The following is a 55,527-nucleotide window of genomic DNA, read 5'->3' as shown; positions in this document are numbered from 1 at the left end:
GCGGCATTGGCCATTTCGGCAACAATGGCGACGGCCATGGCGATCGCCGACTGCTTGTCCTCGCCGTCGATCGCCAGCCCAAGATCGAAGGGATTAAGGACGAGACGTTCTTCGCCAAGATCGATGTAGCGGCCAGAGCATAGGGTACAGAGCTTGCGGTAGGAACCGCCGATATCGATGATGCGGATGAGCGCGCCGCTCGCGTAATACTGCTGGCACAGGTTGTTGAGGAGGAAACTCTTGCCCGCGCCGCTCTCGGCCGAGACGATGAAGTTGTAGTTGTTGATGCGCGGATCGAAGAGGTCGAGCGTGATGAGCTGGCCCTTGCGCCCGGTATAAAGCAGGGCCGGGCGCCCGCCGCCGCGAAAGTCGGTCTGGATCGGGCTCATCAGCACGGCGGCTTTCACCGGCATGCGGAAATCGCGCTCGAGCATGCGCAGCGTCTTGCCGTCGGGGTAGAGCCCGAAGGGGAGGCTCATCGGCAGCAGGATCGGATTGAGGTAGCTTTCCTCCTGCATCATGAAGGGGAGCGGCTCGGCTTCCCACAGCCGCCTTGCGCGCGCGGCCATCTCGCGGGCCTGGCCGCGTGTTTCACCGAAGACCCAGACCGAGGGGATGACGCGCACGAAACGGCTGCTCCCGGCCTCGTCGAGCACCCAGCTGATTTCCTCGATCTGCTTGCCGACCTCGACCGCGAAGGAGCCTGCGGCCTTCTGGGCCGAGAGGATCTGCGCGCGCTTGTGAATCTCGAACGCGCTGTGATCAAACAGGACATTGAGGGTGTAGAGGAAGGGGCCGCCGATCTGGTCGCTGTCCTCGGCAGACCCGCGGATTCCTCCGGTTAGCCGGCTTGCGCGTTCGGCAGTGATGCGCCGGGCGGGCGCCTTGGGTGTCAGGCACCGTGCGACCTGGCCGCCGAGGAAGACTTCGGGGCCTTCGAAGAGCAGGTCAGGCCCGGCATCGATGATCTGCTTGCGCAAGGGACGCGGGGCGCTGCCATCGCTGGTGCCATTGACGAAGCTGCCGGGCGCGTCCGTGAAGAGCCCGTTGAAGACGCGCCGGTAAAAGGCCATCAGGGCTTCGGGCGGCATCGGCGCGATCCCGAGCCTCGCCAGTTGTTCCTCGATCTGGCGCCGGGGATCGCGGCCCAGCGGCTTGCGCGTCTTGACCGCCAGGAAGGTGCGGAAGTTCCTCACCGGGATGCCATGCAGAGCGCCGAGCCCGTGACGTCCTTCGCGCAGGTAATCGTAAGTGCGCCGGGCCGATGCCTGGATCAGCGGATCATCGCGGGTTTTCAGATCGAGGAAGGCATCAAGCGCGGAATCGACAAGCGGATCGGCAAAGCTGATGATCTGCAGCACCGTGCCAGGCTCGAAGTGGATATTGAGCAGGCCCAGCAGCGCCGAATGCACATGCGCGAACATGTAAGCGCTGGGTGTCAGTTCCCATGCGTAGCCCCAGCCATCGTCGATCGTGAGGAAAGCGCCTTCCTCCTCGGCCCAGGCGACGAGTGGCAGGTGATCGGAGTAAGAGTCCCGCGAAACCTGCCGGCGCAGCGCCGCGAAGCTGAGGTCGCTTGCCTTGCGGCCGTTCTTGTCCGTGCGCGTGTTCATCGGCCCGTCTCCGATGCTGCTGCAGGTGCCGGAACCCCGGCGACATCCGGGGCAATGCTGTCGGCGGGTGTTTCGCGGATCTGCCCCAGTATCGGCAGCTGTGATGCCGGAGACACGGGCTTCACCAGATATCCGCCCACCACCCAGGAGGGCCGCTCGAGGATCGAATAGACATAGCGCGGCATGAACAGCCGGTCGGGCCGCTGCCGGTCTGCGTAGGGGAGGATCAGCGTGCGCACCGTTTCTCCGGATTTGAGCATCGGCGTCACCGGCGCCTCGATCAGGCCCTGCAATTCGCGGTAAACGCTGTCACGGTAGCCCGCGAAGGCGCCCGCCGTGCCGGGCGCACCGCTACCGGGCTTGCCAATGGACTTGCTGCTGGCGCGCAGCAGCTTCCTGTCGTTGGTCACGGCGGGATCCGAGCGTGATGCGCGGCCCGCGACCGCATCCTCATAGGCCGCCTCGGGATGGATGCACTGTCCGTGATCCGGGTTCTTGCAGGAGAACTTTTCCGGGTAGGGCGACATGACCGACCCGAGCGAGGCGCAGCCGGAAAGCGAGCCTGCAAGGGCCATCAGAACAGGTGCAATCAGGCGCGTGGTTCGCGGCCTGGAATAATCGGGGAGCAGGACCATGGGGGCTTCTCCGGATGATGAGAGGAAGCGGGGCATCAGAACTGCGATCCCGCGCCGGGCTTGATCTCGAGGGCGACGCCCTCCTGGATGACGACGACCACATCCTTGGCGGCGCCGACCTCGACGATCGGGCCGGCCTGGCGGGCAAGGTCGAGATAGAAGTCGGTGAGCTTGTCCGAGGACTTGGAAAGTCCGCCCGCGATGCCGGTCTTTGCGGCATCGGCTGCATCGAGCGAGCGGACCGTTCCGAGCGCGGAGGTAGAGGTTTCACCGAAGGTGTTTTCGACCGTCTGGCTGATCCCGCTGATGGTCCCGGCTAGGAAACTGCGGGCCAGGGCTGCCCCGGCGCGTATCACCACGCGGCCCGACAGGCCCTTCTTGCCATCAGCATCGACGAAGAAGCCCTTGACCGGTTGGTCGACCACGGAATGTTCTTCGAAGTCGACGCAGGACAAGCTGACCAGCTGGACCTCGACGCGCTCCTTGGCGAGGCTGCCGGTCGCATTGCCGATGACGAAGCACCCGGAAAGGTTGGCCTTCACGTCATTGGGCAGAACGGCGGGCGCCTGGACCCGGGCTATGATCGGCTCCGGGTTCGAGGTCGCATCGCGGCTCGCCAGGGCATCAACGCCGGTCAGGAGCCGCGCCTTCATGAAACCAGGCGGTAAATAGATCGTCCGATTCTTTTTTTTCGAGTCCGCGGCCGAACCCTCGGCGCCCTTGGGGATCACCGGGCTTGTCGCCGAACCGATCGCGCCGACCACCTTTTCGACAGGCGGCGCGGGCGGGGCTGCAGGCGGTAGCGGTGGTGTGACCGTGATGTTGTCGGGGATGCCTTCGGGCGGCGGCGGAAAGGCCGGAGCCTCGCCATCCAGTGCCGGAGGAAGATCGCCGGTGTCGCTAGCCGCTCCATCAAGTCCTGACGCTTTGGTTTGGCCGGGCGCCTTGCCTTCCTCGATCGCGGCAAGGCGGTCGCCCAGCAGCTTCTGGTCGTCGAGCACCTTCTTGAAATCGCCGCGCAGTTTCTCCTCGAGACTGTCTCCGCGAAGACCCGCGCCCATGTTCAGCGTCGATACCGCCGGTTTGGAGGCTTCCGGTTCGTCACTTGCGCTGCTGGCGGTGTAGAGCGCATAGCCGAGCAGTCCCACGGCGCCCGCCAGCGCGGCCTGCTTGACGCGCAGGCGTGTTTGCGAGCCGAGCGCGTTCCACCGCGTGCGAAGCACATCGGCAAGCGATGGCGCCAGATCCGGCGGCGGCGGAGGTGTTTCCGGCTTTTCGCCGAGCTTCCTGTTCGATCGGGACATCGCGCCGGACGCACGAATACCATTCGTCATTGCGCCTCTCCCCTGCGGACGACGACAAGACGCGCGGTCTCGCCGGCCTTGAGGGCAAGCCGGTCGAGCGTGACCGCGAAGATGTTGGTGCCGAGATTCCGGTCGAGGAAGCTGCGCTCGTCGAGCGTCATGCTCGTCTCCGGGCTCACCAGGTATTCTGATGCCGACAACCCCGCGCCTTCGACAGCGACACGCCGTCGCTCGGTCAGTGCGATGCCTGGAAGGCCTGTCAGCGTCAGTGTGCCCGAGGCGGGCGCCACTTCGGCAAAGCTGGCGGGCAGCCGGTCCTGCAGCATGGCAAGGGTAATCGAGACCGCGCGCTCTTCCTCGACCAGAGGTCCCAGGAGATCGGCATTGGCTTTCGCGCGCTGGGTGCGCCCGGGCGTTAGCGTTACGGTTTGCGCCGGGATATCGGACGGCTCGGAATAGAGCGTGTAGATCGCCCCGTTACACGCAACGAAGAATTCCGAAGGGGTGGTCACATAGCTGCGCGTGACCGCGCCGGTGTCGTCCACTTCCTTGACCAGGAACTTGATCCAGGCGTCCGAACCGGCCTTTTCGACCGCGATGGCCTTCTCCGCGGAAAAGCGCACATCCTCGATCTCGCCGCCCTCGCACACCACGTGATTGATGTCGTGGTTGGAGAGGCGGATGGTGCTTGTCTGGCCCGGCAGGACCATGATCGCTTGAGCCATGACCGGTCCGGACGGTGTGAGCAGGGTGGCCGCAAGCAGAACTGCGCCGCCGGCGCGCGCGGGCCAGTGCCTGGTGGGCCAGCTCCTAGTGGGTTTCAGCATCGAACTTTTCCTCGGAAAGGCGGGTGAGCCAGAAGCGGCCGTTGTCGATCGCGTAACCGATCCGGAAATTGCCGCGGAACTTGCGGATGACCCCGCCGATGATGCGCACCTTCTCGACCGGCACGACGATCTCGGTCTTGTCCCAGGTCACGGGCTGGTCGGTGCGAATGTAGGTCGCGATCGAGAGCGTCGGATTGTTCGCGAGCTCGTCGAGAATGGCATTGAGGCTGTCGCGAAGGCCGTTGTAGGCGCTGGGATGCGCAAGGCTCAGAAGTTCCTGGAACTGGCGGTCGGCGCTGTAGGCCGAATAGGTCCCGGCCAGGCTGACCACGTTGCGGGTCATCGTGCGCAGGTAACCCGGCGAGGGCGTATTGCCGGTGACGTAAAGATCGCCGCCCGATCCGAACGGCACGATCACCGTGCGCTGGTTCTGGTTCGTGGTGTAGAGCAGCATGCCCAGCACCGCCGTCACCCCCAGCGTTCCCGCAATCGCGAATTTGAGGAGCCGGTTTTCCTCGAAGAGGTTGGCCGAGCCCTGCAGGTAGCGGTGGATGCCGAAGCTTGCCGGTTTGCCGGCGAGCGGATCCAGGCGCGCATCCTTGTCCTTGCTGAACAATGCCATCACCGGTCTCACTCGAAAAAGCGGATCTGGGTCGGACCCGGGTAGTGGCGGAAGCGCACGAGGCCCCAGCGCCATGCGAGATGGGAGAGGAACCCGCGCGGGCGGGCCCGCTTCCAGGGGATGAAAAGGAGAAGGGCGCCGATGAGCGTCCATCCGACGATCCCGCCGACGATGGCGGCGACGAAGATCGTCGACATGACCAGAATGAACTCGTCCGAGCCGAACCATAGGATCTGGACCGGGCCGTGCAGATACTGGGGCAGACGTTCGTCCAATGCCCTTCTCCTCCTGCTTCATGACACCTGTCGCCAGGCGCCATTGTCCAAAGGCCGGGGATCGGCCTTCAGCCTGGGGTGCGGTGCGCGCCCTTTCCTGGCCATGGGGGAAAACCAGGAGGCACGCGCACCGCATGTCAGATCACCATTCCAAAGGTCTGGAGGATGGTGTCCGACTTGATGAGGCAGACCGCGGCAACGATGGTCGGGATGCCGACCATGACGTTGGAAAAGAGCCGCGAGACGCCGAAGAGGAAGGCCGCGACACCGCCGACAAAGCCGAGCGGGCCCTTGACGCCCTTGTTCACGACGATGTCGTAGATGTCGTAGCCAAGATCGCCTGTGGCCGGTGCCGTGAAGGCGTGGGCGCCGGTGCTGAAAAGCACCATGAGGGCGAGGGGCACGCCAAGATTGGCGATCATGTTGGGGACGGCGAGGGCATTGCGCCCGAGTTTTGGGATCATCGTTTGTGCTCCATCAGATGGGAGCCGCCCGGGCATGAGCCTTTCGGCATCGATGGAATATCGCTGCCTGCCAGCGCGTGCGGTGGGCGGCTCCATGAGCGCCGCGCGTGCCGGCATTCCGGTCCGCCGCGCCGCGGCATCGAAGGCCGGGCAGCTGGCGTCCGCAAGATGGGTGATTTCAAAATCAGCGCGAGGCATTGGCGCTGGCCTTTTCCGTATCCTGCCGGCCTTCGAGAAACGCCTCGAGTTCGGCCTGCTGGAAGCCCGGGATGAGCTTGCCGTCAGCGATGAGCGTTGGCGTTCCGCCAATGCCCATGGCCTTGACGAGGCCGGCATCGTCCGCGACGCGCGTCTTTCCTTCCGGGCAGGTCAGAAGAGTATCCGGGGCCGCACCGGCGTAGATTGCATGGAAGGCGGCTGCCTGGTCCTTCGAGCAGAGGATATGCTCGGCCTTGGCTGCGGAACCGGGGTGAATCTGGCTCACGAAATAAATAAGCCGCCGTACAGGTTTGCCTTCGGCGGCCTTGGCTGCCCAGAACCTGTCCAGAGCACGGCAATAAGGGCAATCGGGATCGGTGAACTCGATCACGGTGGGGGCATTGTCCGGCCCGATGGCGAGCGCCTTCTGGGGATCGATGAGATCGAAACGCTTCCTGGCGCTGGCCTGCTGGGCGAGAGCGGTGACGTTGACACCGTTCTTGTCGTAGACGGTCCCGAACACGATGTGGCCGCTGGCCGGGGCATAGTAGATCACCCGTCCGCCCGCGAAGGCCTGGTAGATCGCACCCTTGATCGGCGCGGGACCGAAGTCCTCAAACGCCAGGTTTGTGAAGGTCTGGTGGAGCTGGCGCTGTGCGGCTTCGGCAGCCTTGCCCAGTACCTGGGCATCGTTATTGCTCGCCGCCGGTCCGGCTTGCGCCAGTGCGGGGGCTGCCGTGCTCATCAGGCCCGGGATGGCCATCGTGCTGATCGCCGATCGGGCCAGGCAGGCCATCTTGAACGAAAGGGGCATGGAGTGTGCTCCTGAAATGGAAGGGAGAGGGGGGACCCAGGAGCGCCGGATCGAGGCGGATTGTGCTACCAAGCGGAACCAGCGGTGCCGGCGTATCGGTGCTGCCATCAGCTTCGATCCGCTCGATCGCGAAACCGCCCGATGTGGCGACGATGCGATAGTGCGGAAGAACGCGAGGGGGCGGATCGAGGTGGGCGCTCCCGGCACAACCGGCGAGCGGGAGCACGACGAGCGCGGTTGTGTTCGCCAGGCGCTTGGAAGTGTACATCTCTCACATGGCCTCCTTTTCCGGTGAGATGCTGAGCAAGCAGCTGATCTCCGGTTCCTGGATCGGGCTCGGGCAGAAAGCTTCGGGCGTTATCGGATGGTGATTGCCGTCACCCCTCGTCGGGATGGCTTGAGGTGAACCGATGACGCGGATCCGGGCAACGGGCAGGGCACTGACGTGCCTGTTTCGGCATCTGCGTGCCGATTGCGGCACTGCCGTGCCGAAAATACCCGTCAAATTGGCAGAAAACTTGGGGCGCGGGCCGTCCTATCAATGACCCACGGTGCGAATCACTCGGAGCAGGTCGCATGGCTGCGCGTTCATCGAGAACCTACAAATTGAGGCTGTCGGACAGGGGGATCGATCTTTTCCTGGATTGTCACAGCCGCCTCGCACATCTCCTTCGCGAGTTCCCGCCCTATGGCGCGACACTCCATGTCGCGGTCATGCTGCTGGATCGCATGCAGCCTTGGGACCTCGCTGGCGAAGTGGCCGACCCGCGATGCGACCGGCTTGCCGGCAATCATGTGCGTTTCGTGGGATCATCTTCGCAACTGGCCGAAATCACCCAAAGGCTGATGGAGCGTATCGACGCATCGGATGAGCCAACCTCGGTCACGGCTATCGGGCGGTTCTATCTTGCCGGGCTATTGGTCTTTGAAAGCAGCGAAGATCACCGCCTTCTCAAGGCCTATCGCAGGACAAGGGACGCGTAGGACATGTAAGTAAGCGCTTCACGTCCACTGGAGATCAACAATGAGCGTATATGAAAGCATCAAGCAAGGCTTGAACGAAGCTCTGGCGCTTGCTGTGGGACATGCTTCGGACGCGCGTGTTCATAAGGTCGAAGTTCAGGCCGTCGATGTGGCCGCGATCCGGGCAAAGACAGGCCTGTCGCAAGCTGCGTTTGCGCGCTGTATCGGCGTCACCAAACGAACTTAGCTGAATTGGGAACACGGCCGCCGCCGTCCTGCATGGCCGGCCTAGGTGCTGCTGGCCTTGATTGCCAGACGCCCTTCGCTTGTTGGCGAAATTCTGCGTTGAGTGGGCTATCGCTTTCAAAAATTTCATCAATATTTTTGCAATTCTACCAAATTGGGAACGATGGATGATTGATTTAAGGCGTAATTAACACCAGCCTTGGCGCTGTCGGATTGTGTATCGGAAAGCTTTGAGCGGCTGTCAGGGGATCCCGGACGTGGCCAATCAAAAGCATCACCGCACAAATGAAGAAGATATTCTGGACGAGATCAAATTGATCTCCGGAAAGTGTATCGAGGGACGGCGCAGGATGGAACGGATTACGCAGGCTCAACTGGCGGCCGAGGCCGGTATTGGCATACGCTGGCTGCGCGAAATCGAAGCCGGCAGTCCCAAGCCGTCGATCGAGGACCACCTTCGCTGCGCCGCCCGCCTCGGCCTGCCTGCCGGCTACTTCTTCCTGCCCATGATGTTCCTGCAGAACCGGCGGTCTTTCCCGGCTGACCTGCTCCATGGCGACATGAACCGGCTCCAGGAGCACTGCATCGAATACATCATCGAGGATTACTATCTGGGTGCGGTCATTCGCAAAGGCCGCCGCGCGGGCGTCCCGTTGGATGATGCTTCTCTGCGTGGCATTGAGTGACGCGGCGCGATGTCACCTGAAGCTGTCGCTGCCGAGCGGGTCTACCAGGGGCTCAAGCGGGTCATTCTCGAGGGGCAGTTCGCGCCCGGCACCATGCTTGTCGTGACCACCCTCGCCCGGGAATTCGGGACCAGCATTGCTCCGGTCCGCGACAGCATGCAGCGACTCGTGGGCGAGCGGCTGCTCGACTTGCACATCGGCGGGGGCTTTCAGATGCCCCGCCTCACTGCGGACGGGCTCGCTCACCTTTATTCATGGCACCAAGATCTGATCAAACTTGCGCTCAAATTCCGACGATCCGGCACTTCGTCGAGCGATTATCAGCCAGCTTTTCCATCGATCAATGGCAATGACACACATGCACTTGCCGAAGCGACGGCAGAACTGTTTCTGCACATTGCCAGCTTTTCCGGAAATCCCGAGCATGTCGAAGCCGTTCGCTCCGTTGGTGAGCGGCTTCACGCGACTCGCATTCGCGAAACGAGGCTCTCCAACCGGCTTCACGAACTCGAACGGATATGGGAATTGGCCGGATCAGGCCCGCCACGTGACGCACAGGAAGCGATCCGCCGCTACCATCGCCGGCGATTGCGGCAAGTGTCGCGACTTATTCATGCTGAGGATCAGATCTGAAATCCACGACGGGATGGTAGAAAACCCGGCCCTCCAAAGAGATTTCTTCCCCATTTGGAGGGCAATGAATGAGTATTTTGGCTTATAAGAACTCAAATTGGAAACTTATAAAATCGAAGTTTCGCGCACTGGCGCGATATCCTTCATTTCGTCGCAAATCTCTGCGACGAAATGAAGGAGGTAATCATGACCGTGATTGACGAACATCGCGATGACGAGCTGATCGATCTCGGCGCAGTCAGCGCCGCGACCAAGGGTGCCGTCCAGGGCGAGGCCGACCTCGAAGGTCAGCCGCGCCAGATCTTCGGCGCCATCTCCGACGACTGAGCAAACCGGCGCGCTCCGGCTCTTGCCGGGGCGCGTCACTGCCAAGGCGCCGCGGCCATGTTCTTCTCTTTGCGCGACAACCTCCATCACTGCACGGCGAGTGGACGCACGATCATCCTCGACATCGAGGCCGACCGGTATCTCGCGCTGCCGCCTGGCATGGATGAGGCTTTCCGCCGCGCGGCAGGCGGCGAAGCCTGTGGTTCGGATGATGTACGGCTGCTGCAATCGCTCCTGAGCCGGGGCTTGCTCATCGAGCAGGCACAGGCCCCCTTGGGCGACTGCTCGATCCGAATTGTCCGGGCGTCCCGAGATGTCATTGCGAGCGCAGGTGAGCACCCTGGTCCATCCATGCTTGCGCAGGTCGCCGTTGCCCAATGCGTTGTCGCATGGCGGATCCGGTTTCGTGGGCTGCCAGCGATCATACGGGATCTGGAAAGTCGCAAGCTTGCTGCCGGAGCAGGCGGTGCCGAACGGCATGACCATGAATATGCCGGGATAAATGCGGCCTTCGAGGCACTTGGCCTGGTCTTTCGGCGTTCGGATCGGTGCCTCGTACGCTCGCTTGCCTTCATTTGCATCTGCCTGCGCCGTGGCCTTGCCCCCAGACTTGTATTTGGCGTGCAGGCCAGCCCGTTTTCCGCGCATTGCTGGGTGCAGCAAGGCGAGGCTGTTCTCAACGACACTATCGAGAATGTCCGTCCCTTCACGCCGATCATGGCCGTGTGATGGCGCTGCGCTACATTCTCTTCCATTCGCCTGACGCAGATCAGCGCGAAATCGTAGCGCGCGATGCCGCGCAACGCTGCGGTCTCACCATGGTCCCGGTGCCAGGCGCGTTTTCGCTCCTGGCAAGCGATGACAGCGATGTTCTGCCCATTCCCGGTGGCGGCGCGGTGATCGGCACGATTTTTTATCGCCATGGTCCTCCTGAAGCCATCCGCGACCTGGATCAGCGCGCTGCCGACGCCATCCGTAAATCAGGCGGCGCCCACCTCATTGAGCGGTACTGGGGGGGCTATCTGGCGGCGTTCGAGATGCCCGGCGGCGTGTGCGTCCTGCGAGCCCCCATGGGCGCACTGCCATGCGTTCAATTGCGGCAAGGCGGCCTGCACATCTTCGCCTCCGATCCAGGAGTCCTGGTGAAGGCGGGGCTGCTGGCACCAAAGATCGACTGGGAGGCATTGCAGCGCCACCTGTTCATGCGCGACTTGCCATCGCCCCGGACGGCCATCGTCGGGCTGAGCGAGATGCTTCCAGGTACACGCGCCATTCTTGCCGAGGGCGACGAGGGTGTCAGCCAATGCTGGTCGCCATGGGACTATGCCGCCACGCTCGATGCCATGGAGCCCGAGGACAGTGCGGAGCGATTGGGCCGCGCGCTGCAGCAGTGCATATCGGCATGGGGCTCACGCTACGCGAACATTCTTCTCAGCGTTTCTGGCGGCCTCGATTCGTCGATCGTTGCCACAACGCTGGCAGACCGGGGCCGTCCCCTCTCGTGCCTGACCCTTGCGACCAGCGATCCGAGCGGTGACGAGCGAAGCTATGCCCGGATCATTGCCGGGCATTGCCACGCCAGCCTCCATGAGTGCGGCTATGCTCTCGATGCCATCAATCTTGATCGTTCGGTGGTAGCCCATCTTCCCCGTCCTTGCGGAAGAACACACGACCTGGCCTTTCGCGCCGTGGTGACCGCCAAAGCGGCAGAGCTCGGCGCAGATGCCTATTTTACCGGGAATGGCGGCGACAACGTTTTCGACAACAGCGCCTCGGCGCGGCCGATTGCCGACCGCTGTCTGGCCGAAGGCATGGGGCCCGGGCTCGTCCGCACACTGCGCGACGTTTGCGCTGTCACCGGCGCCAGCGCCTGGCAGGCGATGCGCGAGGCGCGCCGGGTTCTGAAGGGCAGGTGCAAGGGCTATGTATGGCGCTCCGATCCCTTGTTCATGAACCGCGAAATCGTCGCCGAGGAAAGCCGCCAACCTGCCGAACACCCCTGGCTCGACGCTCAAGACGAGGCATTTCCGGGAAAGGCAGGGCACGTGGCCATGTTGCTGCGCATGCAGCAGCATCTCGACGGCTACGACCGAGGTCTGCCATTCACGCTGGTCAATCCGCTCGTCTCACAGCCGATCGTCGAGACATGTCTTGCCATTCCTTCCTGGGCGATGTGCGCCGGGGGTATCAATCGTGCTGTCGCCCGCGATGCTTACGTATCACGGCTTCCACCCCAAATTCTCGAGCGGCGTTCAAAGGCGGGACCTGACAGCTTCATCGTGGAATTGCTCACGAGCCGCATGGGCGAGATCCGCGAAAGGTTGCTCGGTGGCCGGCTCGCCTCACAAAGATTGCTCGATCTCGATACCCTGGGGGCCTGCCTCGTCGAGAGCAGGCTGCACACGGCATCGGAGTACATGCGGATCATGGCTCTGCTCGATACCGAAGCCTGGATCGGACATTGGTCGTGACCATTCGCGCCATACGGCTGATCTCGAAACCTGTTGTCACGGTGTTGATGACGACGAGTGTGGACCGCCATCGGCGTCCGCTTTCCGGGCGCGCTTCGCCAGCCGATCCCGTAACGCGTGCCAACGCGTAGTTTCGGCGGGAGGTGCATCGGGCGCCGAACCTTTGAACCAGAAGTCGAACCAGTCGAGATTGCGCCGGTAGACAGCGAGGCGATGGGCCGGTTGCCATTTGACGTGATCTTCGTGGGGGTAGACGTAGAGGTCCACCGGCGCGTTCACTTCGGCAAGTGCGGTATAGGCCTCCAGCGCGGGCAGAAGCTCATTGTCCGAGAGCTGCATGAGCACCGGAAAGGCAACGCGCCGTGGCTGCTGGGCCCATGAGATCTCGTTCCAGAAACCCGGGGCGTTATCCGACTGGTGCGGCCAGCCTGTTTGCACGTACTGGCGCGCGACGGCCGGGCCGAGCATGGCCATTTGCGAGCGTTCCCAGCAGCAGCTGCTCATGGCAGCGACAGCAAAATACTTGCTGTGAAGGCCCGCGAACTGCACCGTTGAAGCCCCGTCGCTGAGGCCCGTGATACCGACGCGAGCGGGATCGACGATGCCGCGATCGATCAGGGACTGAACGGCCATCTCGATCGCCGACAGGACATTCTTCCGGTCCTTGAAACCCACAAGATCAGCCTTGTCGAGGTCGGTGTAGCTTGTCGCATCAGGGGCAGCGACCGGCGAGCGTGGCCGCTGGATGCTGAGGATCGCATAGCCCCGATTGGCAAAGGCCTGGATGGGATACTCGTCGCCCGTCCCGCCCCGCAGGAAGCCGCGCGAGATGTATTGCACGACAATAAGCGGATAGCGCTGGCCGGGCAGGTAACCGGCCGGATAGACAAGGTCCCCGAAACTCTCGGTGCCGAAGGCGGTCTTCCATGTAAGCCGCTCGACCCGCCCAAGCCGCAACTTGCCGAATTCCGGGTTGGGATCGAACAGCACTTCGTCCTGCCCGGAACCAAGCCGAAGGAGGCTGATATGCCTTGGCGCGCTTGAGCCTTCTTCGACGCAGACCAGGTCGTCATTCAAGGGTGTGCAGTCGACCAGCAAACCGGGCGTGACATAAAGCCGTTTGACCGTCCGCGCACCCGGTTTCCATTCGTAGATGGCGGTCAGGCTGTCGGCCCAGCCTTCCAGATGCGTGAAGCGGACCCGCTGGCCATCGGCAGACCAGCCCAGCAAGGTCGTGACCGATCGGCATGCTTGTGCCTCGCAACTGATGGGCGATCCGGTGAGGCTTTCTGCCACCAGTTGCGGGCGAGGTGGAAATCGCTCCGACAATGTCGGTTTCGTCCAGGCCCGTCTTCCCGATGGCGAGACCGCAATGGCAATCGCGCCCGGCGGGCCGCGTGGTTTGTCATCCTGCAGCAAAGCCGCTTCCGCCACGGATGCCGCGCGAACCTTCCCGCTGGCCAAATCGAGCGCGAAGGTTTCGACCGGGATCGGTGGCGAGGGGAACGGCCTCCTCGAGGCGTTGGGCGCGAACCGATCATCGAAATGAAAGCCCGAGAGGCCCTCCTTATCGATCTGGCCCCACGCCGCCTGTAGCGCGGGACTGGACGAATAGATGATCGTCCGGCCGTCCCTGGCGATCCGGAAATCGAGTATATCGGTATCGGAATGGGTGACGGGAGCACTGCGGCTCCCGTCGATGTGTGTCCGCCATATTTGTATGGTGTTTCCCGTGCGTTTCAGGAACGCGATGGCCTTGTTGTCGGGAAACCACCTTGGCGTGATCACTTTTGCGAAGCCCGAGGGGAAATCTGCCTTTCCTGGTAGCTCAGGGAAGCGCCAGCGAATGATATCTGGATGCTGATCGACGAGCACGGCCTGCCCGCCGGGGCGCGCCTCCATCACGGCCATGCCCTGACAATAGGTATTGAGCTGTGGATCAGCCCGGTGGATCTCGAATGCCAGCCATTTTCCATCAGGCGACACCGCAACTATCGGCTGCCGCATATCCGGGATGGAGCCGATATCGCGCAGTTGCACGAGGTCGAGCGGTGTCAGGGCCCGATGCGGTCCATCCTTGTCCAGCTTGCCGGGAACGAGGGAGTGGCAGTCTTCGGGGGCTGCCGAAGCCGGTTTCGCGCAGAGAAAGCCAGCCAGCACCAGTGCCGCTGTCGCCGCGCGGGGAAGGATGAATCGCATGCTGCTTACCAGGCCTTGGAAAGGCCGAGGCTGACGCTCCGGCCTATGACGGGGTAATTGGTGGCATCGTAAGTCGGTGCGGCCGCGGACGAATTGCGGATCGTGGCGGGCATCTCATTGAAGATGTTGAGCAGGGAAAGCGTGACCTCAATGCCGGAGAGAAATCCTGCCGCTTCCGAGGTCCGTACCTGCGCGACGGCATCGATGCTGGTGTAGGAGCCGACGCGAACGTAGGGCTGGTAACGATCATCGAGTGTCCCGCCGATATAGGTGATACTCGGGCTCAGCGTGAAATTGCCGCGCTGCCAGGTCGCACTGCCCCGCGCGCGCCAGTGCGGGGGATCGAAGATCGTGCCCGCCCGCTGGATCGTCGGTTGGCCTTCGCTCAGCTTCTGGTTGCTCTCGAGGTAACTGACAGCGGCATTGAAGCCTAATTGGTCCCCGCGTGCGAATGTCAGCTGATAGTCGGCCGAGGCATCGACACCTTCGAGGGTCTGGCTTGCGGCATTCTGCAGGCTGTTGTCGACGATCGCGCCAACATTGGCGGGATCGAAGGCCTGCCCGGTCTGATTGACGAGCCCGAGCGGAAGTTCGGCAATGACCGCGTTCACCTGTTCTGCCGTCGGATTGTAGACGATCAGCCGGTCATAGATGTCGTTCCCGAAAACCTGCGAGGACGAGGTTGCCGGTTGAACGACCCGGTCCTTGTAACGGGTATGAAAGTAGCTGACCTCCAGGCGAAGGCCTTCGGCGAATGCGGGCGTCGCGCTCACCGTGGCGGTCCAGGTCGTGGCTTTCTCCGGCTTCAAGTCCCGGCTGACGCCCCCGAGCAGGAGGACAGGCTGACCAGCGGGCGCTGCCGGTACGAAGTAGCTTGCGCTGAGAAGATTACCTTCGGGAACCTTGTTGATCTGCGCCAGTGTCGGGGCCTTGAACGATTTGCCCCAGGTGCCCTTGATCGCAAGACCGCTGACCGGTTCATAGACAACGCCGAACTTGGGCGTCGTCGTGCCGCCAAAGCGCTGGTAATCCTCGTAGCGCGCCGTGCCTGTCAGCCGAAACCGATGAACCAGCGGCACGCTGTTCTCCGGACCGACCAGAGGAAGCGAGAGTTCGCCATAGCCGAACCACACATCCTGCCCGCTCGTGTAATCGACAAGCGTGCTGGTAACGCCGCCGCGCGTCGAGCGGATGTTGGCGTCGAGGCTGACAGATCGCCACCCGCCGCCCAAGGCGAGGCGTGCCTCTCCGCCCGGCAATTGCAGAACACCGCCTTCCGCGCTCGCTTCCAGTGTATCGAGTGTGTTGTCATAGAAGATGCGGTTGCGGGAGAACTCCGCGCCGCCCAGGTTTGTTACGGTTGCCGCATCGGAATCGCTGCGGCCATGGACGTAGCCCAATGTGGCCAGCCATCCGCCCGGCAAGGCCGCCTTGAGGCGCGGGGCGATGGACCAGGATTTTACATCCCGCTGCGCCGCCGTGCCGTTCACCGTGAAGTCGCCTGTGGTGAGGAACGCCAGTGCCGTTTTGGAACGGCGTTTGCTGAACTGGCCGTCGAGCTCGACACTGAACATGTCATTGATCTGCTGATGCCCGGCAAGGACCGCGCTTTTCTGGTTGAGCGAAGGATAAAGCGTGGTCGAGCCGTCGAGGGTGGAGGTGATCGAGCGCTGCCCGGCTGTCACGTCCGTGGAGCGGCTGAAGTCGCCTGCCACCATGAATCCGCCGCCGTCCCAGCGGCTTCCCGTCACGAGGTTGTATTGCTGCTGGACATCGCCGCCTTCGGTCGCGGCACCAAGACGGGCGGATATCTTGCCGCCCTCGTAATCCTGGCGAAGGATGACATTGGCGACGCCTCCGACGGCATCCGAACCATAGAGCGCCGAGGAACCGTCGGCGACGATTTCCACCCGGTCGATCGCCACGAGCGGGATCGCCGAAATATCCACGCCCTGAACGACGGAATCATAAGCCGCGCGGTGACCGTTGATGAGCGTGAGCGTCGCATCGGCGCCAAGGCCCCGCAGGTTCAGGGTCGAGGAGGAGTTGAAGTTTTCCGATCCCTCCTGGACACTGCCGATGACGCCGGGGTTCTGTCCGCCCGCATAGTTCTGCGGCACGCTGCGCGCGTAGGCCCCAAGATCGGTTATGCCGCGCCGCTCGATCTCTTCGCGGCTGCTCGCAACGACAGGCGAGGTCGGCACCGCGCCGCGGATGCGCGATCCGGTGACGGTGATTTCCGGTCCCATGGCAGCTGGTTCGCTTGCAGACTGCGGCGAAGGGGAATTCTCCCGGATGAACACAGTGCGTCCGGATACTTGCGCGGTAAGTCCTGTTCCCTTGAGGAGGAGCGCGATGGCCTCTGCTGCGCTGTAGCGCCCCTTGAGGGCCGGTGCGCGTTTGCCGCTCAGGGCCTCGGACGTTGCTGCCAGTTCGAGGCCGGCAGTGCGCGTAACGGCATGAAGCGAGAATTTGAGTTCTTGCGCCGGGAGATCGAAATCACGCCGGGTGTCCTCCTGCGCCTGTGCGACCGAGCAGATCGCCGTGCTGGAAAGTATGGCCGCGAGTAATAGCCGGCTCTTGTTGTCCATGTCCTTGCCCCTGTGGAGCCCGCGCTGTGTGCGGGCATCAGGGCTAGACGGCGATGGGGCGAAAACGGTGCGTGAAAAAATACAAAAAATTCATCGCGGCCGCAGGACGAGTTTGCCAGGTTGGCTCGTATCGACTGTCAGGTCGAGCAGAACGGAGAGCTCGCGCGCGACAGCATCGGCGTCGCGGATGTCGAGATCGACGAACATCTCCTTCTGCAGAAGCCCGGGTTCCGACACTGAAATCGTGGTGCTGGAATAGGCGTTGGTCTGCGCGATGATATCGCCGAGCGGCATGTCTTCGAAGCTCATCGTCCCGGACAGCCATCGGCCGTCCGCCGCGGGAGCGCCTTGCGGAACCGGCATGACGGCCTGCTGGCGCGATGCAAATTCCAGCTTCTGGCCGGGAGAAAGCCCGACCAGGGCATCCCCGTTCTCGGATGAATTGTGCGCCATGGCGACTTCGACCGAACCGCGCATCAGGTGAACGCGAACCGTGCCGCGCACTTCGACGTCGAACACGGTCCCGGTTGCTGTGACACTTCCGCCGGGTGTCAGCACCACGAACGGCCTCGAGGTGTCATGCGCGACTTCGAAGCGGACGCGGCCGCGGGATAATTCGATCACGCGCCGGTCCGCCGAAAAGTGGATGGCAATCGTGCTGTCCCGGTCGAGCGTGACGACCGATCCATCAGGGAGCCGGGTCCGGCGAATGTCATTGGCATGTGAAGACCAGGATTGGGCGACTGTAGGGGCGCTGGAAACGACGGCTTTGCCGGGCGTTTGTTGGCTGCGTAGCACCAGGAACGCGGCCGAACTGGCCGCCAGGACCGAAGCGAGGACCGCGAACGCCCATATGAATCCCGAATTGCTGAAAGGCCTTCCCCTTGCGGCTCTCGCGTCTGCAGGGCGCAAATCGAGTTGGGCGGCGCTCCATGTGGCGAGGCGCATTTCCCGGGCAACGCGGTTGTACACGATGAGGTGGTCTGGGCTGCGAACGATCCAGCGTTCAAGGCCGGCCCGGTGCCGCTCGGAATCGTCGGCCATCTTCATTGCCCATTTATAGGCCTGGCGCTCGATCCGGTGCATCGGTTGGAAACGTCCTTCTGCTTTGCCGAGGCTCACCGGTGCCTCCGGTTCTGGTCGAGATGGGCAATGGCCTGCAGCATGTCGCGCTTTACGGTAAACACAGTAAGGCCCAGGCGTGCAGCGATCTCCTTGTAGGTATATCCCTCGACGCGGCTGAGCAGGAAGACCTTCAGCACTCGCGGTTTGAGCTGGCGCAGGACCTGCTCGTAATGGACAAGCTCCTCGCGCGCTTCGAGTTGCTGGTGTTGATCGAACTCGACCGGGCGGTCCAGTCCTTCGACCAGGGGTACCGAAATCTGCGCAAGGCGGGTCGATCCGTGCTGGGCCCGGTCGATAAGGAGATTGCTGGCGATCCGGCGCAGATAGGCCTGAGGTGTTGCCATCTGCGTGGAAGGGGCCGCGCGCAGGAACCGGGTGATGGCCTCCTGCGCGAGATCGTCCGCTTCGTCGGGGCTAGCGAACCTTGCCTGCCGGCGAAAGAAGCGGATCAGCCTCGGGCGTTCCGCGCAAAGCAGGTCGGTCAGTTGCCGTTCCCGCTCCGCCGGGTTGCTGGCCCCGGTACGGGAACGGCCAGTATCGCCATCACAGGACGCATCGTCCAGAGCGGCGGACGTAAGTGGTAACAGGTGCGGGGAGCGCATGGGCAACACTGCCTGCGCCGGCCAAATACGAAGCAGACCCGACAAGCGGGACATTCGAAGCTAAGGTGTGCCGTGAGCCGAAAAGCTCCAGCCGACCGGCCATTGCGGACGGGCGTGATGATGCCTGGCAGGATGATCCTGAGGACGGACGCCAGCATTTCCGTCTCATCACCGGAATATGGAACAAACCATGGACTCCGGCAAGCCCTGGCCGGAATGAGGGGAGGGAGGGGTAATTAAATTGTTGCAAGAAGGCGTAATTATTGTGTGCCATCGCATGCAATTGGCGCTGGGCAATCTTGCGGTGTTGCGTTTAGGGTGACGGTCCATGCGTACGGGAATTGATCATCTGCCTCCGGCCAAGCAGCGCGAGCTGGAGCGCGTCGTGGCCGTTATCTTCGAGGAATTTCGTGAGGCGACCGAGCATGCGACCGGTCCGCGCTCGCGGGCGCAAATCCTGAAGATCGTGCTGTTCGGCTCATACAGCCGCGGCGACTGGGTCGATGCGCCGCTCTCGGCCAATCAGTACAAGAGCGACTACGACATCCTCATCATCGTCAGCCAGAAGGACCTCGCCGACCGGGCCAAGTACTGGGCCAAGTGCGAGGAGCGGCTGATCCGCGAGTACATGATCGAGAAGACCCTGCGCACGCCGGTGAACTTCATTGTTCACTCGCTTCAGGAAGTGAACGACGGTCTGGCCCATGGCCGCATCTTCTTCCTGGAGATGGCGAAGGAAGGCATCGCGCTGTACGAATCCGATGAGCGCGAGCTTCACCAGCCTAGGCCGAAAACGCCCAAGGACGCGTTGGTCATGGCGCGGGAGTATTTTGAGGAGGGAATGCCCAGCGCGGCTGAGTTTCTGGAAGGGTACCGGTTCTATATGGGGCGGAGGAGTTGGAAGAAGGCAGCTTTCCTGCTTCATCAGGCTACCGAGGGCCTCTATTCCTGCTTCCTGCTCGTCGTACAGAACTATACGCCCTACAATCACAACCTCGCGTTCCTGCGCACCCAGGCGGAGCGTCTCGACGGGAGGATGGTCGGCATTTGGCCCGAAGGCTCACGCCGCGAACGGGCGATGTTTCAGAAGTTGAAAGAGGCCTACACGAAGGCCCGCTATTCCAGGCACTACCGGATCAGCGAGGAAGAGCTCACCTGGCTCGGCGAGCGCGTCGAGGAATTGGGCCGGGTGGTCCACCTGATCTGCAGCGACAAGATCGCCGAACTGGAAAAGGCCGCTGCGCCGGACTGAACGGTGTTGCTGCTTGCACCAATGTTCATGAGCGATTAGATTTTAATCAAACAGATTGAAGGCTAATCGTATGGCAGCTTCTACCCGCGTCATCACCGCCCATGTGTCCGCCGATCTGGCGGACAAGGTCGATGTCCTGGCGGAACGGATGGACCGGTCGCGTGGCTGGATCATGAAGCAGGCCCTGACCGCATGGATCGACCAGGAAGAGGAGCGGCATCAGCTTACGCTTGAAGCGCTGCATGATGTCGATGCCGGCAATGTGATCGACCATCAGAGCATCGTTGCCTGGGCCGAGAGCCTTTCCACGAAAGATCCGCTGGCCCCGCCCCTGGCATGAAGATCCAGTGGACCAGCAAGGCTTCTTCGGACCTTGTTCGCCTTCATGAATATCTGAAACCTGTCGCGCCCGATGCTGCGGCGCGCATCGTCCAGGAATTGGCCCGTGCGCCGGGCCGGTTGCTGGATTACCCCCGCCTTGGCGAGAGACTGGATGCCTTCGATCCTCGCGAGGTCCGCCGGATCATCGTGGGCCATTACGAAATGCGCTACGAAATTTCGCGGGCTACGATTTTCATTCTTAGGCTCTGGCATTGCCGGGAAAATCGGGGCAGTGGTCCCGATAACTGAGTATCCTTGAGCGGACGGCGGTCAATCGCTGCTGGCATGCGTTTTGCCACCCGAACCGCACTGGCAGCACGATGTCATGAGCATGTGCGTCAGCGTATCGAATAGTTCATCCATCAATTCGCGAAACGGCGATGCCAACTGAATGCCGACACGCCTGAGGTCACTTTCATCGACGGTGCGCTCCACGAAGCCCTTATGCACCATGATGTCGATCTTGCGGTGCGCGCTCGAAATGGGAATGTTTGCCGAAACGCTGAGCTGCCAGATGTAGAGCAGTTCGCCTTCCCGGTCCGCGACGTAAAGTTCGAGCAGCATGTCCCAGATCGGATTGGCACATAGGCCAGCCCCGAGCAGCTCCTTTGCGAGCTTGCGCTGAAGGATAAGTGTTCGGCATAGCGCGAGGCGCTTTCCGTTGGCGGGGACGCTATCCATGGGATGCCTGCGCACCGGGGGGCACGGTCGGGAAAAGCGCGGATTGCTTGAGATTTACTGCGGAACCCTCGGGGTGCTCCGGACCGATCGTACCGCTTCGCCATGCCCTGATAAGCTCTTCCTGTTCGGGCAGCAGCGCGTCCACTGCGCCGGGCGTATCGGGCGTGCTGTCGAGCAGGAGGGAAGGGCAGCGCCCCTCATAAGTACCCAGGTTCGGGCGATGCACCCGGTATCCGGCAAGGCGGGCAAGGCTCCGTGGAAATTGCCGGGCTACTTCTGGCGGGTAGGCGAGCCAGGGAAGCTCATAGGGTTTCAGCCATCCAAGGCAGTAGCTGATGATCACGCCGCGGCGGGGATGCGCGGTGCGATTGGCGCCAGCTGCGTGCAGGGTTGAGCCCAGGAACACGAGTGCTGAACCTGGTGCCATTTCCGCCACGATCGATTCTTCGTGGGCAATGAGTAGTTCATCCTGCCGCCGGTGGCTCCCGGGCCACACAAGCGTTGCGCCATTATCCTGTGTGAAGTCCGACAGCGGCCACATCACATTGATCAGGAATTCCATGCCGCGTTCGCGGTCAACGAAGCCGCTGCAGGGCCACATGTCCTGATCGCGATGGGGCACCTGTTGGCTCGCTCCGGGAGCAAGTTCGATCGCCTGGGTCAGATTGAGTGAGAAATGATCGCACCATGGTCCGAGCATCTCTTCGGCAATCCGCAGGATCAGGTCGTGCTCGACCAGGCTCGCCACATGCGGCGATCGCTTGAGCAGGCCGGCAAAGCGCCGGGTTCCTTCGCCGGAAAAGCTGCCTTCTGAAAATCCGGTGGCGGAAAATTGCGCGTCGAGGTCCGTGCCGAGGGCTGTGATCAGGTCGGCCGGAACCAGATCCTTGATGATGGCGTAGCCCTGTTCATGGAGATCGGCCACGCACCGGGCGTATGGTAAGGCAGTGCTCATGGTTTTCTCCATCATCACTGGCTCAGGGCAACAAGCGGCGCGAGTGTCTCCGACCATATTCCGGTCGCTTCCAGCCGCGCGGGCGTTTCGTCGTCGATGTGGATCATCAGGGCGGCGAGCATGCCGCAGGGAAGATCGTGCGGCAGGCCAAGAGGCTCACAGCGCCATCCGAATGAGAGAATTTGGTTGTACCAGGGCATGTCTGCGACGCAGCAGTAAGCGCGAACGCCGTTATCCCGCGCAAAGAGCGTCAGGGCAGTCGCCAACTGATTGCGCACGTACCGCCTCTCGGCCGCACGGATGCTGCGGGACAGGCACAGCCGCGAAATCTCCCAGACATCCGGTGCGCTCGGCGCGCCAAGATCGCACAGGCCTGGAAACACATTTCCCAGCACATGGGGCTGGGTGGTGGGCAAGAGCCGCAGCGAACCCAGATGCTTGCCGTCGGTGCCTGCGATGATGAGATAGATCGTCGAGGGCGTGTCGAACTGGTCGATTTCGTAGCGCCCATCGAGCGCGGGCAAATCCCAGCGCAGCAGATCGATGAATACGCGTTTGCGTTCCTGGTACATCTGGGCAAGCAGCGCGCCTTGCGCCGCCGCCCATCCGCCATGAATGACGTGGGCCATGTTCGCCATCTCCTGTTGTGATGGCAAAAGGATCGGCGAAACCGCCCGTCAGGAAAATTCCTCTATTTAGAGGATGTCCGGCGCAGACTGTGAAAGCAGATATGGCCATCGAACAAGGAGCGGAACACCAGCGCGGTTCGCTTGAAAACGCCGCATTTGCGCATGGCGCCGGTGATGTGCTGATGGACCGTGGCTTCGGAGAGGCCCAGGGCGTGGGCGATCTGGGTATCCCCCATGCCGGATGCGACCAGGCCTACGCAATCAACCTCACGCGGGCTGAAACGTGGCAGGGACGGCGCCGTTCGCTCCAGGCCGAGTCGTATGCGAACGAGCTTGCGCGCGGTCTCGAAACCAAATCCTGCGACAATATGCGTGGCCCCCCGAATTTGCGGTGTCATGGAAACAGGCTGCGAGGTCGCGAAGGAACATGTGCCACGGTATTCCCCCGGCGAATGTACGGGGACGGTAACGCCGTCCTGAAGGCCGAATCTGGCACCTTCCTTGAGGATGGTTCGTTGCCGCCTGCTCTGAATCATCTCGGAACCGATGGCATGCCAGGCGTAGGGCGTGTTGCGACCGATGCTGGCGGCATGGACCGGATCGTCGAGATAATAGCGCTCGGTCAGGATTCGCTCGACCCAGCCGTCGGGGTAGTTCGATATCGCAACGGCCTCTTGGGCCGCGGCGACGAGATCGACGTGACTGACTAACGCGAATTGCTCGAAACCCAGCCTGCGGGTCGTCTCCAGCATGAGGTCGAAGAAGTCCGCCTCGGAGCGCACCTGGCCAAGGCAGAGAAAAAACTCGATAAGCTCTGAACCGATAAACATGCAGCACTTCCCCTGTTGAAGCGCAGGCAGTCGGCTTGGCTGGCTGCCAGTCTATTCTCGCAATTTCGCGGTGTCCTTACGCAGCCAGGCCTTTTTCCTGCAGACAGCACAAGCGGCCTATCGTGACAGGAAACCGACACCTCATCGGTGAAAAATATTCACCTCCCAGTTCGGGGCGCCTCCGGATCACGTCATGCCGCAGTCACAGAATGACATTTCCACGCCATTCCCGGGGATTACATTTCAGAAATGTCGCTAGCGTCTTGCCGCAGTGATCCCGAGAGTGTTCGTTAGCGTCCGCGCTCGTGGTGTAATTTCTGGTGTAGATTGAGGTGATCGCATGGGGTGGGGCATGCCCCACCCCATGCGATTTTCATCTCGGTGGCCACCGGGCTCATCGGTAAGGTGGAGTTACCACACTTCACAAACGCACCGAGGAGTTGATCCCGATGACCGAAGACAGACTACCGCTTGCCGAGCTGTTGGCGAAGACCGGAGATGTAGATTTTCTGCGCACGATCGCCGAAAGCGTATTGCAGATCATCATGGAGGCCGATGTCGATGGCTTGGTCGGCGCCGGCCGGCACGAGCGTTCCGGCGACCGGACGACCTGGCGCAACGGCTACCGCGATCGCAGCCTCGATACCCGGCTCGGCACGATCAACCTCAAGATCCCCAAGCTGCGGACCGGTACCTACTTTCCTGGCTTTCTGGAACCGAGGAAGACCGTGGAGAAGGCGCTGGTCGCGGTGATTCAGGAGGCGTGGATCGCCGGCGTCAGCACCCGGCGCGTTGACGAACTGGTGCAGGCGATGGGCATGACTGGCATTTCCAAGTCCTCGGTATCCAAACTGTGCAAGGATATCGACGAGCGTGTCCATGCCTTCCTCAAGCGGCCACTCGCCGGTGATTGGCCCTACCTCTGGCTCGATGCCACCTACCTCAAGGTGCGCGAGGGCGGGCGAATAGTCAGTGTCGCTGCGATAATAGCCGTCGCCGTCAACACTCAGGGCAAGCGCGAGATCGTCGGCCTGCACATCGGTCCTTCCGAGGCCGAACCGTTTTGGTCGAGCTTCCTCAAGGACCTCACCCGGCGCGGCCTGACCGGCGTGAAGCTGGTCATCTCCGATGCCCACGAGGGCCTCAAGGCGGCGATTACCCGCGTGCTCAGCGCAACTTGGCAGCGCTGTCGCGTCCACTTCATGCGCAACGCCCTGGCCTACGTGCCCAAGAGCCAGAACACCGTCGTTGCCGCGGCCATCCGTCAGGTATTTCTCCAGCCCGACCATGCCGCCGCGACACTCGTCTGGCGCCAGGTTGCCGATCAATTGCGCGCCCGATGGCCCAAGCTGGGCACCTGCATGGACGAGGCCGAGCATGACGTACTGGCCTACATGACCTTCCCCGAGCAGCACCGGGTTAAATTGCATTCCACCAACCCATTGGAACGCCTGAACAAGGAAGTGAAGCGCCGTGCCGATGTCGTCGGTATCTTCCCGAATGAGGATAGCATAATCCGGCTCGTCGGCGCCGTCCTGCTCGAGCAGAACGACGAATACCAGCTCCAGCACCGCTACATGCAGATCGAGGGTATGACCGCCCTTGCCACACCAATGAACGAGGAGATGCAACCGCTACAGATTACACCCAAGGCCGCCTGAAAATGCAGCCCGCTGGCCACACCCATTTTTACACCACATTGACGGACGCGACCTCGTGTTCCGAGAAGAGGCCGTCTACGAGTTGACCAATGCAATACGCGCTGTCGGCTAGGGAAGGGGCGCCGATGATATCGGCGGGTTGCCAAATACTCCGAGATTCCTCATATTTGTGGCGTGGCGGTCAGACCTCGTAACGCGAGGTATCGACTATGAATGACCCCTATCTGCGCTTGAAAGCTGTCGTTGCGATAACCGGCATTCCGCGTTCATCCCTGTATCGTATGATAAACGAGGGCCGTTTCCCGCGACAGGTGTCACTTAGTCGCCGTTCGGTTGGATGGCGCGAATCCGCAGTGCATCGGTGGCTTGAAGACCCCACTGGCTTTCGGGAAGATGGCTAGGACATGAAATGTAAAGACAGATGTCTGGCGATCGCCGCCGTGGCCATGGCGGCAAGATCTAGCCTGTCTTGCCTGACGTAGCTGGAGGGCAAGACACACGCCCACTTGGCGCATTGGACACCGGGCGCAATCTGCTTTTTGCCGCCGCACTGCAGGTGCTCGAATTTCTTATCGAATCTGCCGACATTGTCAGCTTGGCCGACGGCACATACGCCTCAGACCCGCCTGCCTTGCGAGAAATAAGAGAAGATGGGGGTGAGGGCCGGGGGCGCGTATAGTAGCGCCGATATCCGAGTGCCAGAATCTTGCACCTGCGGACATTCTTGCAGGCGGCGAAAGTCTCAAGAAAGCTCGCCAAAGCCCGATCACGATGTGGTAACAAATGTGGTAACGCTGCAAGCGGTTATGTCGTAACGTAATGAAAATGCGCCAATTTTCGCAGGAAAGTGGCTCCCCGAGTAGGATTCGAACCTACGGCCATTCGATTAACAGTCGAATGCTCTACCGCTGAGCTATCGGGGAGCAGCCCTGCAGTGTCTCCACCGCGGGGCAGGGGTGCGCCTATAAGCGGCACTGATTGGGTTGGCAAGCCCGGGGGCGAGGAAATTTTGACAAAATTTCCTCGCCCTTGCTTTCGCGCGGCTCAGACCTGGAACTGTTCGGCGAAGATACGCTCTTCCAGCGTGTAGCCGGGGTCGAACAGGATCGTCAGCTCCTTCTCGGTTGCCGCGCGGATTCGCACCGATTGGACCTCGCGCACTTCCTTCTGGTCGGCGACGGCGGCGACGGGGCGCTTTTCCGGTTCGCGAATCCGGAATTCGACCTCGGCGCTTTCGGGCAGGATCGCACCTTTCCACCGGCGCGGACGGAAGGGGCTGATCGGGGTCAGGGCCAACATGCGCGAGCCCAGCGGCAGGATCGGTCCGTTCGCAGAGAGATTGTAGGCCGTGGATCCCACCGGTGTCGCCACCAGGATGCCGTCGCCCGCCAGTTCCTCCATGCGCACGCGGCCGTTGATGCGCACTTCCAGCTTCGCGGTCTGGCGCGTTTCGCGCAGCATCGAGACTTCGTTGATGGCGTAGTAGCTGAATTCCACGCCGGAGCGATCCACAGCGTCCATGCGCAGTGGGCTGACGGGGACGGGGTGCGCTTCTTTCACGCGCTGGCCGATGACCTGATGCCCATGCGGGTGGTTCATCAGGAAGCCAACGGTGCCCAGGTTGAGTCCGTAGCAGGGCTTGAGCGTGTCCCTGTCGAGCATTTCGTGCAGGACGTGGAGCAGGAAACCGTCTCCGCCCAGGACTACGAGGATGTCCGCCTCCTCCGGCGAAACCCAGTCGTGAGACTTGCGCAGCGTGTCGGCCCCGGCCTGCGCCTTGGCGCTGTTCGAGACGACGAGGGCAAGCTTCTGTTCGCTACTCAAGGAATGTTCCCCCATATTCCATGTGCCCGGGATCGGGGCGGGTGTTGCCCGAGATGCTTGGGCTGAAAAATTTTGAACGGTTTGGCAAGGCCTTTGCGCTAAGGCTGCACGTTATGGGTGGCACACAGCAAGGGCTGGCATTGAGCGGGGCACGAGGTATCGAGGCGCGTCTGACCGGGATTCCCGGTCTGGACGTCGTGCGCGAGCGAATTGAACATTGGCGCAGCGACGGTGCCTGCGGTCCGCAGCATGCCCATGTCCATGCACTGCTTCTTGGCCTGAGGCGGCTCGATGCGATCAATATCGCCTATGGCGCAGCGGCCGGAGACGGTGCGCTTGAGGAAGTCGCCGCGCGGATCAGTCACTTTGCGGAAGACGAACTGGATGGGGCCTGGATGGTTGCGCGGGCAGGCGGGGGTACCTTCCTGCTGATCGCCAACGAGGCCTGCAGCCGCGAGCGCTGGCAGCTTTTCGCAGACCAGTTGGCCGAAGCCATTGCGCGCCCGATCGCGGTGCCATCGGGCGTCCTGCGCCTGTCACCCCGAATCGCGCTGATTCGGGCGCTCGACGACGAGAGCGTGGATTCGATGCTCGATCGGCTCGGCCATGCGCTGCAGGGCGTCAACGAGCAGCAGAGCGGCAGACTCGCATGGGCAGACGGCGAAGTCACGCCGCCGGGGCGCTCGGCCGCGCAGCTTGAGACCGACTTGCTTGGCGCCATCGACCGCGATGAAATCGAGATACTGTTCCAGCCCCAGTTCAGCCTGGCAGACGACTGCCTGACCGGCGCCGAGGCCCTGGCGCGCTGGAACCATCCCGAACTCGGCCGTATCGGCGCCGGGGCGCTGTTTTCCATCGCCGAACGCGCCGACCACGTGGCGCCGCTTTCGCGTCATATCGCGCACAAGGCGCTGGCCGCAGCGCGCGACTGGTCGGGCGACCTGCGCCTCTCGATCAACGTCACGCCCGCCGATCTCGCCTTCGGCAGCTATGTGCGCCAGATGCTCGACCTGGTGCGCGAAAGCGGCTTTCCCTTGCGCCGCCTGACGCTGGAAGTGACCGAGCAGGCGATGATCAGCGACGTGACCCTGGCCGCGCAGACGATGGCCGAATTCTCCTCGCAGGGCATCCGCATCGCGCTCGACGATTTCGGGGCGGGGTTCTGCAATTTCCGCTACCTCAAGGTGCTGCCGATCCATTACCTCAAGCTCGACCGTTCGATGATCGAGGGCGTTGCCAGCGACAAACGCGACGTGGCCGTGCTGCGCGCGATCGTGGCCATGGCCGAGGCGCTCGACCTGCAGGTCATTGCCGAAGGCATCGAGGAAGAAGCTCAGCGCGAAGTCGCGGCGAAGGAAGGCTGCGCCTATTATCAGGGTTTCCTGCGCGCGCAGCCGATGAGCGCGGCGATGTTCGAGAAACTGGCGCGCGCGGAGGGCTGATGCCCGGACCTCCGAGCGATCAGATCCTCTCGTAGATTTCCACCTGTCCCATCCGCCTGGCGAGGCGGTAGCGCGCGCCCAGCCAACCGTCGATGTCCCGGCCGGCATCGCGCACCCATGCCCGGCCTCGGCCCATGCTGTCGGTGACGATGAAGCGCGGCGTGCTCGCCATGATCCGGCCGATTTCATCGTGGCCGACATAGTCGTGGTCCGCCAGCGTATCGATGATGGCCTTGCGGGACAGATTGCTCGGATAGACCCCGGCGCGCGAGAGCGGCGGTGTATCGAGATAGAATAGCGCAAGGTGCATGTGGAGGGCCCAGACCGGCGATCCGGCGCCGCCCCGGGCGCGGATCCACTGCGCGGCATCGCGGATGGAGCGATCGGCAGAATCCGGGTTCGCCGCAAGTTTTACGGTCTGCGCGGTTCCGGTTACCAGCACGGCGATCACCGGGCTGGCGGCAAGCGCCGCTGCGCCGACAACGGCACTCGGCGCCAGTCTCCCGAGGCGCGCTGCGGCGGGAAAGGCAAGGGCGGCGAAGATGGCGAGGAAGGGCATGACCTGCAGCCAGTAATGCGGATAGGCCGCTCCTCCGATCAGCAGTGAGGCCAAGACTGCAACCATTCCGGTCCACTGGACGAGGGCGAAACAGGCCTTGTCCGGATCGCGGCGATGCCTGACGAGCAGCGGCAGGCTGGCCCCCATGCCAGCAAGTGCGAGCAGGGTCATCGGCACATAGATCAGCGGGGCAAGCTGCGCGGTATAGTAATATTGCGCCGCGTGGAGCCGCAGCACGTCCAGAGCCGAAAGCTGGCCGGAATAGGCCAGTGGAACGTCGATCATCGCCAGACGGAACGTCGCCAGCTCTCCGGCAAGAGCATAAACCAGCGTCAGCATGGCGAGCGGGACCAGCCCGGCAAGGCCATAGACCAGCCAGGCGGGACGCGCGCACCGCGCCGGACGCATGACCGACAGGACAAGGAGCAACAATCCGAAGGCCAGCGCCACCACCGCCAGATTGGTGCGCGTCAGAACCGCCAGCGAGACGAGCAGACCGCACAGTGCGGCATCGGCGAGGGTTACGGTCTCGCGGCGCACCAGCAGCCATGTGGCCGGCATCATGAAGGCGATGGCAGGCAGTTCCGAACTCGTATCGAGCCCGAGTGTGCCCGAGCAGAGCGCGACGCTCATCAGCGCTGCGGCCAGAGCCGGCCAGGCGCCGGTGGCGCGCCGCGCGATCAGGAAGGTGAAGAACGCGGCAGTGAACACCGCAAGGGCGCCGATCAGGCGGATCGCGAGCAGGCTCTTGCCGAACGTTGCGATGACCGCGCCGAACAGCAGGAAGACGACCGGCGGCTTGAGGTCGAACTGGTGGACGAAGGGCAGGTGGCCCTTCGCCACGTCCGCGCCCATCAGGATGTAGCTCCATTCGTCCGAATCGATGTGTTCGGTCAGGAACGCGCCGCCGCGCGCGAGCAGCACGAAGAGCGCGATGACAACAGCTGCCGGCAGGGTTGCAGGAGCAGACCCGGCGAGCGCGAGTCGCTGCGGTGTAAATGCACGGCTTGCCATGATCGCGCGACCATGCCGGCAATTGCTTGCGATCGGGTTACGCGCCGCGCCCGCGCCCACCCCGGAGGTGTCAGCCCTTGCGCGCGACGGCGCTCAGGCCCTTGGTCAGCTGGAAGAGGCCATTGAGGCGCGACTTGGGATCGCCCCATGCGCGCGTGAGGACGAGCTTGTTGTCCGGGCGCAGCTTGACCGTACCCTGCAGCCTTTCCGCATAGGCGATGAGGCCGGCCGGGTTGGGGAAGCTGTCGTTGTGGAAGCTGACCAGCGTGCCGCGCGAGCCGACGTCGATCTTGGCGATATGCGCCTCGATAGCCTGACGCTTGATCTCGATGAGCTTGATGAGGTTGATCGTCGGCTGGGGCAGGGCGCCGAAGCGGTCGATCATCTCTGCGGACAGCGATTCGATCTCCTGCTGGCTCTCGGCATCGTTGAGGCGGCGATAGAGCGCCATGCGTACGGCAAGATCGGGGACGTAGTCGTCCGGAATCATGATCGGCGCATCGACGGTGATCTGCGGGCTGAGGCCTGAGGTGTCCTTCTCCAGCCCGACGCCGCCCGCGCGGGCGGCCATGATCGCGTCTTCCAGCATCGACTGGTAGAGTTCGAAGCCGACTTCGCGAATGTGGCCGGACTGCTCGTCGCCAAGCAGGTTGCCCGCGCCGCGAATGTCGAGGTCGTGGCTGGCGAGCTGGAAGCCCGCACCCAGGCTGTCGAGATCGCCCAGCACCTTGAGGCGCTTCTCTGCGATTTCGGAAAGCGCGGTGGCGGCAGGCGTGGTCAGGTAGGCATAGGCACGCAGCTTCGAGCGCCCGACGCGGCCGCGAAGCTGGTAGAGCTGGGCGAGACCGAAGCGGTCGGCGCGGTGAATGATGATCGTGTTGGCGCGCGGGATGTCGAGCCCGGATTCGACGATGGTCGTCGATAGCAGGACCTCGTACTTGCCCTCGTAGAAAGCGCTCATGCGCTCTTCTACTTCGCCTGCGCTCATCTGCCCGTGTGCGGTGATGCACTTCACTTCGGGAACGTGCTTGTGCAGCCAGTCCTCGACTTCGGCCATGTCCGCAATGCGGGGGACGACGATAAAGCTCTGGCCGCCGCGATGGTGTTCGCGCAGCAGTGCCTCGCGCATCACCATGTCGTCCCATTCCATCACGTAGGTGCGCACCGCAAGGCGGTCGACCGGCGGGGTCTGGATGGTCGACAGCTCGCGCAGGCCCGACATCGCCATCTGCAGCGTGCGCGGGATCGGCGTCGCGGTCAGCGTCAGGACGTGGACGTCGGTGCGAAGCTGCTTGAGCTTCTCCTTGTGGGAGACGCCGAAGCGCTGCTCCTCGTCGACGATGACCAGGCCGAGGCGCTTGAACTGCACCGACTTCGACAGGATTGCATGGGTGCCGCAGACGATGTCCACGGTGCCCGAGGCGAGCCCTTCGCGGGTGGTGCGCGCTTCCTTTTCGGGGACGAGGCGCGAGAGGCGGCCGACATTGAGCGGAAAGCCTGCGAAGCGCTCTGCAAAGCCGGAGTAGTGCTGGCGCGCGAGCAGCGTGGTCGGCGCGACGACGGCGACCTGCTGCCCGGCCATGGCAGCGACGAATGCGGCACGCAGGGCGACCTCGGTCTTGCCGAAGCCGACGTCGCCGCAGACGAGACGATCCATCGGCTTGCCCGCGGCAAGATCGTCGAGGACGTCGGAAATAGCGTTGTCCTGATCTTCGGTTTCCTGCCAGGGAAAGCGGTCGACGAACTGGTCGTAGGCCGAACCTTCGGGAACCATCGCCGGAGCCTGCCGCAAGGCCCGCGCGGCGGCTGTCTTCATCAGCTCTCCGGCGATTTCCTGGATGCGCTCCTTGAGGCGCGCACGGCGCTTCTGCCAGGCTTCGCCGCCCAGCTTGTCGAGCATGACGCCTTCGCTCTCGCTGCCATAGCGCGAGAGGACGTCGAGGTTCTCGACCGGGATGTAGAGCTTGTCGCCGCCCGCGTAAGTCAGCATCACGCAGTCGTGCGGGGAATGGCCCACCTGGATCGACTGCAGGCCTTCGTAGCGACCGATGCCGTGATCCATGTGGACGATCAGGTCGCCGGGCGTCAGCGCCGCCAGTTCGGCAAGGAAGGCGTCGGAATCCTTCTTGCGCTTCTTGCGGCGCACGAGGCGGTCGCCGAGGATGTCCTGCTCGGTGATGACCTCTACGGTGTCGTTGGCAAAACCGGTTTCGAGCGGCAGCACCAGCGCGGCCGAGCGGCCCTGGACGGCCAGACCCAGCGCTTCCTGCCAGGTATCGGCAAGGCGCGGTTCGGGCCCCCACTTGTTGGTCTGGCTCGCTTCGCCGAGGATCGAGACGAGCCGCGCGCGGCTGCCGGTCGAGTAGGCGGCGAGGATCGGCTTGCGCCCGGCCTTGCCGACGGCGTGGAGGTGCTTGGCCGCAGCCTCGTAGGCATTGTCGCCGCGGGCGCGCTCGGGCGTGAAATCCCGGGCGTTTGCAAAGCCGAAGTCGATGATCTTGCTGCCTTCGGGCTTGGCGAAGGCATCGGCGCGGTGGACCGGGAAGCCGGACAGGGCCTGCTCCAGTTCCTCGCTGCCAAGGTAAAGCGCGTCGATCGCGAGAGGACGGTAGCTTCCCGCCTTCTGACCCGAGGTGTCGAGGCGCGCCTTGTGATAATCGGCGATGTCGCCCAGACGCTCTTCGGTTGCACCGACGGCGGAAGTGTCGGCGACGATCAGGTCGTCGTCCGACAGATGGTCGAAGAGGCTGACGAGGCGGTCCTCGAACAGCGGCAACCAGTGCTCCATCCCGGCCAGGCGGCGTCCGTCGCTGACTGCCTGGTAGAGCGGGTCGGCGGTGGCATGGGCGCCGAACATCTCGCGGTAGCGACTGCGGAAGCGCTTGACCGTATCGTCGTCGAGCAGGGCTTCGCTGGCAGGCACGAGCAGGTGCTCGGCGATGGTGCCGGTCGAGCGCTGCGTGCCGGTATCGAAGAGGCGCAGCGTCTCCAGCTCGTCGCCGAAAAAGTCGAGGCGCAGGCCTCCTTCAAGGCCCGAAGGCACGATGTCGAATATCGAGCCGCGCACGGCGAACTCACCCGCGTCGATGGCGGTGTCGGTGCGCTGGTAGCCTTGGCGGCGCAGCAGACCGATCAGACTTTCGTGGCCGATTTCCATGCCCGGTTTGATCAGGCGAACCGATTCCCGGATACGGAACGGGGTGAGCACGCGCTGAAGCACGGCATTGGCTGTGGTGACCAGCAATTGCGGCCCGCTGCGCTTCGCCTGAAGCCGGTAGAGCGCCGCAAGCCGCCGCGCGCTGACCGAGAGGGCAGGGCTGGCGCGGTCGTAGGGAAGGCAGTCCCACGCCGGGAATTCCAGGACGTCGAGCTCGGGCGCGAAGAATTTCGCCGCCTCGGCAATCGCGCTCATCGCCGCCTCGTTGTCGGCAATGAAAACGGCACGTCCTTTTGCCGCGCGGGCGAGATCGGCCATCACGAGCGGCTGCGCGCCGCGCGTCACCGCGGCGAGGGTCAGGGGCGTCGTGGCCGAGAGAAGTCGCTGGAAATCGGGCATGGCGGGAAGCGCGGCTGATAAGGCGTTGGCAGGGAATTTCAATCGTGTTGATGGTTGCCGATCAGAACCCGGTGCTGCACTGCGACGCAACGAGGAAGGAGAGAACGATGAATGAGAGGCAATTGGAAGGCCGGCGCGCGCTGGTGACGGGCGCTTCGAGCGGGTTGGGGCGCCACTTCGCCCGCGTGCTGGCTGCGGCCGGCGCGCAAGTCGTGCTCGCCGCGCGGCGTGAGGATGCGCTGAAGCAGCTTGCCGAGGAGATCGTCAGCGAATTCCGTGTCGCGGCCGTCCCGGTGACACTGGACGTGACCGATGGCGAAAGTGTGCGCAGCGCGGTGGAGCAGGCCGGAGACATCGATATTCTCGTCAACAACGCGGGCGTGTCGAAAGCCATGGGAATACTGGATTACGAAGAAGGCGACTTCGATTTCATCATGGACGCCAACTTGCGCGGTGCATTCCTGGTTGCGACAGCAGCTGCCCGGGGGATGCGTGATCGCGGGAAGGGTGGCGCCATCGTCAACGTCGCCTCGATCCTGGGCCTGCGGCAGGGCGGGCAACTTGCGGCCTATGCGATGTCGAAGGCCGGCGTCGTGCAGATGACGCGGCAGATGGGGCTGGAGCTCGCCCGCTACGGCATTCGCGTGAATGCGCTGGCGCCGGGCTATTTCTCGACCGAGATGAACAGCGACTTTCTTGCCAGCCCGGCCGGAGAGGCTATGGCCAAGCGAATACCGCAGCGCCGCTTCGGGGAGTTCGCGGACCTGGACGGGCCTTTCTTGCTGCTGTGCTCGGATGCTTCCCGCTACATGACCGGAGTCGTCATTCCGGTCGACGGAGGGCATGTCATTTCGTCGCTCTAGGCGAGACGGCGCGCAGATCGGGTCAGCGCGGGATCTCGACGTAATCGAGCTTCATCATGCGCTCCAGCATCGGCCCGCGATATTCCTCCGGGATCGTCTGGGTGCCGAGCGCCCAGGCCATGATGTCGACATCCTCTTCGTCGATGATCTTCTCGAACAGATCGAGGTCGGCTTCCGACCAGGTGTGGTGGAAGCGGTCGAAGAAGCAGCCGATCATGTAATCGGCTTCGCGCGTGCCGCGATGCCATGCGCGAAACTTGATGCGCGCGAGACGGGGCGAAAGTTCGGAAGCGTTTTCGTCGGCCATGACAGCGCCGTTACGCGACGGCGCTGTCATGGGCAAGTAGGGCAGGAGCGCGCGCTCAATCGTGCAGGGCGCGCACGATCTCCGCGGCCGGGCGACCGGTCATCGTCTTGGCCACTTCGCCGACCAGCACCTGCTTGAGTTCCTTGTGATAGTGACGACGCATTTCACCTAGCGAGCGGGGATCGGCAACCACGATCAGCTGTTCGATCTCGCGTTCCAGCACCTTGCGGTTGAGCCAGTCGGTCACCGCTGCGACGTGGGCGCGCTCATCTAGCGAGTCGTTGCTGGGGTCGCCGGTACGGGCCTTGTGGCGCGATCCGGCATCGTGTTCACGCGCGCCTGCGCTGAAATTCGTGGGCTCGAGTTCGGGAACCGTCAACGCCGTGAGCCGTGGCTCGGCTTCGATCCCGGAGTTGCGATAAAGCTCGAACTTCTCGCCGTCGACGACTGCGAACACGGTTCCGTTGGGCAAGAGCATGCGATTCTCCTTTTCCGGTCATGCCTGTAAGGCCAACAACGCTGTCCCCATCCCTGTTCCCTGGCGTCTGGTGAAACGCTTCAGTATCGCGCTAAGAGGCTGCTCATGAGGCCTGAAGCGCTCAATTCCCTGTTCGTCGAAGTCGATGCGCTCGACGGTGTCGGTCCGAAACTGCGTCGTCCGCTTGAAAAGCTTGGACTCACGCGGCTCAGGGACCTTGCATACCACTTGCCGGACCGGTTCGTCGAGCGCCGCGCGGTCGAGAATCTCGACGATGCCGGGGTGGGCGAAAACATCATCGTGGCCCTGACCGTCCGCGAGCACAGGGCGCCCGCCGGCAGGGGGCCGTTCCGGGTGATCGCCGAGGACGTGGCGGGCAATGTCTGCACGCTCACCTATTTCGGCCGCGCATCCTACACCGCCCGCAAGCTGCTGCCGGTGGGTGAAACACGCTGGATTGCGGGGCGCCTCGACCAGTACGGTCAGATGCTGCAGATCGTGCATCCCGAACATGTCGCGGAAAGCGGTTCGGCGCTGCACGGCCAGCTTTGCGAGGCGGTCTATCCCCTGTCCGAAGGGCTGACGCAGGGGCGCGTGTCCGGGCTTGTGCAGCAGGCACTCAAGGTCCTGCCGGAAATGCCCGAATGGATCGAGCCGGGCCTGCTCGCGAAGATGAAGTGGCCAGTGTGGCGCGAGGCGCTGCTGGAGGCGCACAAGGGCGTAAATGGCCCGGCGCGAGACCGGCTGGCTTATGACGAACTGCTTGCCAATGCCCTGGCTTTGATGCTGGTGCGGGAGAGCAATCGTGCCCAGTCCGGCACGCCGCTGGCAGGAGACGGTTCGCTGCGCGCGAAGCTGCGGCTGCCTTTCGAGCTGACCGGGGCGCAGAAACGCTCGATCGCCGAGATCGAGGGCGATGTTGCGCAGAAGTCGCCGATGCTGCGCCTGCTGCAGGGCGACGTCGGTTCGGGCAAGACAGTGGTCGCCCTGTCGTCGATGCTGATTGCAGTCGAAGCCGGGGCGCAGGCGGCGCTGCTGGCGCCCACCGAAATTCTCGCCCGTCAGCATCACGAGACTCTTTCCCGCATGGCTCAAGGCACCGGGGTCGAAATTGCCCTGCTGACGGGGCGCGACAAGGGCAAGGCGCGCGAATCGATCCTCATGGGGCTGATCGACGGTTCCATCGACATTATCGTGGGCACCCACGCAATCTTCCAGGATACCGTCTCCTACAAGAACCTCGCGCTTGTGGTGATCGACGAGCAGCACCGCTTCGGCGTCGGGCAGCGCCTGATGCTGGCGCGCAAGGGACGGCGTACGCCGCATACCCTGGCGATGACCGCCACGCCGATCCCGCGCACGCTCACGCTTGCGCAATACGGCGAGATGGAGGTCTCGCGCCTCGACGAACTGCCGCCCGGTCGCCAGGCTATCGATACCCGCGTCGTCTCGGTCGAGCGGATGGAGGATGTCGTCGGTGCCATTGCCCGGCATCTGGAGACGGGGCAGCAGGCCTACTGGGTCTGCCCGATGGTGCGCGAAAGCGAGAGCGACGATCTCGCCGCAGCCGAGGCGCGCTATGCCGCGCTCAAGGAAAGGTTCGGCGAAGACGTCGTCCTCGTCCACGGCCAGCTCAAGCCCGAGGCCAAGGACGCCGCGATGGAACGCTTTTCCGGCGGCGAGGCTAAAGTTCTGGTGGCGACGACGGTCATCGAAGTCGGCGTCGATGTGCCCAATGCCACGCTGATGGTGATCGAGCAGGCCGAGCGGTTCGGCCTGGCGCAGTTGCACCAGCTTCGCGGCCGTGTCGGGCGCGGCAGCGAGAAGTCGACCTGCCTGCTGCTACGCGGACAACAGCTCAGCGAAACCGCTCGCCAGCGTCTGGCCCTTATGCGCGAGACGCAGGACGGTTTCCGTCTGGCCGAGGAAGACCTCGAATTGCGCGGCGGCGGTGAATTGCTCGGTACGCGCCAGTCCGGCGATACGCCGTTCCGCCTCGCGACGCTGGAGCAGATCCAGAAGCTGCTGCCGCTGGCGCACGACGATGCGCGGCTGCTGATCGAGCGCGACGGCGGCCTCTCTGGCCCGCGCGGGGAAGCGGCGCGCCTCCTGCTCTACCTGTTCGAACGCGATTGGGGCGTGCAGCTGCTGCGGGGCGGATAAGTCGCGGGCGGGTGAAAATCAGGCGGCGAGGCGAACCTGGTCGCGGCCGCCGTGCTTGGCTTCGTAGAGCGCGCGGTCGGCCCGCTCCATCAGCTTGTTGGCATTCTCGATGGGATCGAGCTGCGCAACGCCGGAACTGATCGTGACCGGCACCGTGATGTCGCCGCCCAGTTCCATGGCCTCTATGTGAATTGCTGCGCGCAGCCTTTCGCAGACGGCCCCGGCGTCCGGTGCATCGGCATTGGGAAGAAGCACGCCGAATTCCTCCCCGCCGATCCGTCCGACAAGGTCGCAGGCGCGCACGGTGCCTACAGCCAGCTTCGCCACGCGCCGGATCACGTCGTCACCGGCAGCATGGCCGTAGCTGTCGTTGATGCTCTTGAAATGGTCGATGTCGAAGATGGCGAGCGAGAAATCAGACCGGTTGCGGCGCGCCTGGGCGATCGACCTGTCAAGAGCGGCGAGGAATTCACGCCGGTTGGCAATGCCGGTAAGTTCGTCGGTCTGGGCGATATAGCGCAGTTCCTGCTGGAAGGCGCGCTCGCGCGCGATGGAGCGGCGCAGCGCCACGACAGTCAGCGACGTCGTGAACAGCAGGCACATTCCGGCAGTGGTCATGACCAGAAGGTACATCAGCAGGATGTTGTTGACCGAGCGGGTCTTGGCATTGACCGAGCCGAGCCGCACGCGTTCGCGCGAGACGATGCGCTGGACGTCGGCATTGATCCGGTTGATCGAACGACGGGCGTGTCCGGTGCGCACGACATCGAGCATTTCCTTCTTCAATCCGGCCTTGTCGAAGACAATCACGGTGCGAAGGTCCATGAAATAGCTCTGCACCTCGTTTCCCAGCCGCTGGAGCTCCCGGTTGTTCTCCTGGTTGCCGTCGACGTGGCTGCGCAGCGCGGTCATGAGGCCGGGAAGCTCGCGTTCGCTCTCAAGCATGGGTTCGAGATAGCGCGGGTCGCCCGTCAGCAGGTAGCCTCGTTCCCCGCGCAAGGCTTCGAGCGCGACCAGCCGGATTCGGTGGGCATCGCGCAGGAGGGCAATGGTTTCGGAATTCAGCCGCGCCAGTTCCTGCTGTTGGACATTGGCCCGCCAGGCGATGAAGCTCGAGCCGACAAGGAGAGATCCGAGCAGCACCGTCGAGGCGATGAAAAGCCCGACGCGCGAGTACAGGTCGTTGACCTTATTCAGAAATCTCTGGAGTTTTGTCACGGTTTCCATTCTGCGGCGCGTGATGTGGACCTATTGGGAGATAGTTACTTTCAGGTAAATTCACGCTGCGGCGAATGCAGTGGCGGCGGGCAAGGGAGCGCGGCCGGATCGCTGTGTCCCCAAAGAGAGATTGACCTGAAGCGCCACTCGCAAGACATTGTCACGACGTTGAAATTCGGGAGGACGCTGGTGCTGGTCAGGTCATGGACGCCATGCTCGCTCTGACGCGCCGTGGCATGGCCGGAGTGGTCGCCCTGTATTCGGGCGTAGCCCTGGCCGGCTGGATCTTCCGCTTGCCGGCGTTGACCAGTTTCGGAGTAGGGGCGGCGCAGACCTCGCTTGCGACTGCAGCCTGCGCAATCCTCCTGGTGATCGCCGTCATTGCGCAAGAGCAGGATAACCGGGCAGGACGGCGGTTCGCCCGGACGATCGGCTGCGGGCTCGTCGCGGCTATTTCGCTGGTGGCCATGGGGCAATATGCGCTCGATCTGAAAGATGCCGGGTATCTCATGGGGCCGACCATGGGGCGCTATTCTCCGGCGACGGCCGTGAGCTTCCTGTTCCTGTCCGGCGCCGTCTACGCCATCGGTTCGCATCGCCATTATCTCGGCGCCAGTCTTGCGGTCGGCGCCCTGACGATCTCGGGCAGCGCCATTATCGGCTATGCTTATGACGTCGCCGCACTAACCCAGGTCCTCGGCTTCTCGGCGATGGCGTTTCCCACCGCGCTGGTGGTGACGCTGCTCGCCCTCGCGATCCTGATGCTCGACCCGAAGAGGGGCTGGCTGCGGCATATCGCCATGGGACCGCAGGCCCGCAGCGCGTTCCAGCTGATGATGCCGGTCGCGGTGATTGCGCCTTTCGCCATCGGCGGCCTCGCAAACTGGCTGGTCGGTGCCGGGCTTGTCGGAACCTCGTTCGGGTTTGCCGCCGTTGCCGTCATCATGATCATAACCCTTGGCGCCATGGTGGTCGTCACCAGCGCGCAGCTCGGCCGCATCAACCGGACCGAGGCGCGACTCGTTGCCATTGTCGAATCCTCGGACGACGCCATCATCGGCAAGAATCTGGACGGTATCATCACCAGCTGGAACAGGGGCGGCGAGCGTCTCTTCGGCTTTACTGCACGCGAGGCGATCGGTCGCCCGATGCAGATGCTGATCCCTGACGAAAGGGCCGATGAGGAAGCCCAGATCCTCGCCAAAATCCATCGCAAGGAGCATGTCGACCATTTCGAGACCGTGCGCCGGCGCAAGGATGGCAGCATGCTCGACGTATCGATCACCGTCTCGCCGATCCTGCTGGCATCGGGCACGGTGATAGGGGCATCCTCGATCATTCGCGACATCAGCGCGCGCAAGCTCAAGGACCTCGAGCTTGAGCGCAGCAATGCCGAGCTGGAGCAGTTTGCCTACGTTGCGTCACACGACCTGCAGGAACCGCTGCGCATGGTTGCGAACTACGTTGAACTCCTGAGCCAGCGTTACACCGGCCAGCTCGACGAGCGGGCGGACAAGTTCATCCACTATGCCTCTGACGGCGCGCGCCGGATGCAGCAGCTGGTTTCCGACCTACTGGCCTATTCGCGCGTGGGATCGCAAGGCAGGCCGCCGGTTCGGGTGGAAACCAATGCCGTGGTCGACCGCGTCGTGCATACCCTCCAGCGTCGGCTCGAGGAATGCGGCGGCGCGATCGAACGCGACGAATTGCCCCGCGTGCTGGGCGACGAAGTGCAGCTTACCCAGCTGTTCCAGAACCTGGTGGGGAACGCGCTCAAGTTTCGCGGCGACGAACCGCCAAGGGTGCGCGTTCATGCCGAGGTTGAGGGCAGGCAAGTGCGTTTCGCCGTTAGCGACAACGGCATCGGTATGGAGATGCGTTTCGCCGAACGCATTTTCCAGATGTTCCAGCGCCTGCATGAGCGGTCGGCTTTCGAAGGAAGCGGAATCGGGCTCGCCATCTCCAAACGAATTGTCGAGCGGCACGGCGGATCGATCTGGGTCGAATCGGAACCGGGCGCGGGCACCACGTTTTTCTTCACGCTTCCCGCCGATCAATAGGGCAAACGATTGCGAAATGCGGGCCTATCCTTTGGGTAAGCGGCCTTTACCGGCGGAGCCGCATGGTTAAATCCTTGTTACCATGGGGTAGGGGGGCTCTCATTTACTTGATTGTACCTATCCGATTGCTTTAGCTTGATTTCCGGCTGGCAAGACATATCGTGCCGCTTGAGCCTGTCGATGCGGAACGGTTCAGGCACAGATCTCGGGATGGAGTGGTCAGGGCATGGGCAGTCAGGTGCGATTACTTATCGTTGAAGATAACGAAGCCGATGCCTTCCTGATCACCGAAACGTTGCAACCGGGGCCGCTTGCCTGCGATCCCGTGATTGTGAAGGACGGGGTTGAGGCTTGCGACTATCTCTATGCGCGCGAACCCTATCAGGATGCCGCGCAGCCCGACCTCATCCTGCTCGACATGAACCTGCCGCGCCTCAATGGCCACGGTGTGTTAAGGGAAATGCAGCGGGACGACCGGTTGAAACGCATCCCGGTCGTGGTCCTGTCTTCATCCGACGCCCGGCCCGACGTGGAGAAAAGCTACGGCCTTGGGGCGAATTGCTATGTGACCAAGCCGGTGGGGCTGCAGGAATTCCAGTCCCGGGTGAAGGAGATCGAAAACTTCTGGTTGTCGGTCGCCCAGTTGCCGTGACGGGCTTGGCGCCAGGCGATCGGGATAGTGGCCTCGGCGGCCACCATGTCGAGGACCTCGGCCCAATCCTGCTGGTCGAAGATAATCCCGGCGATGCCGACTACATCGAGGAAATCCTCTCCGACCAGCGATCGCAGCTCATTCACGCCACTTCGATAGCCAGGGCGACGGAAGTCCTGCGTGACGGGGCGGTCAATGCCGTCCTGCTCGATCTTGGCCTGCCTGACGGAAACGGGGTCGAATGCGTTCACGCCATCCGCGGTGTCGCCAGCGATGCGCCTATCGTGGTGCTGACCGGACTGGATGAGGAACGCCTTGCACTGCAGTGCCTGGAAGCCGGCGCGCAGGACTATATCCCCAAGTCCGACCTCAAGGGCACCGCCCTGGCCCGGGCCATCCGCTATGCCGCGGCCCGAACGCGCGAAGCTTCGGAACGCCTGCGGGCAGAGCAGCTGCACGCGCTCCTCGCGGGCATCGTCGAAGCGTCTGACGATGCGGTGTTCAGCGGCGGCCCGGATGGGACGATCACGAGCTGGAACCCCGCTGCAGAACGGATCTTCGGCTACTCATCGAGCGAGGCCATCGGTACGCGGGCACACGACCTGCTGCGCGCCGTCGATGTCGAAAATGCTGTCGAGCAACGCGGTATTCTGGCCGTTGCATTGCAAGGCGGTAGCGTGGGCGAGCACGAGATTGGCCTGCTGGCGCGGGACGGGCGGCAGATGACGCTGTCGATGGTCGCTTTCGGATTGCCCGATGCGGAAGGGGCCATCCAACAATTCGGAGCGATCTGCCGGGACGTCACCGAGAAGCGCAGGCAGGAGGCGCAGATGCGCGCCCAGTTCGAAATGCTCAAGATCCGCGACCGGCAGATGCGGCAGCTGACGGCGCGCCTGAACACCGTGCGCGAAGAAGAACAGAAACGCATCGCCCGCGAGGTACACGACGAACTCGGGCAATTGCTCACGGCTCTGAAAATGGACGTCTGGTGGATGAACCGCAAACTCGACGCGGGCACGCCGCTGGCGGACATTCTCGTCCCCAAGCTTAACGATGCCAGCGAACTGATCGATGCAACGATCGAGACGGTCCGGCGCATTGCCGCCCAATTGCGACCCAGCGCGCTCGATGTCCTGGGTCTTGCCGCCGCGGTGGAGGACGAGGCGCGCCGTTTCGAATTGCGCACCGGCCTAACGGCTGAGTGCCGGATCGACGAGAGCGATTTGCCACGATCTGAAATCGCTACGGCATTCTTTCGGGTACTGCAGGAAATGCTGACCAATATCATCCGGCACGCCCAGGCGAGCCACGTTCGCATCGAATTCACGACGACCGAAGACGAATGGCGATTGACGGTCACCGACGACGGCAAGGGCTTTGCCGAAATTCCGAAGGAAGAAACTTCGCTCGGCCTGCTGGGCATGCGCGAGAGGGTTGAGCTGTTCGGCGGCTCCATCCGTATCGCCCCGAATGTTCCGACCGGGGCGCAGGTCACTGCAAGGGTGCCCAGATGACGGACATGGCGATCGGCAGGATTCTCGTTGCGGACGATCACGCCATTACCCGGCGCGGCCTGCTGTCCATGGTGCGCGAGATCTTCGGCGAGGTGGAAGTGGCCGAAGCCGGGGATTCGCAGGCCGTCGTCGAAAATGTCTCCCATGGCGACTGGGGGCTCATCCTGCTCGACATGATGATGCCCGGTGGCATGGATATCCTTGAAGTCCTCGGGCGCATCCGGGACGTCAACGCAGGGGTGCCCATCCTTGTGATCACTGCCGAGGGCGAGGCATCCTTTGCGGTGCGTTCGATCAAGGCCGGCGCCAACGGCCTGATAAACAAGCACCTGCCGCCCGACGAACTTGTTCGGGCGATCGAGATGGTTGCACAGGGCGGCACCTATCTGCACGCCGACGTCGCTGCCGCCATCGCCCGTAGCATTCGCGAAGACAGTGAGCCGCTTCCGCACGAGAAACTCTCAGACCGTGAACTGGAAATCCTCAAGCGCCTGGCATTGGGCCGGGCCGTGAAGGAAGTCGCGGCGGATCTTGCGATCAGCGACAAGACGGTCGCCACCTATATTGCACGGATCCGGCAGAAGACCGGTCTGGTCAATGCAGTTGAAATGGCGCGCTACGCCATGCAGCACGACCTCGTGAATTAGCACGGGCATGGGCCGAGTAGGCGGATCGCTTCCTGTCCGCCCTGAATCTGCCGATGCCAGTGTAGGCAAATTTCTGACACCGGCTGCCGAACGTTCCGACAAGACCCCTTCGCGCAAATCGCTATTCTGAGCCCATGGTCACCGAGGCAATTTACGGGGGGCAGTGTGGAGGCCTTGTCAAAAGCCAGGGGGGCGTTGGCAAGGCAGTGGCGCGGGCCGGCATTGGGGTGGCCCGCATGGGGAAGCGACGCTGCGTGCTTATTGCGGACGATGCACGCAGCGTCGCTGTCCGGCTGGCGGATCTCGTGGGGGAAACGGGGCAGTTCGAGGTCGTCGGTCCGGTTTTCGATGGGTTGGAGGCAAAGAGGAGCTTTGAGGCCAAGCGACCGGACGCGGTCATCCTGGACTTTGCCATGCCGCTTCTTTCGGGGTTGGAAGTGGTTCAGGCGATCCGCAAGGTCAGCAGCACGTGTTTCATCATCGTGCTGACAAATCAGCCGGATGCTTCGGTCAGGCAGCGCTGCCTGGCTGCGGGGGCCGATCAGTACCTTCACAAGTCGCGTGATTTCGAAGCCGTGCCTGGCATCCTTGCCGGCCACTTCGAGCGTATTCCCTGAGGCGCAAGCATCGGGGGCACATCTGAGCGGGGTCTGGCGCTGGGGGGTGTCCGGCCCCGCTCAAACCGAAATGGTTTTCGCAAGCAAAGGCCTTTCGGGTCGCACCAACCGCACAATGCGGGCAAAAGAATAAGTTTGGCGCCTGTGTGGCCTCTCGGCATTGCCGGGAGGCCACGTTTTTATGGCGTGGCTCCTTCCGGAGCTGCAAAGCGGACGATCGGATCGCCCGGCGACCAGGGTTTCGGTCGCAGCATGATCGCCTTGAACAGAGCGCTCTCGAGATGCCCCTCCAGCCATGACTTGAGGTGTGGCAGCCGCTGGCTGTCGAACCAGGCCCTGTCTACGGCGGCAAACTGGCGCACGAACGGCATGATCGCCATGTCGGTCAGTCCACGTTGCGCTCCGCAGATCTGGCCTTGCCTTGCAAGGCGTGCGTCGAGATCGCGCAGCACCGCAAGGCCGGTTTCGCGGTGAGCATGGGCATCGGAGCCATGGCGCTCGGGATACTTGTAGCGGTCGAGATCATGTTTGAACGGCCCGTCGTTGCGGGCGATCAGGCCCGGGTCTTCGCGATCCAGCCAGCCTTCGGGATCGTTGCGCTGCAATGAACGACGCATGATGTCGATGCTCTCGTCGATGACTTCGCCTTCGGCAGTGACGAGTACGGGCACTGTTCCCTTCGGTGAGGCGGCCAGCATCGCCTCGGGCTTGGCCGACAGCTTCACCTCTCGCAGTTCGCAGGCGGTGCCACTCACCATCAGTGCCAGCCTTGCGCGCATCGCGTAGGGGCACCGGCGGAAACTGTAGAGGATCGGATCAGGCGCCGCGGTCATTGCGCTGTTCGGCCTGTACCTGTTCGAACCGGGCGCCGACATGGGCCTCGCCCCGGGCAGCGGCCAGCGCTTCCTGGCGCTGTCGTTCGCGATAGGATTCGCGCTGCTCTTCTGTGCGCTCGCCATGGCAGGCCGGACAGCTCACTCCCTCTTCGTACAGCGGTGAGGTGGCACCTTCCGCACTGACCGGACGGCGGCAGGCGTGGCACAGGGAATAGGAGCCTTCGACCAGCCCATGGCCGATGGTCACCCGCTGGTCGAATACGAAGCACTCGCCGCGCCAGAGGCTTTGCTCTTCGGGCACTGTCTCGAGGTATTTCAGGATGCCGCCCTTGAGGTGGTAGACGTCCTCGATGCCCTCCTGCTTGAGGAACGCCGTCGACTTTTCGCAGCGAATACCGCCGGTGCAGAACATCGCGACCCTGGGCGGCTTGCCGCCGCCCAGCAAGCGTTCGCGTTCCTGCCTGAACCACTCGGGAAAATCGCGGAAGCTGGGCGTTCTGGGATCGATTGCGCCTTCGAATGTGCCGACGGCCACTTCGTAGTCGTTGCGGGTATCGATCACGATGGTCTGGGGATCGGAAATCAGCGCGTTCCAGTCCTGCGCCTCGACATAAGTGCCAACGCTCGCGCGCGGGTCGATGTCCGGCTGGCCCATCGTCACGATTTCGCGCTTGAGGCGCACTTTCATGCGATGGAAGGGCATGACCGACGCGCTAGAGAGCTTCACATCGAGATCCGCGCAGTCAGGAAGGGCGCGAATATGCGCCAGCACTGTGTCGATGCCTTCCGGCGTTCCCGCAATGGTACCGTTGATGCCCTCGGCTGCCAGCAGCAGGGTGCCGCGAATACCCTGCTTCCGGCAGAGCCGGTCGAGCGGCTCGCGCAGGCTGGCGAAGTCCTCGAAGCGAGCGAAGCGATAAAGCGCAGCTACGCGCAGCGGCGCGTCGATGTCACGGCAGTGTGTGTCCATGGCAGGCCCATAGCGCCATGCGGCGGCCGCGTCAGCAGCCCAGCGCGAGATCGCCACCATTTGAAGGACCGCCCGGCAACAATTTTGCTTGCGACCGGCCGAGCCTGCGGACGATCCGGAAGCTCCGTTTAAGTGCTTCGACCGGAATAGTGGACGTCACGGGCAGGGGGGCAGCGCTTCATTTGCGCGCCCCAGTTTCAGTCATCCAAGTGGCCTTTGAGTCACCCTTGAAGCTGCCGATCGTTTGGCAAATGCTCCGCGCCGCCGCGGCACAACAGATCGATATTTCCTGTGACATGATACAAGGAAAGCGCGCTACGGTCGGATTCCAGTTTGAGGTAAGTTCGCTACGCTAACACAAAAAGACGCTTGCCCTCTTTGAGTTGTATGCCGATACCTGCTTTGTCACTTCTCTCAATTCAGTGGTGAGAATTTGTGCACGGCCCGGTCCGCCAACCCTTGAGAAAGACGACGGAGGAGCACTCCGTTTCTTCTTTAGCCTACGCGCCCCCTCGCAAATACGATTACCGCAAAAGCGCACGGGCAGCCATTGCCGACCTGGGCAATGATGCGAGATTCAGTGTGCCGCTTGGGGTGATCGGTCCGTTTTCACAATGGCTGGGGTGGCCGGACTGGCTGCGTGAGGGCACTTCGATACCGGGTTGCGGCAAACTGCCACAGCGAATTTCGATGGCTGACGACATCACGATTACCGCCAACTTCCTTGAACGTGGGCATGGCCCTGAGTTGATAAGGAAAACTCTGCAGACAAATCGACTGATAACCGGACCGACGGCTTCGATCATCATCAGGAATGCACCCACCCTTGAACAAGCGTTGATTCATCTGACCTCATTGATCGAGGCCACAAACATGAACGTCTCGCTTCAATTCGCTTCGGCGGTTCGGCGGGCTGAGGTTAATGTCGTGCAGAAATTGCCCCTCGGTCCGATGCTGGATTTCGTGGCAGCCATCAGGCTCATCCTCGTGATGCGGACCATTGAGTGGTTCTTGCTGGCTGACCTGCAGCCGGTCGGCTTGACCCTTTCTCTTCCGCATGACCAATCGATCGAAGGCCTTTTCAGGGAGAAAGGGGTGAAGGTCGAGATGGGGGCAGACCACAATCGAATAAGCTTCCCTTCGGAATGGCGTGAGACGTCCAATTCGGATTACGACGCTTCCTTGTGGTATACTGCCTTGCTGCGCTTGAAAAAGGCGGACGAAATCAAGGGCAATCGAGAATTGGCAGCCCGCCTTCGCGGACAGGTTGCAACCAGCCTCGCGTCTCAGGGAAAGGTCTTGCGCCTGAAAGAAATTGCGGTGCGTGAAGGAGTAACGGTCCGCACTCTCGCTAGAAGGCTGTCGGCTACCGGAATAAAATTCCAGGAACTTGTAGATCAGGAACGCCGGCAGTTCGTCGATGGCTTGATGGCCGATGCCTCACTTACACTGGCGGATGTCGCTTGCATGTCCGGTTTTTCGAACTCGTCGAGTTTCGGCCGCGCATTCCAACAGTGGCATGGTGAGTCCCCCGGGGCGTATCGGGACGCGCTCAATCGGCATTGACAGCTGGTATGCAGCAAAGGTCCCACCTCAATGTCCTGATCTGTATATGGTTTGTCACCAGATGTGCATTGCGCCGGGAGCCGATTCACACCTTAATGATCAACCTGAATTCCATGGCTTTATGCTGAATTGTCTTCTCGACGCATAGACACCGGGAGGTGTTGGATCAGGCTTCGGTCTGCGAGACACCAACACCGCAAATTCCCACCCAATGTTGGGAGAGCTATCAATACTTGAATGTAGGAACGCACTTTTCCAGAAATGGGGTGCGTGCAAAGCGGAGTATCCGCACTGCGCCATGTTTGGGTGCAGTCGATCGAATATTATCCTGTGAAGAGCAATCGGATAGGGGGCGTGCATGCACAAGTGTATCCGTAAAGTCGCTTATTGGACGATATTGCCTGCGGCCGTGATACTTTCTGCTACGGGCACCGTTGCACAGGATCGCGACCGTGATGACGGATACTACGGCGGGATGGACCTGCACCTGGTCTGTTACGGTGAGGGAGAGAAGCCGAACGTCCAGACCGTTCCGATCTTCCACTGGAGTCGGCGTCATCACGAATTTGATACCGATTACGCGACCGTCATGTCGCGCCGGCAATTCGACAGCATCGTCCAGATCGACATTCACGGCGACGAGGGCCACATCTGGCTGCCCAAGAAGTTGATCCCGCCGATCCATTCGGGCGGACAGGACGGCTGGTGGGAACTGCATGACTTGCAGGTCGGCTACTCGGAAATTCACGCAAAGTATCGTCTCAACGGCCTGAACAAACCGAAGGTCAAGATCAACCGCCAGACCGGCCATATCAGTGTCGACGGGATCGAGGATTTCCGTGGCACTTGTGAAGAGCATAATTCCGGCGAACAACGCCGGTTCTAATTTCTCCTGAAAGTATAGGAGGTCCAGATGCGTAGCGTTGTTCTGTCGGCAGGCCTTGCAATACTTCTCTACGGCTGTGGATCGGGAGCGAAGGCCCCTGCCGCTTCGGAGAAGGAGGCAAGTTCGCCGGCCTCCGAACCGGCTTCTGCGCCGACGAGTGAAGCTTCCGCTGCTCCCCAGCCTGTAGCGCCTGTCGAAGCGCCGAGCGCAAGCGAACCCTCACCCGCTTCTGCCGCCTCGTTGAAGCCACGCATCCCGCTGTTCAATGCAATATGCGGTAACGCTATCGAGGTTCACGCCAACGAAGGCGGGCCGGTGTTCATCAATGGTGAGGAAACGAGCCTCAAGAAGTTCAACGACAACTATTTCGAGGCCTCACGAGGTGGAACGACGATCTCCATTTCGTTCAATCCGGACGGCTCGTTGAGCCTCAGTTTCTCGGGACCCAACCGGGCCAACGGGATCTGCACGCTCAAGTGAAGAACGCGTGGCTGTCGCGCTCGGGTGCATTGCACGGCCACGCAATTTTGGAGGAGTTATGTCGATGATCAAGCATATTCTGGCTGGAGCGGGCCTTGTCGCGGCTCTCTGTGCCGCCCCCGCTCTGGCTCAGGAAGCGCCGCGGATATTTGCCGGCAGTAACGGCGAGATCGAGGCAACTTTCTCCAATAATTGCGTGGTTTATTATGGCGCCGACGGCAGGCGCAAGAGCGCCAACAGCAACTGCTCGCGGAGCCAGAGGAGTCAGGCTGACACTGGCGTAGCGGCCTATCGGCGGGAACAGGGAATGGATGGCTATCCCGGCAGCGAAGCGCCTCCGGGAGGCTTCGGAAGCCAAGGCAGTCACGCCGGTCACCACTACGGGCCGCCCGAGGTCGTGATGGATCGCCATGGGCGAAGCCATGTCAATGTCGGTGCTGCCTGCATCGTCTACTACGATCGCGATGGCGATCGTAATGGGACGAATGACCATTGCTCTCATTCGGACCGGAGCAAGGCCGATGACGCGATGGAATCCTATCGCAAAGAACAGGGACTGACGCAAAAGCATCACTCGGGCTACACATATGGCGTTCCGGTCCTGCGCCTGCGAAACGGCAATTACCAGGCGACCGTTTCGGGAACCTGCACGGTATATTTCAACGACAAAGGCGGTCTCATGAGCGCACTGCCGGGCTGCACGACAGGCGAAAAGGCAAACGCCGCAGTCGCCGTGCTTCAATATCGCAGGAATAACTGATCGGGCTCGGGACAATTGGAGGAAGCGTAATGGGCAAGGGCAAGCTGCTGGCTGGCGCAACCGGAGGTCTCCTGCTGCTGGCGAGCGGTTCTGCTCTTGCTGATGATGACGAGACGGACCCCACTCCGGATACGCTGGCATTCTCGATCGAGAACATGGATCGGTCGGTCAATCCCGCCGATGACTTCCTGCGCTATGCGTCGGGCGGCTGGTTCGACCGGGTCAAACGGCCAGCCGATCAGCCGACCTTTGGTTTCATGCAGTTCATAGCCAACCGGATCAGCCGGCAAATGGCCAGCGTATTGACCGATGCCGCCGCGACGTCCTCCTTGGCGGCAAAGGGAAGCCCGGCGCAGCAGGTCGGAGCCTTGTACAGTTCCTATGTCGATGTCGATCGGATCGATGCCACTGGCCTTGCCCCGATTGCCGGGGAACTCGCGCGGCTGGACGCCGTCGAGAGCAAGAAGGAGCTGGCGGCCTACCTCGGCACGTTCTCGGCGCGCACCGGGCACTGGCCATTGGTCAGTCTCGATATTTTCCCGGAGCTGACCGATGTTTCGCGCAACGCAGTTTATATGGAGATGGGCGAGCGGGCGCTTTCTGTTGATGCCATCTACGAAAGTCCCGAAGACTCTCCGCTTCGCACGATTTACCGGGAATACGTATCGGCGATGCTGGAAGTCGCCGATGTGCCTGCGGAGCGTGCGAAGGCGATTGCCGCGACATCGCTCGCAATCGATACCATGCTGCACGCAGGCGAACTCGATCCGGTCAAGAAGGTCGACAAGCGCAACGTCAACAACCCGCGGACAATGACTCAATTGCGCGCCGAGTCTGCCGGTTTCGCAATCGATGCGTATCTTCAGGCTCTGGGCCTGCAGGAACCGGACCGGGTCATACTGGTCGATCCCGATGCGGCTCGCACACTCGGCAAGGTGATGGCTGCCTTCACCGTCGACGAGTTGAAGGATTATCTCAAGCTGCGCCTGCTCCAGGCATTCGGATCGGTTCTGAGCACGAAGTTCGAGGAACCGAAGAAGCAGGTGAACATCGCCTTGCTCGGTGCCTATTCCGAAAAACCGCGCGAAGAGACAGTCGTCGAATTCATGGAAAAGTCGCTGGGTCAGCCTCTGGGGCACCTTTACGTCGACAACTTCTTTTCAAAACCGAAGGAAAATGCGGGTCTGGACATGATCCGGCGCATCCAGGCTGCCTTTCGAAAGCGGATCGAAGCAAACGACTGGATGGCCGAAGCAACGCGGTCGGCGGCGCTCGAGAAGGTCGACGCGCTCTACTACCGCGTCGGTTATCCCGACCGTTGGATCGACTATGGCAAGGTCGAAGTCGGCGACGATCCAGTGCAGAACCTGATCAACCTTCATGAGTTCGAAATGGCCCGGATGGCGGCGAAGCAGAACGCCCCGGTCGAGTTCTGGGCCTTTTCCGAACCGCTGCATACGACACCGACGGTAGTAAACGCGGCCTACGATCCCAGCATCAACGGGTTCCAGGTTACGGCCGCCATCGCGCAGCCGCCTACTTTTTCGGTAAATCGTGATGCGCCGCTCTATTTCTGCCGCCTCGGCGCGATAATCGGCCATGAAATGACCCACGGCTTCGACACCGGTGGACGGAATTTCGATGCGAAGGGAAACCTTCGCAACTGGTGGACGGCCAAGGACGGCGCCCGCTTCGAAGCGGAGGCACAGAAGCTGATCGACCAGGCAAGTGCCTTCGAGGCGCTTCCCGGAACCTTCATGAACGGTGGCCTCACCGTGACCGAGAACCTTGCCGACATCGGCGGCATCGCACTCGCCCACGATGCCCTGATGAACTACCTTGCAGAGCATCCCGACGAGAACGTCGAGATCGATGGCCTCAGTCCGAGCCAGCGCTGTTTCATCGCCTATTCCCAGCTCTGGGCAGAGCAGCGATCGGACGGTTCGATGCGGGTGCAGCTGGAAGACAATCACGCGCCGGGCATCTATCGCGCCGTTGCTCCGCTGCAGCATCTGGATGCGTTTTACGAGGCATTCGACATCCACGAAGGTGACCCGATGTGGCTTGCCCCTCAGAAGCGGGTCGACATCTGGTAGGTCGGTTCGAAAGGCGGAAGAATGGCTGACACGGAACTGAACGCAGCTGACGGATCTGAAAGAGACTATCCGTTCTACAACGGATGGCCGATCGAGATTTCCGCCCTGAAGTGGCTGGTGCCGCTGGCAGCGGTCGGTTTGGCCGTTGCGGTTCTGCTGAGGCATTTGCCGATGTTCTCGCAGGGCTACCTGCAGCTTGCCCCGGGCATGCTGCTGACCCTTCTTCCGCTCCTTGGAATGGCCCTGGTAGCGGGCAGGCACTGGACCGCTTTGTTTCGACGGGTTCGCCTGAAAGACATCGGCTGGATGTTCGCCTTCGCGTTGCTCAACTACGTGATAGCGGTTCCTTTGGGCTTCATCGTGCTGAACTTCGTCGATACCGAGACAAACGCTGCTATCGAGGGATTGAAGACCTTCGGACAGGCAGACAGGGTTCTGTTCTTCGTGAACTCCATACCTCAGCTCATCGGGGAAGAGCTGATCTCGATCGTGCCCTTCCTTGCGCTGCTCTATTATCTGACGCGGAAGTTTGGCCTATCGAGACGGGCCGCAGTGATTATCGCCTGGTTGGCTACTGCCGTGTGGTTTGCTGCCATCCATCTGCCGACCTACAACTGGAATATCCTCCAGTGCCTGATCCTCATCGGCGGAGCCCGGCTTGTCCTGACGCTGGCGTACCTCAAGACCAAGAACCTGTGGGTCTCGGCCGGGGCGCACATAATCAATGACTGGATGACGTTCACGTTGACATTGGTCGGCGCGAGCATGGGGGCCGGTTGAATGTCGAAATGGTCTTGCATGATCGCGCCAAAGATTCTCGTGCCGGCACCCGCGGCAATGGCGCTGGCCCTTTCGCTCTTGTCGATCGCGTTCGTGTCGAAGGCAAACGCGCAAGGGGCCGTTGCCAGCTCTCCGCCGGAATTCGCGCGTGACATCGACAGGCTCAAGCCGGGTGAATGGGTTTGGGCACCCGAAGTTGCACCCAGCGGTCCTGTCCTGATTTACGTCGATCTCTCGCGCCAGATCGCCATGGTCTATCGCAACGGCATACGCATCGCGGCAACCACGGTCTCCACCGGAAGACCCGGCCACCCGACGCCGACCGGCGTTTTCACCATCCTGCAAAAAGACGCAAGGCACCGGTCCAGCACTTATAACAACGCGCCCATGCCCTACCAGCAGCGGCTGACATGGGACGGTGTGGCGCTGCATGCGGGCGGCCTGCCGGGTTATCCCGAAAGCCATGGCTGCGTGCATCTGCCGATCGGCTTTGCACGCGAGCTGTTTGCAATCACCGATCTGGGGGGAACGGTCGTCGTCGAAGGCGATGCCGCGGATCACGTAGTCACGAGCGAGAACAGCCTGCTCGCCCCGTTCAACGAGCGCGGGGAGGCGATTGAGAAGCTGACCTTGCGGAGCGGCGAACGCTTTCGCTGGAATCCTGAACTTGTTGCCAGCGGTCCGCTTTCGATCATCGTCTCCAAGCTGGATCAGCGGATTGTCGTATTGCGCAGCGGCGTGGAGATCGGGCGCAGTGTTGCCACCATCGATGATCCCGACCCCGGTTCGCATGTCGCCACCAGGATCATCCAGAATGGACAGGCGAAATGGACCTTTGTCGGCATGACAGGGCACGAGGATGAAGATGGCAAGGCCCTTGACGAAGCGCAACTGAACAGGGTCCGCATGCCGCGTGAATTCCGTGAGCTGCTGATGGCGGCAGTCGAACCGGGCACGACAATGCTGATTACCAATTCACGCGTAGGCAGCGGAGCAAGACCGCATCTCACGCTGGTGGATGCGATCGAACATCATGAATGATCGGTGGGGGTGCTGCCGACAAAATATCCGTGAAGGCTGATCGAAGGAGGAGAAACACCATGATCTGCAAGAGTTCCGGAAGAAAGCTCATCTCGGCGAGCGCCGCGATGGCACTGATGCTTGCGCCAACAGGTGCAGCCATGGCGAGGGACCGCGACCACGATCATGAACGCCACCGGCATCATGACGACGGCCACAGCGCGGCAGGTGTTGTCGCCGGCGTCGCCATTGCGGGCGTGCTGGCTGCCGCCATCGCCAGCAAGAAGAAAAAGGAACGCGAGCGCGAGCGATATTACCGGGATAACAGCTATTATTATCACCACGATCGCGAAGCTTTCGCACCCGAGGGTTCGAGAGACACATGGTGCTATCAGCAAACACGTTCGTGCTACACCCACGGTCACTATTCCAGCCGTTGGACGAGCTACGAATTCGGGCATGATCGGAGGTTTTGATGAAAAAGGTACTCAAGAACTGTGCCATGCTCGCAATGCCGTTGACTGCACTGCTCGCTGCCGGCTGTAGCCAAGGTGAGGCCGAAGCAACGTCTGAAGGCAGCACTGAAACAGCAGAGGACGCCAATACCGTTCCTGCGGCCGTTCACATGCAGATGAGCGTCGACGATGCGCTGAATGAGGCGATGAAGGATTCGCTCAATACCGGCCAGATCACCATGCTCAAGAACATGGCCCACCAGGTCACCGTGGGTGAGAGCTGCGAGGGTTTCGAGGTTGATCAGGATCGTTTTGCCAAGGAAATGAACCTGATCCACTATGATGAAGACGGAAAGCAGATGGATCTGACCGAAGCGGAGCTGAACACGCTCGAGAAAAAGGCCCTGCTCGGGTTTGGCATGGCAATGGGATCGCAGATGGCGATCGCCGCGTTCGACGTGAAAAGCTATTGCAATGCTGCCGAAGAAGAACGCGCCAGCCTGGCCAAGGACGACAATTCCTCTACTATCTGGAAGACGCCAGCCTGATCAATCGCTTTGATACCTCACTGGATCGGGCGGTTTCATGCCGTCCGGTCCAGTGGCTTTTCATGCAGACAACCTGACCGCGCCACCTATGGCATATTCATCCGAACACGGCCATTCTCTCGGAGAGAACTCGATAGGAAGCCAGCACGGAAAGTATCGCTCCGGCTGGCAGGGAAAAACAGAGGAGCCAAGGTCCAAACAGCGGCCCGGGCCTGGTCTGCCGAAGATGCGCGCCAGTCCCGATGGCGGCAAAAACCACGCCCATGGTCAGATTGCGGATCGCTCCGCCGGGATAGAGCAAGCCGCTGACGGATACGATCGCTGCCAGCCCCGTCCAGAGCGCAAACGATATGAGGCTCAACGTTTGAATAACAGACTGCCTGTCCATGATTTCATCCAGTACGCTTGGCGCGCGCGATGCAGCCAGGTTTCGCCGTTTGCTATTTGCCAATGGGCTTGTCCGCCTATTCGGCGAGCGCTTCCAGTTACACCGCATTTTGCCTCAATGGTATGTACGACAAGCGCTGTGACGATGTTACGTGTACCTTCCATGAGTGCAATGAGCCGCCCAACATTCACAATGCGCTTCGGAAACAGTTGATTGCGTTTCTTCATGTTTTCGAAGCACGCGCATGCTGCTGGGGATTGGCGATGAAAAAGCTGATGTGGTTTTTGCTGGCTCGATGGCTTGTCTTTGCAGGGCTGGCGACGGCGTCCTTTGCGGCGACTGCGAGCTATGCCGCGTCTCGCCAGCTTGAGGCGCCAACCGCCACTGCCCGGACGCCAGATGCCAGGCCAGGCAAGCAATCCGCATTCGGTGCCCTGATTTCCGGGTTTGACAACCGCGCCGAAAAGGCTCGGAAGCTACTGCGCCGGGACGCCGGCGATCTCTCCATCGAACATCAGAACGAACTGGACGACATGCGGGCACTCATGGCCGCAGACAGGGACAGGATCGATGGTCTGATGGCGCGCAGCACTTTCGACATCAGGTTACTGAATGCCCAGATTGCGGCGCTCGGACCTGAACCAGGTGAGGGCGCGGTCGAAGCTTCGGCGATATCTGCACGCCGTGAAAGGCTTGACGAGAGGCTGTCCCGGGCGATGGCACCTATTCTGGAATTGCAGGAAAGACGGGCAAGGGCGGCTTTGCTGGTTGCCGATATCGATGCGCGCACCAGTGCCATCGCGAACTGCCGGCGGTTCGATCGCGGCCTTTCCCCGCTCGATCC

57 protein-coding genes and 1 tRNA gene (2 of these 58 running past the window's edge) are annotated in these 55,527 nt (G+C 62.2%); 30 read left to right on the top strand and 28 right to left on the bottom strand.

Annotation, left to right across the window (positions count from 1 at the left end):
- From J3474_RS19405 to J3474_RS19365, 9 genes are all read right to left on the bottom strand, one after another.
- Positions 1–1,613 carry the 5' portion of a TraC family protein gene (locus J3474_RS19405; protein WP_207095279.1) on the bottom strand. 940 nt of this gene lie to the left of the window's left edge, so only the first 1,613 of its 2,553 coding nucleotides appear in the window; it begins with the start codon at positions 1,611–1,613; its stop codon lies beyond the left edge, outside the window.
- Complete coding sequence (locus J3474_RS19400) at positions 1,610–2,248, bottom strand: TraV family lipoprotein (RefSeq protein ID WP_207095278.1); 639 nt, start codon at positions 2,246–2,248, stop codon at positions 1,610–1,612. Before J3474_RS19400 ends, J3474_RS19405 begins: the two co-directional genes overlap by 4 nt.
- A gap of 35 nt (positions 2,249–2,283) precedes the next feature.
- Complete coding sequence (locus tag J3474_RS19395; RefSeq protein WP_242528493.1) at positions 2,284–3,582, bottom strand: TraB/VirB10 family protein; 1,299 nt, start codon at positions 3,580–3,582, stop codon at positions 2,284–2,286.
- Positions 3,579–4,379, bottom strand: coding sequence for a type-F conjugative transfer system secretin TraK (locus J3474_RS19390; protein ID WP_207095277.1), 801 nt, complete (start codon positions 4,377–4,379; stop codon positions 3,579–3,581). The genes J3474_RS19395 and J3474_RS19390 overlap by 4 nt, the downstream gene beginning before the upstream one ends.
- Entirely contained in the window at positions 4,363–5,001 is a 639-nt protein-coding gene (locus J3474_RS19385; protein WP_207095276.1) for a TraE/TraK family type IV conjugative transfer system protein, read from the bottom strand. Before J3474_RS19385 ends, J3474_RS19390 begins: the two co-directional genes overlap by 17 nt.
- An 8-nt stretch (positions 5,002–5,009) precedes the next feature.
- Positions 5,010–5,276 (bottom strand): type IV conjugative transfer system protein TraL, encoded by a 267-nt coding sequence (locus tag J3474_RS19380; protein WP_207095275.1) that lies wholly within the window; start codon positions 5,274–5,276, stop codon positions 5,010–5,012.
- Positions 5,277–5,413: 137 nt separating this feature from the next.
- Entirely contained in the window at positions 5,414–5,740 is a 327-nt protein-coding gene (locus tag J3474_RS19375; protein ID WP_207095274.1) for a hypothetical protein, read from the bottom strand.
- Between the two features lie 184 nt (positions 5,741–5,924).
- Positions 5,925–6,683 carry a DsbC family protein gene (locus J3474_RS19370; RefSeq protein WP_207095273.1) on the bottom strand — a complete coding sequence of 253 codons (759 nt, stop codon included), beginning with the start codon at positions 6,681–6,683 and terminating at the stop codon, positions 5,925–5,927.
- Positions 6,631–7,020 carry a hypothetical protein gene (locus J3474_RS19365; protein WP_207095272.1) on the bottom strand — a complete coding sequence of 130 codons (390 nt, stop codon included), beginning with the start codon at positions 7,018–7,020 and terminating at the stop codon, positions 6,631–6,633. Before J3474_RS19365 ends, J3474_RS19370 begins: the two co-directional genes overlap by 53 nt.
- Before the next feature lie 308 nt (positions 7,021–7,328).
- On the opposite strand from J3474_RS19365, the gene J3474_RS19360 reads away from it, so the two are divergent.
- The 7 genes from J3474_RS19360 (at position 7,329) to J3474_RS19330 (ending at position 12,078) form a co-directional block, all read left to right on the top strand.
- Positions 7,329–7,736 carry a hypothetical protein gene (locus tag J3474_RS19360; RefSeq protein ID WP_207095271.1) on the top strand — a complete coding sequence of 136 codons (408 nt, stop codon included), beginning with the start codon at positions 7,329–7,331 and terminating at the stop codon, positions 7,734–7,736.
- Between the two features lie 40 nt (positions 7,737–7,776).
- Positions 7,777–7,962: a DNA-binding transcriptional regulator gene (locus J3474_RS19355; RefSeq protein ID WP_242528492.1), complete on the top strand. Its 186-nt coding sequence runs from the start codon at positions 7,777–7,779 to the stop codon at positions 7,960–7,962.
- A 256-nt stretch (positions 7,963–8,218) separates the two neighbouring features.
- Positions 8,219–8,647, top strand: coding sequence for a helix-turn-helix domain-containing protein (locus tag J3474_RS19350; RefSeq protein WP_067736514.1), 429 nt, complete (start codon positions 8,219–8,221; stop codon positions 8,645–8,647).
- Between the two features lie 9 nt (positions 8,648–8,656).
- Positions 8,657–9,280 carry a GntR family transcriptional regulator gene (locus tag J3474_RS19345; RefSeq protein ID WP_207095270.1) on the top strand — a complete coding sequence of 208 codons (624 nt, stop codon included), beginning with the start codon at positions 8,657–8,659 and terminating at the stop codon, positions 9,278–9,280.
- 171 nt (positions 9,281–9,451) lie between these two features.
- On the top strand, positions 9,452–9,607 hold the full coding sequence (locus tag J3474_RS19340; protein WP_148274975.1) for a benenodin family lasso peptide: 156 nt from the start codon (positions 9,452–9,454) through the stop codon (positions 9,605–9,607).
- Positions 9,608–9,664: 57 nt separating this feature from the next.
- Positions 9,665–10,336, top strand: coding sequence for a lasso peptide biosynthesis B2 protein (locus J3474_RS19335; RefSeq protein ID WP_207095269.1), 672 nt, complete (start codon positions 9,665–9,667; stop codon positions 10,334–10,336).
- Entirely contained in the window at positions 10,336–12,078 is a 1,743-nt protein-coding gene (locus J3474_RS19330; protein WP_207095268.1) for an asparagine synthetase B family protein, read from the top strand. Before J3474_RS19335 ends, J3474_RS19330 begins: the two co-directional genes overlap by 1 nt.
- Before the next feature lie 36 nt (positions 12,079–12,114).
- On the opposite strand, the gene J3474_RS19325 is transcribed toward J3474_RS19330, so the two are convergent.
- From J3474_RS19325 to J3474_RS19310, 4 genes are all read right to left on the bottom strand, one after another.
- A complete protein-coding gene (locus J3474_RS19325) occupies positions 12,115–14,277 on the bottom strand; it encodes an Atxe2 family lasso peptide isopeptidase (RefSeq protein ID WP_207095267.1) in 2,163 nt (720 codons plus the stop codon).
- 5 nt (positions 14,278–14,282) lie between these two features.
- The gene (locus J3474_RS19320; RefSeq protein ID WP_207095266.1) at positions 14,283–16,868 is read right to left on the bottom strand and encodes a TonB-dependent receptor; all 2,586 of its coding nucleotides are present in this window, start codon (positions 16,866–16,868) and stop codon (positions 14,283–14,285) included.
- Between the two features lie 90 nt (positions 16,869–16,958).
- A complete protein-coding gene (locus J3474_RS19315; RefSeq protein ID WP_207095265.1) occupies positions 16,959–17,990 on the bottom strand; it encodes a FecR family protein in 1,032 nt (343 codons plus the stop codon).
- Positions 17,987–18,595 carry an RNA polymerase sigma factor gene (locus tag J3474_RS19310; RefSeq protein ID WP_207095264.1) on the bottom strand — a complete coding sequence of 203 codons (609 nt, stop codon included), beginning with the start codon at positions 18,593–18,595 and terminating at the stop codon, positions 17,987–17,989. Before J3474_RS19310 ends, J3474_RS19315 begins: the two co-directional genes overlap by 4 nt.
- A 328-nt stretch (positions 18,596–18,923) precedes the next feature.
- Here J3474_RS19310 and J3474_RS19305 point away from each other — a divergent pair, with 328 nt between their 5' ends.
- The 3 genes from J3474_RS19305 (at position 18,924) to J3474_RS19295 (ending at position 20,477) form a co-directional block, all read left to right on the top strand.
- On the top strand, positions 18,924–19,847 hold the full coding sequence (locus J3474_RS19305; protein ID WP_207095263.1) for a nucleotidyltransferase: 924 nt from the start codon (positions 18,924–18,926) through the stop codon (positions 19,845–19,847).
- Positions 19,848–19,917: 70 nt separating this feature from the next.
- Positions 19,918–20,187 (top strand): CopG family ribbon-helix-helix protein, encoded by a 270-nt coding sequence (locus J3474_RS19300; RefSeq protein WP_207095262.1) that lies wholly within the window; start codon positions 19,918–19,920, stop codon positions 20,185–20,187.
- Complete coding sequence (locus J3474_RS19295) at positions 20,184–20,477, top strand: type II toxin-antitoxin system RelE/ParE family toxin (RefSeq protein ID WP_207095261.1); 294 nt, start codon at positions 20,184–20,186, stop codon at positions 20,475–20,477. The genes J3474_RS19300 and J3474_RS19295 overlap by 4 nt, the downstream gene beginning before the upstream one ends.
- Positions 20,478–20,498: 21 nt before the next feature.
- Here J3474_RS19295 and J3474_RS19290 read toward each other — a convergent pair whose 3' ends face one another.
- The 4 genes from J3474_RS19290 to J3474_RS19275 all read right to left on the bottom strand — a co-directional run bounded on the left by J3474_RS19290 (position 20,499) and on the right by J3474_RS19275 (position 23,323).
- On the bottom strand, positions 20,499–20,909 hold the full coding sequence (locus J3474_RS19290; RefSeq protein WP_207095260.1) for a MarR family transcriptional regulator: 411 nt from the start codon (positions 20,907–20,909) through the stop codon (positions 20,499–20,501).
- Entirely contained in the window at positions 20,902–21,864 is a 963-nt protein-coding gene (locus J3474_RS19285; protein WP_242528491.1) for a phytanoyl-CoA dioxygenase family protein, read from the bottom strand. Before J3474_RS19285 ends, J3474_RS19290 begins: the two co-directional genes overlap by 8 nt.
- A gap of 14 nt (positions 21,865–21,878) precedes the next feature.
- Entirely contained in the window at positions 21,879–22,493 is a 615-nt protein-coding gene (locus tag J3474_RS19280) for an acyl-homoserine-lactone synthase (protein WP_207095259.1), read from the bottom strand.
- Positions 22,494–22,555: 62 nt separating this feature from the next.
- A complete protein-coding gene (locus J3474_RS19275) occupies positions 22,556–23,323 on the bottom strand; it encodes an autoinducer binding domain-containing protein (RefSeq protein ID WP_207095258.1) in 768 nt (255 codons plus the stop codon).
- Positions 23,324–23,772: 449 nt separating this feature from the next.
- Here J3474_RS19275 and J3474_RS19270 point away from each other — a divergent pair, with 449 nt between their 5' ends.
- Complete coding sequence (locus J3474_RS19270) at positions 23,773–24,984, top strand: IS256 family transposase (protein WP_207095257.1); 1,212 nt, start codon at positions 23,773–23,775, stop codon at positions 24,982–24,984.
- 209 nt (positions 24,985–25,193) lie between these two features.
- Positions 25,194–25,385, top strand: coding sequence for an AlpA family transcriptional regulator (locus tag J3474_RS19265; protein ID WP_207095256.1), 192 nt, complete (start codon positions 25,194–25,196; stop codon positions 25,383–25,385).
- Between the two features lie 447 nt (positions 25,386–25,832).
- On the opposite strand, the gene J3474_RS19260 is transcribed toward J3474_RS19265, so the two are convergent.
- Together J3474_RS19260 and J3474_RS19255 are read right to left on the bottom strand one after the other, a co-directional pair.
- A tRNA-Asn gene (locus tag J3474_RS19260) sits at positions 25,833–25,907 on the bottom strand.
- A gap of 121 nt (positions 25,908–26,028) precedes the next feature.
- Positions 26,029–26,823, bottom strand: a complete 795-nt coding sequence (locus J3474_RS19255; RefSeq protein ID WP_007014906.1) for an NAD kinase — start codon at positions 26,821–26,823, stop codon at positions 26,029–26,031.
- A gap of 98 nt (positions 26,824–26,921) precedes the next feature.
- Here J3474_RS19255 and J3474_RS19250 point away from each other — a divergent pair, with 98 nt between their 5' ends.
- On the top strand, positions 26,922–28,250 hold the full coding sequence (locus tag J3474_RS19250) for a bifunctional diguanylate cyclase/phosphodiesterase (RefSeq protein ID WP_207095255.1): 1,329 nt from the start codon (positions 26,922–26,924) through the stop codon (positions 28,248–28,250).
- A 19-nt stretch (positions 28,251–28,269) separates the two neighbouring features.
- Here J3474_RS19250 and J3474_RS19245 read toward each other — a convergent pair whose 3' ends face one another.
- Positions 28,270–29,823, bottom strand: a complete 1,554-nt coding sequence (locus tag J3474_RS19245) for a glycosyltransferase family 39 protein (RefSeq protein ID WP_207095254.1) — start codon at positions 29,821–29,823, stop codon at positions 28,270–28,272.
- Positions 29,824–29,893: 70 nt separating this feature from the next.
- Positions 29,894–33,379 carry a transcription-repair coupling factor gene (gene mfd / locus J3474_RS19240; protein ID WP_207095253.1) on the bottom strand — a complete coding sequence of 1,162 codons (3,486 nt, stop codon included), beginning with the start codon at positions 33,377–33,379 and terminating at the stop codon, positions 29,894–29,896.
- 107 nt (positions 33,380–33,486) lie between these two features.
- On the opposite strand from mfd, the gene J3474_RS19235 reads away from it, so the two are divergent.
- On the top strand, positions 33,487–34,242 hold the full coding sequence (locus tag J3474_RS19235) for an SDR family NAD(P)-dependent oxidoreductase (RefSeq protein WP_013833920.1): 756 nt from the start codon (positions 33,487–33,489) through the stop codon (positions 34,240–34,242).
- A gap of 22 nt (positions 34,243–34,264) precedes the next feature.
- On the opposite strand, the gene J3474_RS19230 is transcribed toward J3474_RS19235, so the two are convergent.
- Positions 34,265–34,549, bottom strand: a complete 285-nt coding sequence (locus J3474_RS19230; RefSeq protein ID WP_007014910.1) for a succinate dehydrogenase assembly factor 2 — start codon at positions 34,547–34,549, stop codon at positions 34,265–34,267.
- Positions 34,550–34,604: 55 nt separating this feature from the next.
- Positions 34,605–35,027 (bottom strand): host attachment protein, encoded by a 423-nt coding sequence (locus tag J3474_RS19225; protein ID WP_007014911.1) that lies wholly within the window; start codon positions 35,025–35,027, stop codon positions 34,605–34,607.
- 105 nt (positions 35,028–35,132) lie between these two features.
- On the opposite strand from J3474_RS19225, the gene recG reads away from it, so the two are divergent.
- Complete coding sequence (gene recG / locus J3474_RS19220) at positions 35,133–37,190, top strand: ATP-dependent DNA helicase RecG (protein ID WP_207095252.1); 2,058 nt, start codon at positions 35,133–35,135, stop codon at positions 37,188–37,190.
- An 18-nt stretch (positions 37,191–37,208) separates the two neighbouring features.
- Here recG and J3474_RS19215 read toward each other — a convergent pair whose 3' ends face one another.
- The gene (locus tag J3474_RS19215) at positions 37,209–38,408 is read right to left on the bottom strand and encodes a diguanylate cyclase (protein WP_158511867.1); all 1,200 of its coding nucleotides are present in this window, start codon (positions 38,406–38,408) and stop codon (positions 37,209–37,211) included.
- A 203-nt stretch (positions 38,409–38,611) separates the two neighbouring features.
- Here J3474_RS19215 and J3474_RS19210 point away from each other — a divergent pair, with 203 nt between their 5' ends.
- The 5 genes from J3474_RS19210 to J3474_RS19190 all read left to right on the top strand — a co-directional run bounded on the left by J3474_RS19210 (position 38,612) and on the right by J3474_RS19190 (position 43,898).
- Positions 38,612–40,468 (top strand): ATP-binding protein, encoded by a 1,857-nt coding sequence (locus J3474_RS19210; protein ID WP_207095251.1) that lies wholly within the window; start codon positions 38,612–38,614, stop codon positions 40,466–40,468.
- 226 nt (positions 40,469–40,694) lie between these two features.
- Positions 40,695–41,120 carry a response regulator gene (locus tag J3474_RS19205; protein ID WP_013833916.1) on the top strand — a complete coding sequence of 142 codons (426 nt, stop codon included), beginning with the start codon at positions 40,695–40,697 and terminating at the stop codon, positions 41,118–41,120.
- On the top strand, positions 41,117–42,634 hold the full coding sequence (locus tag J3474_RS19200; RefSeq protein WP_207095250.1) for a response regulator: 1,518 nt from the start codon (positions 41,117–41,119) through the stop codon (positions 42,632–42,634). The genes J3474_RS19205 and J3474_RS19200 overlap by 4 nt, the downstream gene beginning before the upstream one ends.
- The gene (locus J3474_RS19195; RefSeq protein WP_232512482.1) at positions 42,631–43,281 is read left to right on the top strand and encodes a response regulator transcription factor; all 651 of its coding nucleotides are present in this window, start codon (positions 42,631–42,633) and stop codon (positions 43,279–43,281) included. The genes J3474_RS19200 and J3474_RS19195 overlap by 4 nt, the downstream gene beginning before the upstream one ends.
- Positions 43,282–43,415: 134 nt before the next feature.
- On the top strand, positions 43,416–43,898 hold the full coding sequence (locus J3474_RS19190) for a response regulator (protein ID WP_232512480.1): 483 nt from the start codon (positions 43,416–43,418) through the stop codon (positions 43,896–43,898).
- Between the two features lie 179 nt (positions 43,899–44,077).
- On the opposite strand, the gene J3474_RS19185 is transcribed toward J3474_RS19190, so the two are convergent.
- Both J3474_RS19185 and J3474_RS19180 read right to left on the bottom strand, forming a co-directional pair.
- Positions 44,078–44,731 (bottom strand): glutathione S-transferase, encoded by a 654-nt coding sequence (locus J3474_RS19185; RefSeq protein ID WP_013833912.1) that lies wholly within the window; start codon positions 44,729–44,731, stop codon positions 44,078–44,080.
- The gene (locus J3474_RS19180; protein WP_207095307.1) at positions 44,715–45,704 is read right to left on the bottom strand and encodes a rhodanese-related sulfurtransferase; all 990 of its coding nucleotides are present in this window, start codon (positions 45,702–45,704) and stop codon (positions 44,715–44,717) included. Before J3474_RS19180 ends, J3474_RS19185 begins: the two co-directional genes overlap by 17 nt.
- Positions 45,705–46,163: 459 nt before the next feature.
- Between J3474_RS19180 and J3474_RS19175 the strand changes: the two genes are divergently transcribed.
- From J3474_RS19175 to J3474_RS19135, 9 genes are all read left to right on the top strand, one after another.
- Positions 46,164–47,270, top strand: a complete 1,107-nt coding sequence (locus J3474_RS19175) for a helix-turn-helix domain-containing protein (protein WP_207095249.1) — start codon at positions 46,164–46,166, stop codon at positions 47,268–47,270.
- Between the two features lie 409 nt (positions 47,271–47,679).
- Positions 47,680–48,156, top strand: a complete 477-nt coding sequence (locus J3474_RS19170; RefSeq protein WP_007014922.1) for a hypothetical protein — start codon at positions 47,680–47,682, stop codon at positions 48,154–48,156.
- Between the two features lie 27 nt (positions 48,157–48,183).
- On the top strand, positions 48,184–48,636 hold the full coding sequence (locus tag J3474_RS22810; protein WP_242528490.1) for a hypothetical protein: 453 nt from the start codon (positions 48,184–48,186) through the stop codon (positions 48,634–48,636).
- Positions 48,637–48,643: 7 nt separating this feature from the next.
- Positions 48,644–49,396, top strand: a complete 753-nt coding sequence (locus J3474_RS19160; protein ID WP_242528489.1) for a hypothetical protein — start codon at positions 48,644–48,646, stop codon at positions 49,394–49,396.
- Between the two features lie 29 nt (positions 49,397–49,425).
- Complete coding sequence (locus J3474_RS19155; protein ID WP_207095248.1) at positions 49,426–51,492, top strand: M13 family metallopeptidase; 2,067 nt, start codon at positions 49,426–49,428, stop codon at positions 51,490–51,492.
- A 21-nt stretch (positions 51,493–51,513) separates the two neighbouring features.
- Positions 51,514–52,272 carry a CPBP family intramembrane glutamic endopeptidase gene (locus tag J3474_RS19150; RefSeq protein WP_013833905.1) on the top strand — a complete coding sequence of 253 codons (759 nt, stop codon included), beginning with the start codon at positions 51,514–51,516 and terminating at the stop codon, positions 52,270–52,272.
- Between the two features lie 57 nt (positions 52,273–52,329).
- Positions 52,330–53,313 carry a L,D-transpeptidase gene (locus tag J3474_RS19145; protein ID WP_207095304.1) on the top strand — a complete coding sequence of 328 codons (984 nt, stop codon included), beginning with the start codon at positions 52,330–52,332 and terminating at the stop codon, positions 53,311–53,313.
- A gap of 59 nt (positions 53,314–53,372) precedes the next feature.
- Entirely contained in the window at positions 53,373–53,768 is a 396-nt protein-coding gene (locus J3474_RS19140; RefSeq protein ID WP_148275027.1) for a hypothetical protein, read from the top strand.
- On the top strand, positions 53,768–54,295 hold the full coding sequence (locus tag J3474_RS19135; RefSeq protein ID WP_013833902.1) for a hypothetical protein: 528 nt from the start codon (positions 53,768–53,770) through the stop codon (positions 54,293–54,295). Before J3474_RS19140 ends, J3474_RS19135 begins: the two co-directional genes overlap by 1 nt.
- Positions 54,296–54,392: 97 nt before the next feature.
- Here the strand turns inward: J3474_RS19135 and J3474_RS19130 are convergent, their stop codons facing one another.
- Positions 54,393–54,683, bottom strand: coding sequence for a hypothetical protein (locus tag J3474_RS19130; RefSeq protein WP_242528488.1), 291 nt, complete (start codon positions 54,681–54,683; stop codon positions 54,393–54,395).
- Entirely contained in the window at positions 54,653–54,910 is a 258-nt protein-coding gene (locus J3474_RS22805) for a hypothetical protein (RefSeq protein ID WP_242528487.1), read from the bottom strand. The genes J3474_RS19130 and J3474_RS22805 overlap by 31 nt, the downstream gene beginning before the upstream one ends.
- A gap of 36 nt (positions 54,911–54,946) precedes the next feature.
- Between J3474_RS22805 and J3474_RS19125 the strand changes: the two genes are divergently transcribed.
- Positions 54,947–55,527, top strand: the 5' end (the start) of a protein-coding gene (locus J3474_RS19125) for a mechanosensitive ion channel domain-containing protein (protein ID WP_242528486.1). Its footprint extends 1,846 nt past the window's final position; 581 of the gene's 2,427 nt are visible here — the first part of the coding sequence; it begins with the start codon at positions 54,947–54,949; its stop codon lies beyond the right edge, outside the window.

The organism is Novosphingobium sp. PY1 (genome assembly GCF_017312445.1).
Taxonomy (GTDB): domain Bacteria; phylum Pseudomonadota; class Alphaproteobacteria; order Sphingomonadales; family Sphingomonadaceae; genus Novosphingobium.
The sequence above is the reverse complement of the archived record's forward strand: the minus strand, read 5'-3'. Positions and strand labels throughout refer to the sequence as shown.

What these genes read in the sequence shown, in the direction of transcription:
- J3474_RS19375 (WP_207095274.1), bottom strand. Translation starts at nt 5,740, where the DNA reads ATGATCCCAAAACTCGGGCGCAATGCCCTCGCCGTCCCCAACATGATC.
- J3474_RS19320 (WP_207095266.1), bottom strand. Translation starts at nt 16,868, where the DNA reads ATGGACAACAAGAGCCGGCTATTACTCGCGGCCATACTTTCCAGCACG.
- J3474_RS19145 (WP_207095304.1), top strand. Translation starts at nt 52,330, where the DNA reads ATGGCGCTGGCCCTTTCGCTCTTGTCGATCGCGTTCGTGTCGAAGGCA.
- J3474_RS19140 (WP_148275027.1), top strand. Translation starts at nt 53,373, where the DNA reads ATGATCTGCAAGAGTTCCGGAAGAAAGCTCATCTCGGCGAGCGCCGCG.
- J3474_RS22805 (WP_242528487.1), bottom strand. Translation starts at nt 54,910, where the DNA reads ATGAAGAAACGCAATCAACTGTTTCCGAAGCGCATTGTGAATGTTGGG.
- J3474_RS19135 (WP_013833902.1), top strand. Translation starts at nt 53,768, where the DNA reads ATGAAAAAGGTACTCAAGAACTGTGCCATGCTCGCAATGCCGTTGACT.
- J3474_RS19400 (WP_207095278.1), bottom strand. Translation starts at nt 2,248, where the DNA reads ATGGTCCTGCTCCCCGATTATTCCAGGCCGCGAACCACGCGCCTGATT.
- J3474_RS19235 (WP_013833920.1), top strand. Translation starts at nt 33,487, where the DNA reads ATGAATGAGAGGCAATTGGAAGGCCGGCGCGCGCTGGTGACGGGCGCT.
- J3474_RS19230 (WP_007014910.1), bottom strand. Translation starts at nt 34,549, where the DNA reads ATGGCCGACGAAAACGCTTCCGAACTTTCGCCCCGTCTCGCGCGCATC.
- J3474_RS19385 (WP_207095276.1), bottom strand. Translation starts at nt 5,001, where the DNA reads ATGGCATTGTTCAGCAAGGACAAGGATGCGCGCCTGGATCCGCTCGCC.
- J3474_RS19150 (WP_013833905.1), top strand. Translation starts at nt 51,514, where the DNA reads ATGGCTGACACGGAACTGAACGCAGCTGACGGATCTGAAAGAGACTAT.
- J3474_RS19345 (WP_207095270.1), top strand. Translation starts at nt 8,657, where the DNA reads ATGTCACCTGAAGCTGTCGCTGCCGAGCGGGTCTACCAGGGGCTCAAG.
- J3474_RS19205 (WP_013833916.1), top strand. Translation starts at nt 40,695, where the DNA reads ATGGGCAGTCAGGTGCGATTACTTATCGTTGAAGATAACGAAGCCGAT.
- J3474_RS19310 (WP_207095264.1), bottom strand. Translation starts at nt 18,595, where the DNA reads ATGCGCTCCCCGCACCTGTTACCACTTACGTCCGCCGCTCTGGACGAT.
- J3474_RS19280 (WP_207095259.1), bottom strand. Translation starts at nt 22,493, where the DNA reads ATGGCCCACGTCATTCATGGCGGATGGGCGGCGGCGCAAGGCGCGCTG.
- J3474_RS19325 (WP_207095267.1), bottom strand. Translation starts at nt 14,277, where the DNA reads ATGCGATTCATCCTTCCCCGCGCGGCGACAGCGGCACTGGTGCTGGCT.
- J3474_RS19300 (WP_207095262.1), top strand. Translation starts at nt 19,918, where the DNA reads ATGGCAGCTTCTACCCGCGTCATCACCGCCCATGTGTCCGCCGATCTG.
- J3474_RS19185 (WP_013833912.1), bottom strand. Translation starts at nt 44,731, where the DNA reads ATGACCGCGGCGCCTGATCCGATCCTCTACAGTTTCCGCCGGTGCCCC.
- J3474_RS19180 (WP_207095307.1), bottom strand. Translation starts at nt 45,704, where the DNA reads ATGGACACACACTGCCGTGACATCGACGCGCCGCTGCGCGTAGCTGCG.
- J3474_RS19245 (WP_207095254.1), bottom strand. Translation starts at nt 29,823, where the DNA reads ATGGCAAGCCGTGCATTTACACCGCAGCGACTCGCGCTCGCCGGGTCT.
- J3474_RS19275 (WP_207095258.1), bottom strand. Translation starts at nt 23,323, where the DNA reads ATGTTTATCGGTTCAGAGCTTATCGAGTTTTTTCTCTGCCTTGGCCAG.
- J3474_RS19340 (WP_148274975.1), top strand. Translation starts at nt 9,452, where the DNA reads ATGAAGGAGGTAATCATGACCGTGATTGACGAACATCGCGATGACGAG.
- J3474_RS19395 (WP_242528493.1), bottom strand. Translation starts at nt 3,582, where the DNA reads ATGACGAATGGTATTCGTGCGTCCGGCGCGATGTCCCGATCGAACAGG.
- recG (WP_207095252.1), top strand. Translation starts at nt 35,133, where the DNA reads ATGAGGCCTGAAGCGCTCAATTCCCTGTTCGTCGAAGTCGATGCGCTC.
- J3474_RS19190 (WP_232512480.1), top strand. Translation starts at nt 43,416, where the DNA reads ATGGTCACCGAGGCAATTTACGGGGGGCAGTGTGGAGGCCTTGTCAAA.
- J3474_RS19285 (WP_242528491.1), bottom strand. Translation starts at nt 21,864, where the DNA reads ATGAGCACTGCCTTACCATACGCCCGGTGCGTGGCCGATCTCCATGAA.
- J3474_RS19225 (WP_007014911.1), bottom strand. Translation starts at nt 35,027, where the DNA reads ATGCTCTTGCCCAACGGAACCGTGTTCGCAGTCGTCGACGGCGAGAAG.
- J3474_RS19250 (WP_207095255.1), top strand. Translation starts at nt 26,922, where the DNA reads ATGGGTGGCACACAGCAAGGGCTGGCATTGAGCGGGGCACGAGGTATC.
- J3474_RS19290 (WP_207095260.1), bottom strand. Translation starts at nt 20,909, where the DNA reads ATGGATAGCGTCCCCGCCAACGGAAAGCGCCTCGCGCTATGCCGAACA.
- J3474_RS19335 (WP_207095269.1), top strand. Translation starts at nt 9,665, where the DNA reads ATGTTCTTCTCTTTGCGCGACAACCTCCATCACTGCACGGCGAGTGGA.
- J3474_RS19130 (WP_242528488.1), bottom strand. Translation starts at nt 54,683, where the DNA reads ATGGACAGGCAGTCTGTTATTCAAACGTTGAGCCTCATATCGTTTGCG.
- J3474_RS19360 (WP_207095271.1), top strand. Translation starts at nt 7,329, where the DNA reads ATGGCTGCGCGTTCATCGAGAACCTACAAATTGAGGCTGTCGGACAGG.
- J3474_RS19305 (WP_207095263.1), top strand. Translation starts at nt 18,924, where the DNA reads ATGCGTACGGGAATTGATCATCTGCCTCCGGCCAAGCAGCGCGAGCTG.
- J3474_RS22810 (WP_242528490.1), top strand. Translation starts at nt 48,184, where the DNA reads ATGCGTAGCGTTGTTCTGTCGGCAGGCCTTGCAATACTTCTCTACGGC.
- J3474_RS19355 (WP_242528492.1), top strand. Translation starts at nt 7,777, where the DNA reads ATGAGCGTATATGAAAGCATCAAGCAAGGCTTGAACGAAGCTCTGGCG.
- J3474_RS19390 (WP_207095277.1), bottom strand. Translation starts at nt 4,379, where the DNA reads ATGCTGAAACCCACTAGGAGCTGGCCCACCAGGCACTGGCCCGCGCGC.
- J3474_RS19365 (WP_207095272.1), bottom strand. Translation starts at nt 7,020, where the DNA reads ATGTACACTTCCAAGCGCCTGGCGAACACAACCGCGCTCGTCGTGCTC.
- J3474_RS19155 (WP_207095248.1), top strand. Translation starts at nt 49,426, where the DNA reads ATGGGCAAGGGCAAGCTGCTGGCTGGCGCAACCGGAGGTCTCCTGCTG.
- J3474_RS19210 (WP_207095251.1), top strand. Translation starts at nt 38,612, where the DNA reads ATGGACGCCATGCTCGCTCTGACGCGCCGTGGCATGGCCGGAGTGGTC.
- J3474_RS19270 (WP_207095257.1), top strand. Translation starts at nt 23,773, where the DNA reads ATGACCGAAGACAGACTACCGCTTGCCGAGCTGTTGGCGAAGACCGGA.
- J3474_RS19265 (WP_207095256.1), top strand. Translation starts at nt 25,194, where the DNA reads ATGAATGACCCCTATCTGCGCTTGAAAGCTGTCGTTGCGATAACCGGC.
- J3474_RS19330 (WP_207095268.1), top strand. Translation starts at nt 10,336, where the DNA reads ATGGCGCTGCGCTACATTCTCTTCCATTCGCCTGACGCAGATCAGCGC.
- J3474_RS19255 (WP_007014906.1), bottom strand. Translation starts at nt 26,823, where the DNA reads ATGGGGGAACATTCCTTGAGTAGCGAACAGAAGCTTGCCCTCGTCGTC.
- J3474_RS19295 (WP_207095261.1), top strand. Translation starts at nt 20,184, where the DNA reads ATGAAGATCCAGTGGACCAGCAAGGCTTCTTCGGACCTTGTTCGCCTT.
- mfd (WP_207095253.1), bottom strand. Translation starts at nt 33,379, where the DNA reads ATGCCCGATTTCCAGCGACTTCTCTCGGCCACGACGCCCCTGACCCTC.
- J3474_RS19195 (WP_232512482.1), top strand. Translation starts at nt 42,631, where the DNA reads ATGACGGACATGGCGATCGGCAGGATTCTCGTTGCGGACGATCACGCC.
- J3474_RS19370 (WP_207095273.1), bottom strand. Translation starts at nt 6,683, where the DNA reads ATGAGCACGGCAGCCCCCGCACTGGCGCAAGCCGGACCGGCGGCGAGC.